Genomic DNA, 57,671 nt, shown 5'->3' with positions numbered 1-57,671 from the left:
TGCTGTAGTAGCATCCAAGCAATGCGAATCATGTACTGTGGCTCAGATGAGAAGCGCATTAAAACATGGTGCTACAAAAGAAGAAATTATGGAAACAATGGAAGTTATTTCCATCACTTCAGGAGCACCTGCTGTTGCAGCATGCCGTGATGCGCTGAAATTGTTAAAATAAATCAGAAACTCGCTTGTAAGTGGGTATGAAGGTATGGTTCAATTAAGGAATGCATTCTTATGTGCTTCCTTCTTTTCTTTAGGACCTTCCTTCCTTTTATTATAATTCCACTTATTATCAAATTATTATAATCAATAACGAATCTAGGAGGATTTAATATAAGGTCTGCTCATCTTTGTTCTGTCCTGTTACTGTTCATATCGTTCATCCTGTTGGTCGCAGGGTCTGCTGTTGCAGTAGAACCTACAGGGTTTGGTGAAGTTGATTCGGAAGACTTCGACGGTCATTCAAAGTGCGCTAACTGTCATGCCATAATACGCAGCCAGTGGGAGGGAAGCATGCATGCTTATGCTTATACTGATCCGCTCTATCAGGCTGAGTTGGTTATGGCCAGTGAAGACACCGGCGGACAGACCGATGAGTTCTGTGTGCGCTGCCATTCTCCAATAGGTGTTATGGGCGGCGAGATACCTCCTATCGATAATTCAATGGCGAGTGATGTGGCTCTTGAAGGTGTCCAGTGTGATTTCTGTCATACTGTTCCTGAAGGTGATGTTGGAAATGGTGCATTTGTTTCCACTCCCGGGGAGGTGAAGTGGGGACCACATGACGATGCGCCATCAGCTGCCCATGAATCCGAGTTCAATGAGTTTTATACTGAGGCTGAGTATTGTGGGATGTGTCATAATGTGAACAGCCCGTTCAATGGCTTGCCTCTTGATGATACATACACTTCCTGGTCTGAGAGCCAGTATGCTGAAGATGAGGTCACATGTCAGGACTGTCATATGACTCCGGGAATAACGCAATTCGAGGCAAACCCGGGCAGAGCCGCATCCGGTGCATCTAAGAGGGATCATATATCAATACATGAGATCGTCGGAGGAAATGTTTTCATGCTGGAAGAGCTCAGTGATGGTATGTACGGTGAAAAGGCCGTGGAGACGCTTCAGAAGGCTGCAACGCTCGATGTCTCCGTGCCAGAAGAAGCAGTCCCTGGTGACGAGGTTACTATTGACGTTTCGATTACTAATTCCGGTGCCGGTCATAAGCTTCCAACAGGAATTACCGAGGTAAGGCAGATGTGGCTTGAGGTGTCTGTTACCGATGCCGAAGGCAAGATGTTGTACAGTTCTGGCCAGTTTGACTCAGAAGGAACTATCGAAGATGCAGTCATCTATCATACAGTTCTTGCCGATGCTGACGGGGAAATAACTGACAAGCTCTGGGAGGCTGAATCCATTATTTCAGATAACAGGATCCTTCCTAAAGAAACAGAAGTTGAATCCCATTCCTTTGTAATGCCTGAGGATGCCGCAGACCCTATACTCGTTGAAGCAAAGTTATTATATCGTTCTGCATCTCAGGATATGGTAGATGAACTGTTTGGTGAAGGTACCTATGATGTTCCGGTGATCGATATGGCCAAAGACTATGGTTCCATCAATGGTGAAGCTGATGTCCCATCTAACGGAACACCAGGATTCACTGGTCTCCTGCTTGTAATATCCCTGGTCGCAGCAATTGGTATCTTAAGGGCCAAAGAATAACGTTGGAGGAATTAACATATCTGGTAATTCAATTAAACTTCTTGGAATATCCGGAAGTCCCCGAAAGAAGGGGACTGATCATATGGTCAGGGAAGCCCTGAAGTTCGCAGAGGAGAAATTTGATGTGGAAACTGATTATTTCTCTGCAAAAGGAAAGGACCTGAAGTTCTGTATCCATTGTGACCATTGCGTCCGGACCAAACAGGGCTGCATTCATAAGGACGATATGCTGGAACTCTATGAAAAGATGCAATGGGCAGATGCCTGGATCATCGGTACTCCTGTTTACCAGGGAACAATCAGTGGTCAGACAAAGGTCATGATGGACAGGTGCCGTGCTGTGGTTGCCCGTGATCCAAAGGTCTTCCTTAACAAGGTAGGTGCAGGAATGGCCGACGGTGGAGATCGCGTTGGCGGTCAGGAGCCTGCATTGCAGACGATCCACAACTTTTACATCATCAGTGAGATGCTTCCGGTCTCAGGCGGTTCCTTTGGTTCCAATCTTGGAGGCACTTTCTGGTCACAGGATAAGGGTGCTGAGGGCATAGAAGAGGACGAGGAAGGTCTGAGAAGCATGCGAAAGACCGTTCGTAAGCTGATCCGGACCGCTCAAATGGTGAAGAAAGCATCTGTGGAGGATGAATAAATGGAATTTGAAGCACCTATTACTGAAATTATACAGCAGACCTATGACGTTAAGAGCTTCAGGTTCGAAAGGCCTGAAGATTTTGAGTATAAGGCCGGACAGTATTTTTTTGTAAGCATTCCTGTGGATGGGGAAATTCAGCGTAAGCCTTTCACGATCTCAAGCAGTCCTACTGAAAAGGGATTTCTGGAATTTACCAAGAAGCTCACCGGACATGAGTTCTCTGATGCTCTTGATGCCATGGAAGTTGGTGATGTCCTGGCCGTAAATGGTCCGTATGGAAGGTTCACTTTCGAGGGTGAGTTCGATAAGATCGCCCTGATCAGTGGTGGTATAGGTATAACTCCTATGATCAGTATCTGCAGATATTGCAGTGACAAGAAGACCGGCACGGATCTCATTATCCTGAGCAGCAATAAGACTGCTGAAGACATTGCTTTCAGGGAAGAACTTGATGAAATGGATAATGAACATTCCAACCTTAAGGTCGTTCATACTCTTACCAGGGCGGAAGATGACTGGCCTGGCTGTAAAGGACGCATATGTGATACTATTATCATGGACTACATCCCTGATTTCATGGATCGTGTGATCTATGTATGTGGTCCTCCGGCAATGATGAAAGCAACAGAGGAATTGTTGCTTAACATGGGTGTACCTAAGGGCCAGATAAAGAAGGAAGCACTTGTTGGCTTCTAAGAAGTATTTATTAACAATGTTGTTCGAAATTATGATCAAATGAGGTGAATTATATGGATCTAAAAGGAAGTGAAACTGAAAAGAACCTGCTGAAGGCCTTTGCAGGTGAATCGCAGGCAAGGAACAGGTATACCTACTTTGCATCAGTCGCAAGGAAGGCAGGATACCATCAGATATCTGCTATCTTTGCTGAAACCGCTGACAATGAGAAGGAACATGCAAAAAGACTCTTCAAGTTCCTTGAAGGCGGCGAGGTGGAGATAACGGCTTCCTATCCTGCAGGCATCATCGCTGACACAAGGGCCAACCTCGAAGCTTCTGCTGATGGTGAGAACTACGAGCATACTACAATGTATCCTGAGTTTGCAGAAGTGGCTGAGAAGGAAGGTTTCCCTGAGATCGCAGATGTGTTCAGGCACATAGCTATAGCAGAGCAAGGCCATGAAGAGCGCTACCGCAAACTTGCTGACAACATGGATCATGAGATGGTCTTCAGGAAGGACGGTACTGTTGCATGGAGATGCCGCAACTGCGGATACATCCACGAAGGTCCTGAACCTCCTGAGGAATGTCCTGCATGTGCACATCCACAGGGATATTTTGAGCTAAAGGCTGAAAACTATTGATCACGAGGTTGTAACATGAAACGTATAGCATGGGGTATTACCGGCTCCGGGGATCAGATCAAAGAGACCTATGATGTAATGCATGATATCAAGGAACGGACTGACATTGAGTTCATGGTATTCCTTTCAAAGGAAGGGGAAACCGTGATGAAATGGTATCGTATGTGGGATGATATCCAGAGGGATTTCCCTAACTTCAAGACCGATGCAGGCCCGAACTCTCCCTTCATTGCCGGACCTCTTCAGGTCGGCCATTATGATGCCCTTATCATCGCACCGGCTACTGCCAACAGTGTTGCCAAGATGGTCTATGGTATTGCAGATACCCTGGTAACGAATGTGGTTGCACAGACTGCCAAGGGCGACACTCCAATTTATATTCTGGCAGTTGACCAGAAAAGAGGAACTGTGGATACGTTTGCACCAAATGGAAAGAAGATGACCCTTAAGATGCGTGAGGTTGATGTTTCCAATTCGGAAAAACTCGCACAGATGGAGAACATCACATTGCTTGAGAAGCCTGAAGACCTCTATGCTCTTGTAGGCCTGGAAAAGCCCGACTGAATCTGACTATTCGGATTGGGGGGATATCCCTCCTGATCATATATTTATTATCGATTTTGATCGGACCCGATCGTTCCTCATTTGAAATGCTACCGTTTTGATCTTTATCTTTGTCTTAGTTTTTGTTTGAATTGTTCCTCAATCGTAGATCATTCCTTCTGAGATGTACTCTTTTGCTAAGGATGCACGCTCATCCATTCTCTGTAGGGCACTATATGCTGCGTATGCTGCAAGTATGCTATCAAGGGCATCAGCCTCTGTGTCCTTAAGGGCCGCTTCAACGACATGATCTTCAAGTTCTATGTTCCATGTCTTCATGGCAGACAGTATCATGCGGCGGTTTTCCAGTTCCCTTTTGTTCTTTCCTTTGTAGGGTATGTAGATATCTTTCCTCTTTAGGGTGCAGGCAGGGCAGACCTCTGCCAGCAATGCCTTTTCAGGGTGTGGTTCCTGTATTGGAATTATGCGTGCAGATCCTTTCTTTAGTAGTGGTTCGATGATGTACCTGATCCCATAGTACGTTTGTTTGTAAAGCCTGAGATTATATGTGCAAAATGGGGCTTTTTTCTGAATTTCAGTCTTGCGCTTGACTTCTTTATTGCCCATACTATTGCGGCATTTGGTGCGAAAGTCTTCGGGAGACTTGTACGTTTTAGAAAAGTTGAGTATGGAGTTTTCCCAGTTATGGTCATTGTTAAGTGCTTCGGGTAGTCCCATTGAAAGGTCAAGGCCGAAGATAGCTTTCGCTTCGGTTGAAATGAGTTTGCGGAGAAAAGAAAGGCAGTTGTCCCTTTCTTTACCGATGTCTTCGGGCATCAGCTCAGAGATCGGGCAACAACTATCGATGTGAAGTGTTCTGTTGTGTATTGTGCCCCTGCTGACCCATATCTTCTTACATGCGGTCTTTGATCCGCTGAAGTCAACCCCGTAAACAAGGGGTCTCGGGCTGGCAGGGGGTGAGGACATTTGAGTATTAGTTCTCTCTCTTGCCTTCGATGAACTCGTTTGTCATGCGGAACGCATCATCATCAGGGAACTGCTTTGGAGGGTGCTTCATGAAGTATGATGCAGGGGAGTAAAGTATTCCGCCTGTTCCTCTTTCCAATGCGATCTTGCAGCAGCGGATAGCATCGATGACAACGCCTGCGGAGTTTGGTGAATCTTCCACTGAAAGGCGAAGTTCAAGGTTCATTGGCACATCTCCGAAGAGCTTACCTTCCATTCTCAGGAAGCATAGCTTGTTGTCCTGCTGCCATGGTACGTAATCGCTTGGTCCGACATGAATGTTATGATCTTCAAGTCTCTCTGCAAGAACGGACTGTACAGCTTCTGTCTTAGATGTCTTCTTGGAAGAAAGCCTGTTCCTGTTGAGCATGTTAAGGAAATCGGTGTTACCGCCAGTGTTAAGCTGGTATGTCCTTTCAACTTTGACACCCCTTTTCCTGAACAGGTCTGCAAGGGTCCTGTGGGTGATTGTCGCTCCAAGCTGTGCTTTTATGTCATCTCCTATGATAGGAATTCCCTTCTCTTCGAACTTCTTTGCCCATTCAGGGTCACTGGCAATGAAGATCGGCATGTTGTTGACAAGGGCAATGCCTGCATCCAGTGCACACTGTGCATAGAAGCGGGTTGCAATTTCAGAACCTACCGGGAGGAAGTTCAAAAGGATCTGTGCGCCGGAATCCTTCAACACGGACACGATCTTTTCATCTGAGGACTCTTCCTCATTTGAAGGTATGAACCTGTAATCGTCATCGTAGTTGACCATATGTTCGGAAACTCCGTCCTTGATGTTACCCATTGTGACCTTTACGCCGGTCTCTGGTATGTCGGAACAAAATACCGTTGTGCAGTTAGGGGGTGCAAAAATAGCTTCTGCAACATCCTTTCCGACCTTTCTCTCGTCGATGTCGAATGCCGCTACTACTTCAATATCAAAAGGCTTGTACCCGCCGATATCCCAATGCATCAGTCCTATCGCATCTTTTTCCGCTTTGTCTTTATAGTATTCAAGGCCCTGGATCAGTGAACTGGCGCAGTTACCGACTCCCACGATTGCGATCTTTATTTTGTCCATAACACTTCCTCTTAACTAAAGTGAACAATATTCATGATATAAAATATATAATCGTTATGCATTGTCCTAATGTTTACAGTCTCATAAAAAGCTTTCTAAAAAATAACTCTTTTATAAAACTATTCAAGTTTAATACAGTCTTCTGATGTCAGAAAAGTTTTTAAGTCGTGAAAACCGTTTCTTCTTTGGGAAATCTTATTTCTGTACCGATGGGGAAAACAAATACAGGTGTCTACATATGCCTGTTATTTCTTTGGCAATATACAATATAAGGAGATGGTATTATTCAGGATGTATCAGATGAATTCTCTAATGTGGGCGACATAGGTTCTGTTGAAGATGCAGTAAAGCTTGGAATATCTTTTGAGGATCAGGGGAGAGACTTTTACCTGGAATTTGCAGAAGCTGCTAAAGACCCTGCTGCCAAAGATATGTTCCTTTACCTTGCAGAAGAGGAGAAGAAGCATGCTCAGTATCTGCAGAGCTATCTGAAAGGTGAGGCACTATCCATCGAGGAAGAATCGAATGTACCTGATTTCAGGGAAGCATTCGCTTCAGAGTTCACCGAGGACAAGCTTGGTGAGGTTGGTGTGATGCTGGCTGCCATGAGGCTTGAAAGAAAGACTGAAGATCTTTATCTGATGTTTTCCAGCGTATCTTCTGACCCTGATCAGCGTGAGTTCTTCGAAAAGCTTGCAGCAGTTGAAAGAGGTCATTATGACCTGATCGATGGTTTGCTTGCAACAGTTACAGGCTTCAGGATGCAGACATGATCTGCTGAATAGTTTCAGAGGTTATTTGATGGACCAGAAAGATGAGAACCTTGAGATCGCAAAGGGCATCTACTGGGTTGGAGCGATTGACTGGAACCTGCGCGACTTCCATGGCTATGCGACTCCCAGGGGAGGCACCTATAATGCTTATCTTATAATTGACGAAAAGATAACCCTTATAGATACTGTAAAGGCTGAGTTTGCCTCTGAAATGATCGAAAGGATCCGCAGGATCGTAAACCCTTCCCGGATCGATTATGTGATCTCGAATCACGTGGAGATGGATCACTCCAGCGGCCTGCCTGCGCTCATGGAAATTGCAAAAGATGCAAAGGTCTTTTGCACAAAGCATGGAAAGGCCGGATTGAATGAATATTATGAGTCAGGCGGATGCAGTAACTGGGATTTTGAGGTAGTGGAAACCGGCGATGAGCTTAATCTCGGTTCCCGTACCCTGATGTTCATTGAGACGCCAATGCTGCACTGGCCGGACAGCATGCAGACATACCTGAAAGGGGATAAGATATTGTTCTCCAACGATGCTTTCGGACAGCATCTTGCTACATCCACAAGGTTCGAGGATGAAGTGGAGGGCGGGGCGATGGAAGATGCTGCCATCTATTATGCCAATATCCTGATGCCATTCGGGTCAAAGGTGATTAAGTATGCCGAGAAGGTCACGGAACTTGGTCTTGAGTTCGACATGATAGCTCCTTCACATGGGGTGATCTGGAGGGAGGATCCTTCCCGTATCATCGATGCCTACCTAAAATGGGCTCAGAAGGAGGTCGTTCCAAAAGTGCTGATTATTTATGATACTATGTGGAACAGTACTGAGATAATGGCAAAGGAGATCCTTGAGGGTGTTCGTGAAGGCGGTGTCGAGGCCAGACTTTTCCATCTGCGCAAGAACGACTGGAGCATGATGGTAAAGGAACTGATGTTCTCTCCGGTGATTGCTATTGGATCGCCTACGATGCATGGCACCATGTTCTATACCGTGTCGGGTTTCCTGACATACATGAGGGGCCTTCGTCCTAAGGATAAAAGTGCTGTTGTGTTCGGCTCATATGGCTGGGGTGGCGGTGCTGTAAAAGGTATTGAGGAGATCCTGGAGAAGGCCCGGTTCGATATAATTGAACCCGGTTTGCAGGCAAAGTACAGGCCTTATGAAGATGATCTCAGGGCTTGCAGAGAGCTTGGTATCAGGCTTGCCGAACTTGCACTGAAGAAAAGCAGTTGAGTCAGACCATTCAGGCAAAGATAATTGAGTATGACCAATTGAATAAATTATTGAATATATCTATTGACTAAAAGGAAGTGAGAATAAATGAAATTTGAGGGCGAACTCGAGGAAGAATTTTATCAGAGATCAAAGAAAAATGCAGAAGCTACCGGATATAAGCTGAACACTGATTATGATGTGATCGTTACTGCTGTGAAGGGTATCTGCAACAACAAGCGTGAATTTGGTGAATACTACTGCTTCTGCCAGAAGAGATCCGGTGATGTGGAAAAGGATAAAAAGATAATCTGTCCATGTGCTGCACGCAGTCGTGATGTTGAGACACGCGGTGCATGTCGCTGTGGGCTTTATATCAAATGAAAATGATCAACTGAAGGGCCGGATGGTCCTTTAATACTTTATTTATTTTCATTTATCTTATTGTTTTGAAATGGGTATCTTTTCTCCATAATCCTGCCTGTTACAGTGTTGTGCAGCATAGTTAGTTATATTTAGAAGGATGTGTTTTATGATAGTTGAAGGACACAGTTTATCATTATTGGACATACATAAACAGCAGTTAGTGTCCATATCTAGATCACAGATCATTGATCATATCCGGAGATACAAAAATGAAAGTATTGATAAGTGATTCATTATCAGAAGAAGGAGTTTCAAAACTTCAGGAGCATTTTAATGTCGATGTCTCAACAGGCCTCTCTGAGGACGAGCTTGTAGAGAAGATCGTAGATTTTGATGCTCTCGTGATCCGCAGCGGTACGCAGGTTACAAAAAAGGTCATTGAGGCTGCAGACAACCTTAAGATCGTTGGAAGGGCCGGTGTTGGTGTGGACAACATCGATATTGATGCTGCAACTGAAAAGGGTATTATTGTTGTGAACGCCCCTGAAGGTAACATGCTCTCAGCAGCAGAGCACACGATCGCAATGATGATGTCAATGGCAAGGAACATCCCTCAGGCAAATGCTTCCCTTAAGGCAAAGAAGTGGGAACGTAAGAACTTCATGGGTGTTGAGGTAAACGGCAAGACACTCGGTGTCATTGGTCTTGGTCGTATTGGTGCTGAAGTTGCTAAACGTGCACAGGGAATGGAAATGGATATTCTTGGCTATGATCCTTTTGTCACAGAGGAACGTGCAAAGTCTATGGGTGTGGAGCTTACTACTGTTGATGATATTGCAAAGAGGGCTGACTTCATTACTGTTCACACGCCACTTACAAAAGAGACCCGCAATATCCTTGACGCAGCGCAGTTCGATATGATGAAAGGCAATGCCAGGGTCATCAATTGTGCCCGTGGTGGTATCATTAATGAGGAGGCTCTTGCAGATGCACTTAAAGCAGGCAAGATCGCAGGCGCTGCTATCGATGTGTTCACAAGTGAACCACCATTTGACTGTCCTTTCATTGACCTTGACAATGTTATTGTGACACCTCACCTTGGTGCTTCTACCGAAGAGGCACAGGTAAATGTTGCAGTTTCCGTTGCTGAAGAGGTCATCTCTGTCCTCAATGGTGGCTCAGCCCGTAATACTATCAACATTCCTTCAGTCAAACCTGATGTAATGGCAGTACTGGCTCCGTACATAGGTCTGGCAGAGACCCTTGGAAGTGCAGTAGCACAGCTCCTTGATACAAATTATGATAAGATCGAGATCTCCTACAAGGGTGAGATCTCTGAGAAGGACACAAGAGCTGTGACAGTTGCTGCTCTCAAGGGTGTTCTAGAGGTCGCATTAGGCTCTGCTGTGAACTATGTGAATGCACCGGCTCTTGCAAAGTCAAGGGATGTCGAGGTTGTAGAAAGTAAGTCAGAGACCTCTGATGAGTATGCTTCTGCTATCAGTATCAAGTTGTATCAGGATTCCGTTTCAAGGTCTGTTACAGGTGCTGTAGTCGGAAATGAAGCAAAGATCATAACCATCGACAGTCAGCACGTGGATATCGTTCCAAAAGGTTTCATGATCGTTTCCAACCATATCAACCGTCCGAATGTGATCGGACCATGCTGCCTGGCACTTGGAGCTAACAATATCAATATCTCCGGTATGCAGGTAGGCCGTGCAGAAGTTGGCGGACAGACTATAATGGCATTGAATGTAGATGCTGAGGTTTCCGAGGATATCCTTGATGAGATCCGTGGAATTGATGGCATAATCGATGCAACACTTGTGACACTTTAATCCGATGTCACCAAAGCACGGGCTTGATGTCCCGTGCTGCATTTCAGGATCAAATGGGAGTATTGATCACATATGATGAGAAAGCGAGTATATCACCGATTTCCTCACAGAGAGGTTCAGTTCGAGCAAAAGCACCGTTACTATTCCGACCTCCCTTATTTTGTGAGGGTCATGGCTGGTATGGATGGCAAGTTCGGAATGTTCGTGACCGAATCCACGACCAAGAAAGGACATCGTATTCAGGCCAAAAGGGAGATTGGTGTTGAGATCGCTATGAACGGGCTGGATTTCGCTCCTCTTAATTATGAGACCGTGGACTCTATGATCGATACGATCGAACCTGAAGGGATAATTGATTTCAGGGTGACCCTTACGTATAGTTACCTCGACGGGAAGTATAATCGTGTACCTTTAAAAGGTGATGTTTATCTTGTGCGGGCGATCCTTGAGTCAGAGGTACTTACCCTGAGGATCAATCACATAGACGGTCAGGAACGTACCGAATGTGGAAGGGTGGCAGATACTATTATAGATGAACTTCGACGTGGTGCATGATGGACGAACTCAGTCTGGTGGTAGTATCACCTTTCAAAAAGAGTGCCACATCATCCCTTTCTATAAAGGATTTTGAGTTTTCCTTATCCTTCGATCTCAAGTGGATGTCTCCGGCACAGGCATCAAAGGTAAGGGATCAGGCGATCATGTCATCTCTCCTGAGGATAGATGGTGGGATGCTTGTCCTCAATATGGATGCTGATGCCATTGATGTTCCTGCAGGTTTCAAGCCATCTGCCGACCTCTTTCGGGAAAAAGGCAATATTGAGAAGATCATGGATATTCTGGTGACAAATGGTGGTATAAGTAAAAAAGAGGTCGTATCCCGTATAAATGTCAAACAGGATTCTCTGTCAGGTCTTGTTGATGCGGAAGTTGCTGCAGTGCTGGTTGCTCATGAAATGGGGTGTGATGCAGGTGATCTCTTTGATGAGATCTATCAAAGAGTTTCCGGGATCTCTGAATAATATTATATTCTGCCATATATAAAATCAAATTCGCATAATCTTTATGTACTATTAATATAATTATGTGCAACTCCAGTTAATTATTGACTGGCATGTCTTCAAAGATGTTCGAACGCAGAAATGCGTGAGTAAGAAAATCTTGCGGAGGGACATTATGGGAAAAAAAACACAAGTAAAAATCTCAAGGAAAACTAATCCAAGGATTCCATCGTTGATTGCAGTGCTGAAGGATTCAGCACGTGAGAACGAGGCACCTATCTGGAGAGATATCGCAAAGAGGCTCGAAACACCTGGCAGGAACTATGCTGAGGTAAATCTGAGCAAGCTCAACAGGTACACATCAGAGAACGAACTGGTAATGATTCCTGGAAAGGTATTGGGCGCCGGTGTACTGGGTCACGCTGTAACTGTTGCAGCACTTGGTTTCAGCGCAACTGCCATTGACAAGATCACAAATGCAGGTGGAAAGTGCATGACCATCGAACAGGCTCTGGAAGAAAACCCGGCAGGTTCTGGTATCAGGATCATGAAGTGAGGTGTTTCAAATGACAGTAATCGATGCAAATGGTTTAATTATGGGCAGGCTTGCAAGTAACGTTGCAAAGAGACTGCTTTCAGGCGAGGAGATCGCAATTGTAAATGCCGAGAATGCTGTGATCTCAGGTTCAAAGGTAACCACTTTTGAAGAGTATGATGAGATCAGGAACATGGGCACACGTGAATTCGGTCCATACTTCCCAAAAAGACCAGACAGGATCCTCAAGAGGACCGTCAGGGGAATGCTTCCATACAAGCGCCCAAGGGGAAGGGAAGCAATGGCTAACCTTAAGATCTACGTAGGAATTCCTGCTGAGTACAAGGACGCAGAACTTACAACTGTCGATGGAGCAAACATGACACGCTTAAGTTCTAACAAGTATGTGACCATCGGTGATGTAAGCCGCAAACTGGGCGGAAAGTTCTAAGGGAGATTTATTCATGTCTACTAAAGTTGTTAATTCATCAGGTAAGAACAAGACTGCAATTGCACGCGCAACAGTCTCTGCAGGTACAGGTAAGGCAAGGATCAACAAGAAACCTGTTGAGATCTATGAGCCTGAATTTGCAAAGCTCAAAATACTCGAACCTCTTATGCTGGCATCCGATTCTGTTTCCAGCCTTGACATCGACGTTAAGGTAAGCGGAGGCGGAATCATGGGCCAGGCAAATGCGATCAGGACAGCTATCGCAAGAGGCATTGTTGAGTGGACCAACGACACCGACCTGAGAGATGCTTTCATGGCATACGACAGGAACCTTCTGGTAAACGACTCCAGACAGAAGGAGACCAAGAAGTTCGGTGGACCTGGTGCTCGCGCTAAATATCAGAAATCTTACAGGTAAGGTAGGTACTAATGATTCCAGTTCGCTGTTTCACATGTGGAAAAGTAATTGCAGGAAGCTGGGAAGAGTACGACCGGCGTGTAAAGGAGGGCGAAGACCCTGCTACAGTCCTTGATGATCTTAATTTCACAAGGTATTGCTGCAGGCGTATGTTCCTCGCACACGTCAACCTTGTCGATATGATGGCTCCATATCAGTGAAGGGACCGTAGGGTAGCCTGGACCATCCTTCGGCGTTCGGGACACGGCTCTTCTTACAAGTCTGTGCGAACCACGCCGGTACCTGAGTTCAAATCTCAGCGGTCCCATGATACCCTTTTAAGGATCACTGATTGGGGCAGATATCGTGTATGACCATATTCGGAGGGATTCCGAATAACCACTTTCACATTTAACAAACCAAAATAACAGATCAACATAACTGCTTTTGCTTCGTGGTTATTTGTTAATATGATATTACTTGTCTATACATCCGATTTGTTCTTTTAATGACGGACTTTTTATAAGGTGATCAGTTGAGCAAAGAGAACTATACCAGATACGAGCGTGCAAGGATTATCGGTGCAAGATCACTTCAGATAGCAATGGAGGCTCCGATACTTATTGAAGATGAGAGCACTGATTCATTGCGCATCGCTACAATGGAATTTGAGAAAGGTGTTATACCAGTTACAGTAAAGAGAGATTTCGAATAATTGAGGTGAATATATGGAAGCTACAGAAAATATTGAAGTTAACGCGGAAGAGACCGCAGCAGCACAGGAGACAACCGAATCAACATCATTAGTACCAATCGATGAGTACCTTGCAGCAGGTGTTCACATCGGTACACAGCAGAAGACCCAGAACATGATGAAGTTCGTCTACCGTGTAAGGACAGACGGCCTTTACGTTCTTGACATCCAGTCAACTGACGAGAGGATCAGGTCAATTGCACACTTCCTTTCAAAATATGACCCTGCAAGGGTACTTGTTGTATCCGCACGTCAGTACGGTCAGTTCCCAGCTACAATGTTCTCCAAGGCTATCGGTGCAACTTCAAGAGTTGGAAGGTTCATTCCTGGAACTCTGACAAACCCTGCACAGGAAGGCTTCTATGAGCCGGATGTAGTTATCGTTACAGATCCTGCAGGAGACGCACAGGTAATCAAGGAAGCTGTGAACGTCGGTATCCCTGTTGTAGCACTCTGTGATACCAACAACATGACATCCAACGTTGACCTTGTCATCCCAACCAACAACAAGGGTAGGAAAGCACTGTCACTTGTTTACTGGTTACTTGCAAGGGAAGTCGCAAACGAAAGGGGAATTCCTTTCAACTACGAACTTACTGATTTCGAGACAGGTCTTTAAACGACCTGTTCTCATTTCTCCGTTGCACCATTACTCATACAGTAGATGTCCCATCGGGGGATTCAAGAGGTGACAATAGTATGAGACAACCGGCTGTTGCAGGACAGTTCTATCCGTTAAGCCCAAAGAACCTTAAAAAAGAAATCTCCAGATGTTTCCAGGGCATTGAGATCACTCCCCGTGATGTGATCGGAGCAGTAGTACCTCATGCGGGGTATGCCTATTCAGGACAGGTTGCAGCAAGCGTTTATGCGACCCTTCCAAAAGCTGAAACTTACATCTTTTTCGGACCAAACCATACAGGGTATGGTTCCCCTGTGGCAATGTCACAGGATACATGGAAGATGCCTTTTGGAGACATTGAAACAGACAGGGATATCGGCAAGCTTCTCAGAGGTACGATAATCGATATGGATGAGATCGCTCATAGGTTCGAGCATTCTATAGAAGTGCAGATACCTTTCCTCCAGCACATGTTCGGGAACGATTTCAAGATCCTTCCTATATGCATGGGTATGCAGGATGAAGAAACTGCTGTGGAAGTTGGTCAGGAAGTTGCACGTGCTGCCAAAGAGTCCGGAAAGAAAGTTGTCTTCATAGCATCAAGCGATATGTCTCATTATGTTTCAGCAGAGCATGCTGACCGGGTGGACCATTACCTGATCGATGCTATCCTTGATATGGATGTGCCGGAATTCTATCGCAGAAGGGCAGAGGAGAACATCTCCGCCTGTGGATACGGTCCAATCTCAGCGATGCTGAGCGCTGCAAAGGAATATGGTGCAAAGAGCACCGAACTGGTAAAATACGCTAACAGTGGTGATGTCTCAGGCGATCCTATGGTAGTAGGATATGCCGGTATCATTGTGGAATGATTTCTGTAAACGGGGCTTTTTAAGATGATAACCTGTTCAGCACCGGGGAAGGTCTACCTTTTCGGTGAACATGCCGTGGTTTACGGCGAACCTGCTGTATGTTGTGCAGTAGATATACGTACACGTGTAAGTGTTGCCCCTGCAGATTCAGTTACGATCAGTTCCTCTCTAGGTACCACAGGAATTGACTTTGAGACCCACCCTTATGTTTCAGCGGTCGTGGAACGTTTCCGGGAAATAATATCTCTTGAAGGTGTAAGCATCCGGATCGTTTCAGAGATCCCGGTAGGCTCCGGACTCGGTTCCTCCGCAGCTGTCACCATAGCTACCATAAAGGCACTTGATACCCTGCTTGGCACCGGCCTTGAACTTGATGATATTGCCCGTATGGGGCATGAGGTGGAGCAGAGGATACAGGGTGCTGCAAGCCAGACCGATACCTATGTATGTACCATGGGTGGTGTTGTTATGATACCCCAGCGTAAGGGACTTGACCTTATTGACTGCGGGATCGTTATAGGCAATACAAATATTTTCTCTTCCACAAAGGAGCTTGTGGCAAATGTTGCAGAGCTCAATGAGAGCTTTCCGGAAGTAATAGGTCCGGTCCTGTCATCCATTGGAATGATGTCAACTGTGGGAGAGGATCTGGTAAACTCAAAGGATTATGTTTCCGTAGGCAAGCTCATGAATATCAATCAGGGTCTTCTGGATGCGATTGGTGTGGGTTGTGCTGAATTAAGTTCATTTACGTATGCTGCCCGCAATAATGGTGCGTATGGTGCGAAGATAACCGGTGCCGGAGGCGGTGGTTGTATGGTTGCGATCGCTCCCCGTGAACATGTGGATGATGTTGCGGCTGCTATTGCTGCTGCAGGTGGGGAAGCTGTTGTTACGGAAGCAACGGATATTGGAGTAAGGGAGGAATCCCGTTGAACTCAACAGAAGATATTACAATATTAAAGATCGGTGGTAGCGTTATTACCGATAAGAATTCGGAAGACGGTCTTGCCTGGGAAGAAGAGATCATACGCATTGCGCGCGAGATCTCAGGATTTGAAGGAAAACTTATCATTGTGCATGGTGCCGGTTCATACGGACATCCTCAGGCTAAGAGGTATGCACTTACTGAAAGGTTCCATGCAGAAGGCGCAGTTGTCACCCACAAGGCAGTAAAATCCCTGAACAGGATCGTAGTGGACATCCTGAACGATGAGGGTGTCAATGCCATAGCTGTGCACCCAATGGGATGTACTGTTGCAAAGGGCGGCAGGATCTCGGAGATGTATCTTGGAAGTATTCATCTGATGCTTGAAAAAGGTCTTGTGCCTGTATTGCATGGCGATGTGGTCATGGATACTGAGAAAGGCGTATCCATTGTATCAGGTGACCAGGTGATCCCTTACCTTGCAACAACGCTGGGGGCTTCCCGTATTGGCGTTGGAAGTGCTGCAAATGGTGTCCTTGATGACAAGGGCAATACGATCCCTGTTATCACTTCGGACAATTTCGAGACAGTTAAAGGATATATCGGAGGCTCAGCAGGTACGGACGTGACCGGTGGTATGCTCGGGAAAGTGCTTGAGATGCTGGAGCTTGGCAAAGCATCAAGTATAACTTCGTATATATTCAATGCAACTATTGCAGGGAATGTTTCGAGTTTTCTGAATGGTGAAAATATCGGAACTGCAATAAAAGATTCTTAATTACATTTACAGGTTTGATAAATTTGAGTACGTCCAGAAGAAAGATAGAACATCTTGAGCATTGTGCGCAGCGTCCGGTAGAATCAAAGGATGTCACATCAGGCTTTGACGATGTGATGCTTGTACACAGGGCACTGCCTCAGATTAATATGGACGAGATCGACCTTTCCACAGAGATCCTTGGGAAGGAACTAAAAGCACCATTTTTGATCGCATCAATAACAGGTGGTCATCCGGATACCAAGCCGGTAAATGCAGCACTTGCAGAAGCCGCTGAAGAGATGGGTGTTGGTATCGGTGTAGGTAGCCAGAGAGCTGCCATAGAGGACCCGGAGCAGGAAGATTCATTCAGTGTTGTACGTGATGTTGCTCCGAATGCATTTGTCTACGGGAACATAGGCGCGGCCCAGCTCAGGGAATACGACATGGAAGCCATTGAAAGGCTTGTGGAAATGCTGGATGCGGACGCAATGGCAGTTCATCTTAATTTCCTTCAGGAGGCTATACAGCCGGAAGGCGACAGGGATGCTACAGGTGTGCTTGAAGCTATAGAAGAAGTTTGCTCACTGAAGGTACCTATCATTGCAAAGGAGACCGGCGCAGGTATCTCCAAAGAGGATGCACAGATGCTCAAAGAAGCAGGTGTCAGTGCAATAGATGTCGGCGGAGTTGGCGGAACAAGCTGGTCCGGGGTAGAGGTCTATCGTGCAAGGGAAAGCGGTGATAAGGTATTCGAGGACCTGGGCAACCTGTACTGGGATTTCGGTATTCCCACAGTTTCCAGTGTTCTTGAATGCAGAAACTACCTTCCTGTGATATCCACAGGCGGTGTCAGGACAGGTCTTGATATTGCAAAATCCCTTTCTCTGGGGGCATATGCTGCAAGTGCAGCGCTTCCTTTTGTTGCACCTGCACTGGTCGGGAAAGATGCAGTTGTGGAGAGTTTGTCAGCCATGCTCAATGAATTGAGGGTTGCGATGTTCCTCTGCGGATGCGGGAGTGTAAATGAGCTTCGCACCGAGTCAAAGGCAGTGGTCACAGGCTGGACAAAGGAATACATCACACAGCGTGGCTTTGACATAAATGAGATCTGAGTTTAAGGGTTGAGCTGGATCTCAAGTTTAGTAAAATGAGGCCGGACATGTAAATGGTCGGTCGTAATGATATCATAAATCACATTCATTTTTTGGTCAAAGGGCCAAAGGAATCATTTGTATAGAAAGTAACCAGAAATTATTGGAGGTAAATATGACAGATATTGGAATAATAGCAGTTGGCGGATATAATGAAATGGGCCGCAACATGACTGCTATAAGGGTTGACGAGGACATCATTATCGTAGATATGGGTCTGAGATTGGACAGGGTCCAGATCCATGAGGATGTGGAAATTGATAAGATGCATTCCCTCGAGCTGATCGAGATGGGTGCGATTCCTGATGATACGATCATGAAGCAGGTCAACGGTAATGTTGCTGCTATCGTTTGTACACACGGTCACCTTGACCACATCGGTGCGATCTCAAAGCTTGCACACAGGTACACCGCACCTATCATCGGAACACCATACACTGCTGCTCTTGTTAAACAGCAGATCGAATCCGAGCGTAAGTTCGGTGTAAAGAACAGGATTATCCCTGTTGAGGCAGGCGGAATCTACCAGGTCAACGATGAAGTGTCAATTGAACTTATTCGTGTCCAGCACAGTATCATTGATGCTGTTTTTGTAGCAGTCCACACACCTGCAGGTGCTATTCTCTATGCCTGCGATTTCAAGCTTGACCGTACACCTACACTGGGTGAGCAGCCGGACTTTGACAGGCTCAGGGAGCTTGGACAGGAAGGCGTCATCTGCATGATGGTGGAGAGTACCAATGCAAAACGTGCTGGAAAGACACCTTCTGAGAGGATCGCTCACGACATGCTTCGTGATGTACTTCTTGGCACGGAGGAATCTGACGTTGGTATGATCGTAACGACCTTCGCTTCCCACATAGCTCGTATTAACTCGATCATCCAGTTCGCTGAAGAGATGGGCCGTATTCCTGTATTGATGGGTCGTTCCATGGACAAGTATGTAGTAACTGCAAAGGAAATGGGATACATTGATTTCCCTGATAATGTAGAGATCTACGGTAAGAGGAAGGATATCGATAAGGCGTTCAAGAAGATCATGAAAGAAGGGAAGGAAAAATACCTGCCTATTGTAACAGGACATCAGGGTGAGCCCGGTGCTATTCTTTCACGAGTTGCAAAGGGTGATACTCCTTATGAGATTGAGTCCGGTGACCGCATTATCTTCTCTGCAAACGTGATCCCAAGTCCGATGACACAGGCAAACCGCTATTCTCTGGAGACCAAGATCCGAATGAGGGGTGGCCGTATCTATGACAACGTCCACGTTTCAGGACACGCATACCGTGAGGATCACTGGGAGCTTCTCAGGTTGATCAATCCGGAACATGTAATTCCTGCGCATGGTAACATCGAGATGCACAGTGCCTATATTGAGATGGCAGAAGATGCTGGCTACATACTGGGCGATACCGTACACCTGTTAAGGAACGGTGAAGAATTATATATTGAAGAATGATCATTTGAATTATAACATGGTCGTGGTTAGTATGGATCTTATGGATGAAATAAAAAAACGAAGTGTGCATGTCGATAAGGGTATAGGGGAAATGCTCCCGATCGAGCATCCTGAAGAGCTTTACAGAGCATCAAGATACTTGCCGGATGCAGGTGGGAAACGCCTCCGTCCTGCAGTCCTTATGCTTGCTACTGAGGCTGTGGGTGGCGATCCAATGTCAGTTGTTCCGGCAGCAGTAGCTCTGGAACTTGTCCACAATTTCACCCTTGTGCATGACGACATAATGGATAATGATGATGTAAGGCGCGGAATGCCTGCAGTCCATGTAAAATGGGGCAGTGCAGGTGCTATCCTTGCAGGAGATACTCTCTATTCCAGGGCTTTTGAGATCATCTCATCTATGGAGAAGGACCCTGAAAGCATACTGAAGTGTGTCGCTCTTCTTTCAAAGACATGCACGGAGATATGTGAAGGACAGTGGATGGATGTTGATTTCGAGACACAGGAGACTGTCACAGAAGAGGAATACCTTGAGATGGTCGAGAAGAAAACATCCGTACTCTATGGTGCAGCAGCAAAGGTCGGTGCCCTGCTCGGCGGAGCTTCCGATGAAGTTGCAGATGCGCTTTATGAGTTTGGTCGTCTTGTAGGTATCAGTTTCCAGATACAGGATGATGTTATCGATATGGTGACTCCTGAGGAGATCCTTGGCAAGGTCCGTGGAAGTGACCTGATAGAAGGCAAGAGAACACTGATAGCTATTCATGCTCTTAATCATGGTGTTGAGCTTGATATCTTCGGAAAAGGCGAGGCTGTCACACCGGAACAGATCGACGAGGCAGTTGCCATACTTGAGAAGTCCGGATCTATCGGCTATGCTCAGGAACTTTCTGCATCCTATCTTGAAGAAGGTAAGAAGATGCTTGATATTCTCGAAGACTCCGAAGCAAAGGATACCCTGCTCGCTGTAGCAGACTACATGGTAACAAGGAACTACTGATACTGTTCCTTTACCTTCTTTTCTTTTTGTTTTGTTTTTTATTTTCACCATCAGCAATTGAAGGTGATTATTTTTTTGATGATTTTTTTAGTTTTACTCCGAATTTGTTCTGCTACTGTTCTCTACGAATTCGTTTGTTTCTCTTTGTCTATTTCAAAGAAGGGTTTTTAAGCATACATGATAATGTTGTCTTGGGGAATGCTGATGCTTAAAGAAGCGATGTTCTATGAAAAGCTGGATGAGGGGAAGGTACAATGCAACCTATGCAACCACAGGTGCAAGATAGCTAAGGGCAAGACGGGTATCTGTGGGGTACGAGAGAACCGGGATGGTACACTTTATTCACTGATCTACAATACTGTTTCTAGTGAGGCTGTGGATCCTATCGAAAAAAAGCCCCTGTTCCATTTCAATCCGGGATCAAAGGCATATTCCCTGGGTACTATAGGATGCAATTTCAGGTGTAAGCACTGCCAGAACTGGACGATCTCGCAGGTAAAGCTGGATGAGGCCATGTCTGTGGAGATCACTCCCGAGGAGGCTGTTTCCAGAGCCCTTGCAACAGGTTGCAGGTCGATCGCATGGACCTACAATGAGCCCACTATCTGGTATGAGTACACCTATGATTCTGCAAAGCTTGCAAAAGAAGCAGGACTTGATACTGTATATGTCACCAACGGCTTCATAACTCCGGAAGCTTTGAAGCACATCTCACCATACCTTGATGCCTTCAGGGTGGATATCAAGGCTTTTACAGAGGACTTCTACAGGAAGGTTGCCAGTGCCAGGCTGGCACCTGTGCTGGAATCCGCGAAACTGGCAAAGGAGCTGGGGATGCATGTGGAGGTCATAAATCTCATAATTCCCACACTGAACGATTCCGAGGATGAGCTACGGCAGTTGTCCACCTGGGTATATGAGAATCTGGGGGCTGATACTCCTATACACTTTACCCGCTTCCAGCCTCATTACAAGATGAAACACCTGCCTCCTACACCAGTTGAAACAATTGAAATGGCTCACGACATTGCAAAGGATGTGGGTTTGAAATATGTTTATGTCGGAAATGTGTTCGGGCACAAGTATGAGAGCACATATTGTCCTTCATGCGGGGAGTTGTTGATAGGGCGTGGAATCTTTGATGTGAATGAGTACAATATAACTTCGGAGAACAAGTGCCGCAATTGCGGGGAGCCTATCAATATATATGGTGGATTTGGTGGCCTTTGATGGCTATTTTTTTGTCTTTTCAAGGCCAAAAATCACTACTTTTTCTTCAATTTCCCCTTTGTCGCAGACCTTTTTGGGATTTCGAACAAAAGGTTTAAAACCCATAAGTGCATTAGGAGGATTCGTGCGTCGAAGCACAATCAAGTGCCGCTATAACTCAGTTGGTAGAGTGTCTGGCTGTTAACCAGAATGTCACAGGTTCGAGCCCTGTTGGCGGCGTATTCTACTTACTTTTTTTGAGGGCCTATAGCTTAGTCAGGTTAGAGCGCCCGGCTCATAACCGGGCGATCACCGGTTCAAATCCGGTTAGGCCCATCTCAACTTATTCTTGTGATTACTATCTGAAAATACTATTTTATATTAGTGAGATCTGATATTAGTAACATTTTTACAGAATGCAAACCAATTTTACATTTATGGTAGCTGTAAGCGGATATCCACCTGCTGATCGCACCTCTTTTAAATGCGACCTGATGAGCTTTAAGGAATCATATAACCTTGCTAAGATCCTTGCCAGAAAAATAAAGGATTCCGGCAATTTGCCTGATATGATCATTGCTATCGGCAGGGGTGGATATGTACCTGCCCGGTTAATATGTGATTTTCTCCTTTTTGATAACCTGACAACAATAAAGATCGAGCACTACAAGGGGGCCGCAGATATTCAGGAGATGGCAACGCTCAGGTTCCCGCTTTCTGTTGATATAAGTAGCAAAAAGATCCTTGTTGTGGATGATGTTACAGACACGGGTAAAACACTAAGAGTTGCTGTGGAATACCTGGAATCTCTTAAACCGGCAGAGATCAAGACTGCAGTTCTCCAGCACAAGATCTGTTCCGATTTCGTGCCGGACTATTATGCAAAAAAGATTGTTAAATGGCGCTGGATAATTTACCCATGGGCCGCTTACGAAGATCTTGCAGGTTTTGCCGAAAACATAATTGGTGAGAGGACTTTGACAACCCGACAGATCTGCAACGAGTTTGATTCCCGTTACACTATCTCCTTAAAACAATCGAATCTGACAGAAATACTCGAAGACCTTAATGCAAGGGGAAGTATAGATCACATTTATGGTGATGAAGATGCATTGTGGAGAAAAGTGAACCTCGTGAAGTAAACTGCAGATATGTGTATTTTAGTTATATCTGATCTGTATTAGTAGATTATTAAGGATATTTGTCCGCAACCGTGCGGTTAGAATACATTTAATAAAAAAAGAAAAAAGCACTTCGACAACAGTGCCGAAGTGTCATATAACCTGCCTTATATTCTCTGTTTCCTGAAGCCAATCGTTATTACAGCAACTGCTAAAATAACCAACACGCTTCCTAAGATATCAGCACCTGAGAAGGATGTAGAGGATGCTTGCTCCTCATTATTGATGGATTCCTTCGTCATCTCATATCCTTCGACATAGTTATCTGGTGTATTTTGTGTTACTTCTGCTACCTGATCAGTTGTTGTACCGTAACCTGCATCACTTACAGAGGTTTGGTTGTTCGTGGATTCAACGATAGTAGGTGTTACAGTACCACTGCTACTATGGCTGCTGGATGTGGAAACAGCTGTCTCTCTATGTGTTGCTTCTTTCATCAATCGGTTGTACTCATCCATGGTATCCTTGTCTATGACTCCGGGTACAGACATGATTCCCTGAACATAGGAATCAAGTGTTGGGTTTCCACAGGTGTGATGGCAGCATGTAACACCATCCTGCACAACAGATTCAACGTATTCTTTCACAAGGTTCTGGACGACCTCATCTGAGGCATCCCAGTAGCCCTTGCGTACAGCTTCAAGCATTCTGGCATCCATGGACTGACTGGCCCATGGATTCTCCTCCTGGAACCATTCATCCAGGCCGAGGTCGTACTTGTCCATAACATAGACATCATAGAACTCTTTCCACATGTCGTCAGTGATCTCATCAGGCAGTGTAACTCCCAATCCGAAGAAGTCTTCCAGAACACTGTCCATCTCGCTTGCTCCGGTGTAACCATGTTCCATCATACCTTCGATCCATTTTGGATTGAAGTACTTGGAACGAAGGTCCCTTGCAAGGAATTCACCCATTGTCTCTACGAAGGCTTCGTCTGGATTCTTGAGATTTGCGATATACATCTCAGGAGTATCTCCTGATACGTTCCTCACAGCCATTCCAAATCCACCGAAGAACTCATATACATGGTCAAAGACCACACTACCACTTCCACGGTTGTCATTGCCACTGCGGCTGAACATCACAGCATCTGTTTCGGAAAGTGCCTGTCTAAAAACATCTCCGTCACAATTGCCCCATATGTCGTCACCATATGCATAGCTCATGGAGTCGATGTAGAGATTGGCAAGTTTACTCTCATCCTCCCAGGTACCACTGGCACTTACGGCCTCTCTGAATCCACCAGCTCCCCAGCTACCTTCGTCGGGACCGAATACTCTGCACATTGAAAGTTGCCTTGCCTCTTCTTCTGAATAGTTGCCTGTGGCCATCAATGCCTCATAGATCAGATCGGAATTATCGCTGACGTAGTTTGGATATGTGGAACTGTTTTCCATGGCTGCCAGACGTGCACCTCTGTCCATTAGCTCAACCTGCCATTTCCAGTTATCGCGGTAGATACCGGTCATTGTGATAACAGCATCTATCCTGGGTCTGCCAAGTTCGTCCTCAGGAATGATCTCCACATCGATAACATTGCCTGAAGAATCCCATACAGGTCGAACTCCCATCATGTAAAGGATCTCGGATTCCATGACACCCTTATGCCTCATTGACTCACCGGACCACAGTACAAAACCGACCTTTTTCGGATACGGTTCTTCGTGATTTGCAGCCCATTCCTCCAGGAATGCATCCACAAGGACCTGTCCGGCATCCCATGCTTCCTCTGTTGGAACCAGACTCGGATTGAATGCGAAGAAGTTCTTTCCGGTAGGTAGGACATCCGGACTTCTCACAGGGTCATCTCCAAGGGCAGGTGGGATGTATTTTCCATCAAGGGCATCAAGCATGCTCTGGATCTCCAGATCCTTGCATGCCTTTATGTTCTCAGCGTACAGGAGGGCAAGGTTCAGATCATCTACAACCTGCATCTGCTCATCAGAAAGACGCTGTATTAAGACAACATTACATTCTGGTTCTTCAACACTAGTCTCAATTGAATATGTTTTACCAGAAACCTGTCCAAGTAAAGACATTAGATCCTGTGCATCACCACTTACGTCCGTATTCATATTGATATCCTGGTTGAGATCGCCTCCTTCCTGTATTGTGACTTCCTCTGTTGCAATATACCAGTAATCTCCATATTTGCTTACACTATGGTATAATGCAGTTACATCATATGTTCCATCGGTTAGGTTTTGGAATGCGTACTTGTTTGTTGAACTATTGGTGTAAACTTCCAGAATATTATTGTTCTTCTGAAGCATCACTATAGCATCATTTGCTGCACGTGGCGATCCCATTGGGCTATATGTGATATTTCCTGATATTATACCTAATCCCGTTTCTTTGGAAACCGGGGGGTTGTTTTCTAACAGTTCAATAACATATTCAAGTTCTGCATTTGTTGTACCTGTCGCATTCTTTGTAAGGTTTAATCTTACATCGGAGAGCGCCTCGCCGTTTTCGATTGTAATGTATTCTTTTCCGCTCAGCCAGCCATCTCCAGTTTGTGTAAATGCGTAGAGCGTGTATTTTCCATCTTTTATTATAGAGAAATCATACTCTCCGGCTTCATCGGATGTTGTATTCGCTACGAATTTCCCTGACGAATAGGTGATATTGAACCGATCAGTTAAGAGACAAAGTGGATCAGTACCATTTACCAGAACATCGTTTAAGAGCTCATCAAGCCCGTCCGGGGAATGTGTTGGTTCCAGTTCATCCGGATCCTCGAAGAGATTTGAAGCCGCAACATGCTCCTTAAACTCCGGGCCAAGCATTGATTTTACCATGGCCATTTGCCCTTCCGAATCCATCTGCTCTCCAAGGACATGCATTCCATAGGGTATGTACTCACTTGCAAGTTCATGCAAATAGTCATGTACCGAACCGGTCAGCACGAAATTATCAAACTCTGTGTCATTCATATTCTTCAGGTCATCTGCAGATACATTGAATTCCTGTTCGAAATTCAACTCATCGTATATCTCTATAATCGAATTCCTGTATGCCTTTACCATGGCATCTTCTTCTTCTGTCTCGTAATAGTGCATCTTGTCATGCAGAAGTGTGAGATTGCCGTACAGACCTGCGCTGACAATAGCAGGTGTTGAGTGATCCACCATTACAGCATTACCTCTTCTCTTAGCCATAATTCCTTCCCCAATACCTCCTACGTCATAGAGATACACCACAGGCATATCCTGTATCAGGATTGCAGGCCAGCAGGTCTTAACAGAAAGGCTTGTACCCTTGCCCTGCAGCCATTCCTGAGTTCCATGGCGTCCGAAGTGGACAATGGAATCAGCATCGAAGTCATTATCCAGCCAGAGATAGAATGCAATATAGTGGTGGGAGGGAGGTATTGTCTGGTCATGGTAAAGGGTAGTATCGTTCTGTGAGAAACCTCTTGCAGGCTGAGGAAGAACAAGGACATTTCCGGCTTCGATCTTCGGGAAGACAAAGTATTTTCCACTCTCGTTCTCATAGACCATTGCATTTCCTGGAGCTTCACCCCATGTATCAAGTACACTTTGTCTTGCCTCAGGTTCAATCTCGTTGTTGAACCATTCCATGTAGGTTTCCACAGGCAATAGCTCGACATCATAGTTCTCGACCATGTATTCAAGTTCACCGGGAGCCCATACTCCAATGTTCCTTCCCTGCTGAAGTACAGTTTCCAGGAATTCGGAGTCGTTAAGCTGTGATCCGCCAAGGTCGTATCCGTATTCGTTCATGGCATTCAGGAAGTTCGGAATACTTGGGACCACATCAAGGTTGCTTGCTACAAGTGCCGACTGCTTTCCATGGGCATAGTAGATGACAGCAACTTTCTTGTCCTCATTGTCGGTATGCTGCAAGTCCATCCAGCTTACTGTTCTGTCGACCATCCACTCCACCTGATAGTCAATGGGTTTGAGTACCCTGGCACCCAGAGCTTCATCGTATTCCTGGCCTCCAACGACTATGGACTCGATCTCACCACCGATCTCCATGATCGGGATCTGGTACTGGAACCAGCAGTCCTGGCCTGTACTGGAGTTCTCCCACTCTTCAATAGTGCCTTGATAGATGATTCCGTTGATGACCGGAACATTTGCTTCCTCCAGATATTCTGTGTTCTTCACAGCAGAGGACATGATCCATACACCTTTTCCAAGGTCGATGAAAGCATCTGTCTTCCATTCGTCGTCAATAGTGAAGAAGCGGTAGGCTTTATCCGAATAAATGACATCTGGCCTGTAGGCCGGGATGGCGTTGATTCCCCTGGACTCAAGTTCAATTATAACGCTCTCTATAACCGCGTTACAGATACTTTCATCCCCAGCGGTGAAGAAAGTGATGCCCACTGTGTAATTATCCGGGTTATACACATGGTGGGTTCCAGTGTCTTCTCTATACCATTCTAAATAAGATTCCAGATCATCGAAGACCATTCTTGCATCAGGGTGATAGATCCCGACCTCCGGCATTATAGCTGGTTCTTCGATCTCTATTGTACCATCATATTCACTGAATGGTCTTGAAAGGTCAACTACTGAAAGATATGTGATCAGGCGAATGACATTTCCATCATATTCCTCATCCCAGTAATCAGCAATATATGGGTGTTCTGTATGATTTACTGTCCCTACTCCATAGTTCCAGTCAACGACCTGTGCTTCAGGTTTCTTGTTTTCCATCATTTCAACTATCTGTGGTTTCAGATTTGATCCAAGGAAAGTCATTCCACCTTTTCGTGATATGAATATGATGTCATACAGACCTGTATCAATACTATCATTGAATGGGCTGTAAAGGTTGTCAACCTCATTCATGCGGTAGCTACCATAGACATCGACATTGTGCATACCCATTTCTATAGCTGATTCTTTTACCCAGCATGTTTCTTCTGCACCAATGATCAGGAACAGAATCTTCTTGTCTTTATACATCTCCGGAAGTTTTGAGGTGATGTAATCCCTCTTTACCTCAGTACCTGTGCCATCAGGAGTTGTTATTGTAAGTGATACATCATAACTTCCCACACTACCATAAGTGTGGATAGGGTTCTGTACAGTTGAGTTAGTACCATCTCCAAAGTCCCAGAACCATGATGTAGCATCTACTGATTCATCTGTGAACTGAACTGTAAGGGGGGAATCACCGGAAGTTGTATTTGCAGAATAGTTAGTAATTGGATGTGATGTTGATGGGTCTGATATTTCAGATGAATGTTTCAAGAGAGTAACAGTTACATCAGAAATACTCTGTATAGGGCCTCCCATAGGTGTTGAAAGTGTCTTTCCTGATATGGAAGCTCTTTCCAATAATGAGAGTATTGGCTCCTGTGCTCCAGGTTCAGCAAATCCAAGGGTCAAATTAGCATTGACAATGTTCTGCCCATTCTCGATGATAACCTCTGATTCGTCCATAAACCATTGGCCCATTCCAGGAACATATGTCAAGGCAACAAGCTGGTAATTTCCATTTGGAACATCGCTAAATAAATAATCTCCATTGACGTCACTGGTTGTGTTTGCTACCAATTCAGATTCGGTTTTAAGCACAACAGTTACATCAGAAATACTCTGTATAGGGCCTCCCATAGGTGTTGAAAGTGTCTTTCCTGATATGGAAGCTCTTTCCAATAATGAAAGTATTGGTTCCTGTGCTCCAGGTTCAGCAAATCCAAGGGTCAAATTAGCATTGACAATGTTCTGCCCATTTTCGATGATAACATCTAATTCGTCCATAAACCATTGGCCCATTCCAGGAACATATGTCAAGGCAACAAGCTGGTAATTTCCATTTGGAACATCGCTAAATAAATAATCTCCATTGACGTCACTGGTTGTGTTTGCTACCAATTCAGATTCGGTTTTAAGCACAACAGTTACATCAGAAATACTCTGTATGGGGCCTCCCATAGGTGTTGAAAGTGTCTTTCCTGATATGGAAGCTCTTTCCAATAATGAGAGTATTGGCTCCTGTGCTCCAGGTTCAGCAAATCCAAGGGTCAAATTAGCATTGACAATGTTCTGCCCATTCTCGATGATAACCTCTGATTCGTCCATAAACCATTGGCCCATACCAGGAACATATGTCAAGGCAACAAGCTGGTAATTTCCATTTGGAACATCGCTAAATGAGTAATCTCCATTAACATCACTGGTTGTGTTTGCTACCAGTTCCATGTTAAATTCTTCTGCCGATACCACTGGTACGAGTACCAGCATAAGCAATACACTTAATATCAATAATCCATGTTTTACATTTCGCATGTTATCCACCCGATAATGTGCAAGGCATCCCGGAACATTGCTTGGAGGCTGGCTCCGGGATGTCTCAATCTTTCATTATCCACACATTTTAATTTAATTCAAAAATTCTATTTATTGTTACCACACACTCTTGAAAGGATCAGGTGCTCGTTTCGTTCCCTGAATCAGGAACGTAAACAACTCGACCATCAGCCAGCTGGTAGGCCGTACCCAGTGCTTCACCGGTACCACCACCGATCTGCTCGGTCATGTTCAGGACTTCAATGTCCTGCCCTTCCTTGACGATAATTTTCATGTTCTCCTGACCAGGATTCTTTACGATAGTTATGTCTTCAGTAGGACTGAGCAACTCAGGTAACTGGTAAGACATCACAAGAGCTATCAATAGAGCTACTGAGAACACCATGGCAACATCAAAGAGATTGGCCACTCCGGTCAGAGGGTTCTGGTCCTCTTCCTCGTAGAGAATTCCTGTTCGATGATACCGTTTCCGTCTCATTCTCCGATCTCCATGGAATCAACGAGATAGTCGATGTCAGCCATATCCTGCCAGTACCAGCGTTTTCTGATCAAAGTGAGTACGTACCCCACAATACCTGCAAAAAGACCAAGTACGGTTGTAGCAAAGGCAATCATCAGGTTGTTGGCAAGCTGGAGGATGTCACCCTGTGCAAGACCGATGAGTGCTGGACCCAGTGGAATTAAAGTACCCATTAGCCCAAGCATAGGGGCCACTGTGGACATTATCTTTGTTTGCTCCAGACGCTTTGTCATCCTGACCTCATATTCTTCTGAAAGCCAGTCGATGGAAGAGATCGCATTATTTTTCAGGTGCTCTGCAGCATCGTGTGCAAATGATGTGACAAGCTGGTTCTGGTCAATTTTCAGAAGATGTGATGCAGCATCGTCGTAGGAAGAATTCTTTACATTCTCCTGAACGCTTCTGCCTATATGTTCCAGCTCTTTGACGTTTCGGTGACGTTTTGCATATTCGGAGATGAACTCACCGATCAAACCAAGCGATAACGCAATTGTCAGGATCAAAAGTATTACCACAGGATACAGCATAGCAGACGCAGCGGTATACATGATCTGGAACAAAGAAGAATCAATACCCATATTTAGTTACTCCTTATTTTTTCAAGAACAAATCCACCTGCAATGAATAGTGCAAAGACCACGAATGGAAGGATCTCCACAGGCGGTGCATGATAAGCAGGGATGTTCATCTGTTTTGTTTTAATGTAAGCAGGCACCAGGATAGCACCCATGAGGTAGTAGATACCAAGGATCATCATGATGTTACCAAGGGTCTCCGGAGTCTTGTTCAGTTTCTTGCATAAAAATGAGGTTGCAACCACAGAAACAAAGAACACAACACCCACGAGGAATCCGATCCAGAGCCCACTCATCTCAAGGGATGTTGCCAGGAGCATGCAGGATATGAAAAGTGCTGTCAGACAGACCGGACACGGAAGGGAGATCACGAGGAATGTGCGATGTGAAACATCACAGCCACAGTTCCACTGCTTCTGTGTGTAGATACCTGCTCCGATGAGAAGCAAAGCAACCAGAACGTGCAGGGACATTCCCATGCTTGCGATAAGGTCAAGGTTTGACTGGTCCACATATCCTATGAGACTACCGATTATTATTGACAGGACGAAATAGCTTCCTGCAAGCGCAAGGATCTGTTTTGTGCTGCGATTGGAAAAACCACATCCAATTCCGGTCTTAACACCAAATAAAAGAATGGCTATCAGTATTCCCACCACAGTGAGAAGTACCATATTCATTCTCAAGCACCTCTTGCAGATCTTAAACTTTTGTTTAAAATGTATGTTATTAGCAACACTTCTACCACCCAAATTAATAGTTTTTTAAATTAAATCAAACATTTTTCCAATTTCGTAGATTTAGACAAGTTTACTTTAGAAAAGCAAATAAAATCGATATTATATATACATACCTATTCTCTTTGAATCATATACGTAATTATTTATAACTCATAAATATGTATTATAGCTAATTTATAAGCTCTTTATAGGTCATCTTTGAGTATTTGCCATCTACTTAATGAGTAATAAGAAGATAATCGATCTAGGAAGTGGATGGTGTATAGAATACGGTTAGAATGTTTACAGAAAAAATTATTGACTTAAAACTGATTGAACAGATTACATGAAATTATGTTCAACACAAAAGATATTTCACTTCTGATACCATAATGAAAACATCATTTACATAATACTACTTCCAGTTGGTGCATTATATGATAATTCCTGAACCTATCGAAAACGAAGTGAAGTTGCTTGGGGGAGCAGAAGGCATTGCACTGAGAATTGCAGATGATGAGAAGATTGGCAAACAGAGTAGCATACATCATGCATTATCTTCCTCTATCCGATTGAAGATACTCAACCTTTTATTGGTGCAGCCACTGTGCGTATGTCTGATAAAGGCGATAACAAAGATGCCTGATTCTAAGCTTTCCTACCATCTTTCGATTCTTGTGGAGAGCGGACTTATTCGTCGTGAGAAAAGTGGCAACTGGATAATCTATCATCCAACAGAAGAGGGGAATAAGTATAAAGTGGAGTAATGAATACCGCCACATCTTGTAAAGTTTTCTTGATTTAGATTAAAATATTATATAATGACCTTTCAGAAACCAACAATTTATAATTGTAACATCATTCTCGATAGAACTTAAGTCGATTGTTTTACCCCTTGATTGTCATTCTATTATTGTTACAATCAAATTATTAATCATATAATAACGTCCAAATAAATTGCTAATTTCACTCCTTATATTTTGATTCCAGCATCCCCGTGATGGCAGACGGTCCGCTAAGTTCGTTGGAGAGCTCTTGCAGTTCCCTGCTCTTCTCCACAAGCTTACCTTCATTTGTGATCTCATGGATGTGTTCAAGGAGCTTTTCAGGGGATATTGAATAGTCCATTCTCTTCCCGCATCCGTCCTCTTCCAGTGCAGTTGCATTGTTCTGTTGTTCGTTGTGATCGATGTCCGGGAATGAGAGCATAGGGATGCCAAAAGAGAGCGCTTCCATCATCGTACTATGGCCCCCGGGTGCGATGACAAGGTCGGAACTTTTGATGTATGGGAACTGGTCCTCAATGAATTTTAGTATTGTTACGTTTTCCGGGAGGTCGGTAAAGTCCTCGGGATCGACACTGGGGCCTGACAGGAGAGTGTAACTGATCGTTGTGTCCAGCTTTGCTGTTTCGATCACCTTCCTGAATATTGGTTCGCGATATCCGAAACCACCGACTGTGGATAGCACATGGGGTCTGTTAAGTTCTGCCCCGGTGACCTCTTCATACTTTTTCCCTACAAGAGGGCCACTGTAGAATATGGCATCTTCCAGGTCTTCCTCAAGTTCAAGGTTCATGCGGCAGATCGTATACGGCATTGGATAGTCCGGTATTATGATCCCATCTACTCTCCGGAATATTGCATTGTAGAATGATTTTGTAAATCTGCCAATGGCTTTCATGAAAGGTCCTTTGTTGTAGAAGAATTCCTCCATATTGGACTGGTTCATCATCAGGTGTACAGGCTTCTTCCTGAACATTGCAGCAATGGTGGCAGTGTAATGGCTGTCTGATACTACCACCTGAGGATCGAACTCTTTCAGTTGCCGGTTGATCTTCAGGATACCTAGCAGCTCTCCGCTTTTCATGGTGGCCAGAATAGATGCTTTAAGGTCAAGACTGCCTGCATTACCCACAAGCTGTATCTCGGGAGGTATCTCTATGGTTGTCAGCCCTTTTCTGTCGATAAGTTCCCTGGAATATCCATAGGCACCAATTAGCACATCATGGCCTGCTTCCTTCATCTGTTGGGCAAGCGGAATGCAGCGGCTGGTGTGACCCAGTCCTTCTCCGCATACGAAGAGCATTATTTTCATAGCAATTTCCTTTTCCTGAACTCATCTTTTATTTAGATAAATCTCTATTTTATTCAGTCTAATTAACTTTATTCTTTTTCATTTGAGGCTGTCATCTATCTAATCAAAACGAAGAATATGCGATCAGAATGAGATATCCGGCAAGACCTGAAAATAGAGGTATCATTAGGTTATCGTCCAGTTTGTATGTCAGGGTTTCAACTATTGTGGCTGCTAAAGCCATTGTTAAAGCTACTATCCAGTTTGAGAGGAACAGGTAGCCAATGCCCAGATTCACCAGGAACTCGGAAAGTACTCCTTCCCATGCCCTGTCAGGCAGGCCTTTTATCCAGTTTTTGCCATAGCTTATTCCTATAAGGGCAGCTGCACTATCTCCGAAAGTTGTCATTAATATTGCTGCAGATGCAACCTCCTTTGGAAACACGCTTATGACGATGATACTTCCGATCAGGAATTGTATATTTCCACTCAGTTTGTTCTTTTCCTTTGAACGGTAAAGTTTCCAGAAGATCGGAATTTTAATTTCTTTTTCCACCCGGAAATATTCTATTACAAGGAAACAGCAAAGCACCAGTGTCAAAAGATCAAGTGTGAGCTCTTTTCCAGAATAGTAGTATATTATGACAATAAGCAAAGATACAAAATGTATGCTTTTTCTGAAAAATTCTTTAAAGAAGACAGATCTTTGTATATTCGATAGCATTCTGTTGTTCCTTTAGTTCAGGTTTTATCCAATACGGTTTTGTTTCTCATCACGAGCAAATATTATTGATCAAGCTCACACCAAATATTTATCGTAAGTATATGTTCTTTGTCTATATATTTGTTCAATCCTGTCTAACCAAAACAAATCAATTATATGTGACTACGAATATATCATGTAGCATTATTTCGACTCAAATGTCGTGCTATTATAGGAATGATATATGTGAACAATTTAAGAAAATGGCTCTCAATTTCACTTCTCATAAGTGCTATTTCCATTGTTCTTGTCATGCTCTATACGATAGATCCCCAGACACTGGACCTTATCCATAATATCAGGCCGGAGTTCCTGCTGGCTGCAGTTTTCCTGCACCTGAGCTCCTTCATATTCTGGGGCCTGCGCACAAGGTCTATGTGTGGTTCACTTGGTTTTAAGGTAGGTATCTTAAGGTCGATCGAGATAGTAACATCAAGTACTTTCCTTGCATCCGTTACTCCTTCATCAATAGGGGGGGAACCACTGAGGATACATCTTCTCAACCAGGACGATGTCCCTGTTGGGAACGCTACAGCTGTCGTACTTGGGGAAAGGTTGCTTGACGGTATCCTGATAATGATAGCAGCTCCCATAGCATTGCACCTGTTCCGAAGGGCGATATCGATTTCCGGTCTGGACATAGTGATAATGGCCGGTGAACTGGGCCTGGTATTTGTGTTTATGATGGTCCTATATGCGGTATGGCATCCCCATCAGACCAGGAAAACGCTTAAGTCCCTGCTTCATCGGATCGCAGGCCTCCTGGGTAAAGGGGAGGATCCCCGTCTGGACAGGGTCATGGGGAAACTGGATATGATCATCGAGGACTTCCACTATAGCATGGCATTCTTTGTAACCAAAGGGCATAAAGGACTGCTATTTGGAAGTATCTACACCATCCTCTTCTGGCTTGTCGAGTTTGCCATGGTTCCTGTGATCCTCATGGGGTTGAATCAGCCGCCATCGATCCTGATCTCCTTTGCTGCCCAGGTGCTGCTCATGATCCTTCTGGTAATTCCGTTAACTCCGGGTTCAAGCGGTGTTGCAGAGCTTGGTGCAACTTCCCTGTTCTCGGTATTCGTTCCGGCTTATATGGTTGGGATCGTTGTCGTGGCATGGCGTGTCTTCACGCTTTACATGAACCTTATTGTAGGCGGATTTGTGAGCTTTAAAATACTAAAGGACACAGATTATATCCGAAACATGATGAAATGAGCCTACCGGTTACTGATAATAACGGGAAGCGATATTTGAATTAACGATAATACTTATGCGAGTAATAGAATGTTTCCAATAATAGCCGTTGATATCTCAGGTCGTCACAGGATAGGACAGGGTTACTACATGGTCTGTGCTGCTGTTGCGGTCGATGTGTCTGCAAGTCATATCGAATCAGTATCCCAGATCGCCATCAAACCGTTCCTGACCGCTTCACCACCCGGTGTTGCTGATGTTGTCAGTATCATCGAAACAACTGTCGCTGAGATCAAGTATCCAGGCACCATCATAGTGGAGCACGGAGATCTTTACAACCAGCCGGAGTGGCTTTCACAGAAAATGTTCTCTCGTGAGTTCAAGTATCAGGAATCCCTGAGTGAAAGGCTGGCTATAGAATTTGCCCACCATGTATCCCTGAGTTCGAGAAATCTTCTTATGAAGGAATTGGGTATTGATTGATTGATTGATTGTCCAATTGTTCGTTCGGCTCCTTTATTGAATGGATGCCGGATCACCTGTCTTTATTGTCCGTTACAAGGTTGTAATATGAGAAAAGCCATTGTTGTCCAGCGTAATGACCCGAATGCCGATGAGGCTGAGAATGAGCGAAAGCTGGCAGAACTTAAAGAGCTGGCACATGCTTCCGATTATACTGTAGTTGGATCAATGATACAATCACGTTATCCTGACAGGAAGTACCAGATAGGCCGTGGAAAGGTGGACGAGCTTGCAGAGCTTGTGGAAGCCCTGGAGGCTGAGAAGGTTATCTTTAACAACCAGCTTTCAACTACCCAGATCTATAATATTTCCGAAACCTGCAAGTGTGAAGTGATGGACAGGTTCCAGCTCATCCTTGAGATATTTGCTGCACGGGCTACCACCAGACGTGCAAAACTGCAGGTGGAGCTTGCAAAATTACAATATGAGCTTCCTAAGGCGAAATCCATTGTTTCCCTGCTCAAGAAGGAAGAGCGACCGGGGTTTATGGGTCTTGGGGGTTATGAGGATTCCTATGAGCAGGACATAAAGAAAAGGATAGTCAGGATCAGGACCGAGCTCATGCACTCCTGCAAGGGAAGCGAATCCCTTCGGACCTTCAGGCATGAGAGGGGTTTTTCTCTTGTGGCACTGGCAGGATATACGAATGCAGGTAAAAGTACCCTTTTCCAGTTGCTTGTGAAAGAGGGGACAATAGTGGAGGACATGCTCTTTACCACACTGTCCCCTACAACACGTTCTCTTACGATCAACCAGCGCAAGGTCCTCCTGACAGACACTGTTGGGTTTATTGAGGATCTCCCGCACTGGATGGTGGACGCTTTCAGGTCAACCCTTGATGAGATCTTCCTGGCCGATGTTATCCTTCTTGTGGTTGACATGAGCGATCCTGTTGATGTCATCAGACAAAAGCTGGCGGTAAGTCATGATATATTCTGGAAGAGGACCGGAGGTGCTGCGATAGTCACAGCTCTCAATAAGACCGATCTGCTACCAGATGAGGAACTGCAGGAGAAACTGGATGCTATTAGTTACCTTGCTCCGAATCCGGTGATGATCTCCGCAGTGTCGGGTCAGGGCATTGATGAACTTAAGCAGCTTCTGTACAAAAAATTGCCTAAATGGGGACATTCGCATATTTCCATTCCCATGTCCGAAGAAGGCATGTCTGTGGTCTCATGGCTTTATGATGAAGGAATAGTTCATTCTATCGAATACGGTGACTCTATCATTATGGAAATAGAGGCACGAAATGAGATCATTCAAAAAGTAAAACAATTCGAAATCTCCTGAATAATATTAAATAAAATCTTATATTCGTTCGTAATAATGCGAAATGTTTATAAACGTTGTAACCGTTTGTATATTTGCGAACGGGTTTTCTTAATAAATCCTCTTAAGCACTACACCATAAATCCCCAATGTATTCGACTTGATTCACCCCGTTCGCATTTTTGCTATTTATCCTTTATTTTTTTGTTCATTATGGAAAACTATGCAAAACATTCGTCATGTCTTTTGAATAATATTTACGAACGTTTAATATTCGTTCGTATTTATGCGAAAAGTTTATATGTGTTCGAAACGTTTGTATAATTGCGAACGGGTTTCTTCATACATCCCCTAAGTACTACACCACAAATCCCCTATGTAATCGACTTGATTCATCCCGTTCGCTTTTTTACATTTATCCTCCTATTTTTTCTTTTTTGATTAATTATGCAAAGCATTCCTCAAAAACTTTATAACAGGAGAGCACTGCATTCTCTATATGCGTATTGATCTTCACGTTCATTCCTGCTTTTCAAAAGATAGCAATGCCAGCTTAGACTCCATTCTTGAACATGCAAAGAAGAATGGTCTGGATGGGATTGCTATATGTGATCACGATACACGTGAGGGGGGCCTTGCATGTGTTAAAAGGGCAAAGGAACTGGGTTCTGATATTATTGTGATCCCGGGTATAGAAGTTACTTCTTCTAAAGGTCATATCCTTGTACTTGATCCCGATGGGGACATTGAATCGGGTATGACTCCTGAGAAGACCATAGAGCGTGCAAGGGAACTTGGTGCAGTTGTGATAATTCCCCATCCTTTCAAGATCACCTCGCATGGTATTGGCTATGTTGAAGGGCTCGATGCTGATGCTGTGGAGGTGCTTAACTCCAGGTGTGTTACAGGAGGTGCCAACAACAAGGCAAAAAGAGTAACCGGGGAACTTGGTATGCCACAGGTGGGTGGCAGTGATGCACACGAAGTGAAGATGGTAGGCTGCTCCTATACTGAGGTTGATGCTTCAGAAAGGACCCCTGAAGCCGTGCTTCAGGCCATACGTGATGGGAAGGTAACTTTCGGAGGCCACAGAACTCCTGTTTCCTATGTTTTAAAACAGGTGATAGTTGGTAGGATCAAAAAGGCTAAGCTTGCTTTAGGGATCCGGACCGGATAATTTCAGATCTAAATACTTTAACATCATGGCTTTTACTGATCCCTGATCTCAAAATAAGTTCATATCTGGGCAGGTCATTCCTGAAGATATTCCTCATTGAACATTTTCAATATCAGAAGGAATGTTGATATCAGGAGTGGCCCAACAATAATACCGATGATGCCGAAAAGGTAGATTCCTGTAAATATTCCAAGAAGGGACACGAATGGGTGCATGGCCCCTACTTTTTTCTGGATGAAAGGTCTGAGGAGATTATCGATGTTGCTGATGATAAGTCCCATTATGAAGATCGCAACGGCTGCAACGTAATTCTTCAATGCTATCTGTATAATGGTGGCAGGTATCCATATGATGGGTGAGCCTATCAACGGGACAAATGACAGTACTGCAGTGGCAACTCCCCAGAGTGTTGCACCTTCTATGCCTACTGCATAGAACGTCAGGCCTAATAGTGATCCCTGAAGGACTGCTATAAGCAATGTGGCAATAAGGGTGGATTGTATTACGTTCTTGAGCTCGCTCAGAATCTTGTCTGTGTTCCTGTTGTTAAATGGGACGTATTCCTTAATCTTTGTATCAAAACCAGTGTTCGTGGATGTGAATAGGTAGTATAGCAAAAAGAACATTATGATGAGGGATATGACGTATCCACCGATGTTCTGTAGTGCTGATAGGAGATATCCGCTCAGATATGAACCTGCAGTTGAAACCACGTTGATGAGTTTATCCTGAATTTCCAGGTCTGGCAGAACTTCATCCAGATATTCTATGTTCTCTATGATCTCAACATAGCTGATATTGGCTATTATGCTGTTTATCACACCTCCAAGTTCTCCGACAATGGATACGAACAGGAAGTAAAGTGGTATAAATACAACTATCAATGAAAGCAGCATCACAGTAATTGCAGATACATCCTTTCGAAGTTTAAATCGTTCTGTAAGCAGGCAATAAACCGGTTTGAAGATCACGTAAAGAATGAATGCCCCAAGAAAAGCATTGATGTAGGGTATCAGTGCGTAGCTTAACACAACTGCAAGTATGATTATGGCCAGGAGTGCTAAGATCATCTTTACAGATCGCTCTTTTCTCATCACAAGTCATCCTGTCTTATTATATTTATAGTGTTCGAAGCGAATGCATAAGAAGGCATGGGTTCAAAAGTTGTAATGATAGTATGGAAATGGTTAAAGCAATAGTATGACATGAAAATGTGGTCTGAAAATGTGCTGTAGCATGTTTATGGGGGTAAAAACGAGTATCATACAGGAAGCAGGACGGTAAACGTAGTGCCTGTTCCTTCTTCACTCTCGACAAAGATCTCTCCCATATGTGCTTCAATGATCTTTTTACAGATATGAAGTCCAACACCTGTGCCTCCATACTTTCTTCTGGTAGACCCGTCGGCCTGATAGAAGTTGCTGAATATGTTAGGCAGGATATCCTCCGGGATTCCTATCCCTGTATCCGTTATTTTGATTTCGACGGTGTCGTCATAGTGGGATGCTGAAACTGTGATCTTTCCTCCGGTTTGTGTGAACTTTATTGCGTTGTCGAGAAGGTGTGTGAACATCCTTTCCAGATGTTCCATATCTCCCAATATTGCAGGAAGGTTCTTTGGCACATTATTTTCGATCGTAAGTTCCTTCTTTTGCATATAAAGGGCACGATCTTCAATGATATCCTCGATGAGCCTTGCGGGGTAGAGTGGAATGATGTTATATTTTATCTCCTGGGAGCGCTCCCCGCTCACGTAGAGGAGTGAATCTATAAGGTGTCTTAGTCTCTCTGTATTCCTCAGGACTGTATCAAGAGCATTTTTCTGAGAATCGTTTATTGTTCCAAGTTGCTCTTCCATCAATAGTTCGCAGAAGCCTTTTATGGAGATCAGTGGCGTCCTTAGCTCATAATTAAGGTTTGTCAGGAACTGGTCCTTTATGTTGTCGAGCAATTTGAGTTCAGTGTTTGCCTCTTCCATTGCATTCTCTGCAAGCTTCCTTTCTGTGATATCATCACCGGAACTAATAGTTCCTACGATGTTCATATCATCATCACGGAGGATGACGTCATGCCAGAGTACCCATCTTTCTCCTCTGTTTCTGGTAACGATAGGTTTCTCTGAGAACTCCGGAGGTTCAATGACACCATTAATGACTCCTCTGTAGCCTTTTTTAATATCTTCCCTTATGTATTCAGGTACGAATATATCGAACCAGTTCTGTCCCATGACCTCTTCTTTTGAATAACCGAGGACATCACAGGCCTTCTGGTTTACGAGGGTTACCTTGAAGTTCCTGTCAACGACTCCTATGATCGAACCCGCGACATCAATATAGGTTTGAACCTCGTCTCTCTCTTTGACAAGTTCATCATGCAGATGGCGCATGCGTAGTAGTGAACGTACGCGTGTTGTAAGTTCAAGCTCATCAACAGGCTTTATGAGTATCTCATCTGCATTTTCCTTAATGGCCTTTGTCTTTTCTTCATTTTCAAAAAGGGATGTGACAACTATAACAGGGATCAGCTCATTGCTGAGCTTTCCTTTTATCGCTTTAAAGATTTTATCCCCTTCCATGTCGGGAAGGTCATTTCCAAGAAGGACAAGTTCAGGATCTTCGTTTTCCACTATGCTAAGGGCTTCATGACCTCTGGTGGCCCTGATAACATCGTAGTCCTCTGAAAGAACAAGACTCAGGCTTTCAACATCCTGGTCACTTGCTTCTACAACAAGGACCTTTGGTTTTGATCTTCCATTGTTTTCCTGAGCTTTTGATTTCATTAATACACCTGTATCCTTCCATCGGTGGGGTAGTATTACAGCAAATAAAAGTGTATAATATGATTGTTTTTGTTCCTGTGTATTGACGGAACCATGTTTTAAAAATGTTATTATACACTTATCATACGCTATCTGTTATTTGAGAAGACCGATGTTCTCTTTCTTGATCACGTGGTCATAGTTCTTATATCCAAGTATCTCAGCTATCATATCCGTGTGTTTTCCTTTGATAGACTTGAGTTCTTCAGATGTGTAATCTGTAATGCCTTTTCCAAACACTTCTCCGTTACACTCCAGCTTAACGATATCGCCTCTGTCAAAGGCTCCTTCTACTTCAAGAACTCCTGATGGGAGAAGGCTCATACTATTGGATATGGCCTTTTTAGCTCCGGAATCGACTTTAATGATGCCGGAGGCTTTCCCGAGTATGATCCAGCGTATACGGTTCTTGTGAACGAACTGGTTTGCGAGAAAGAGTGTTCCGATGTTCTCTCCGGAGAGCACCCTGCTGATCACATTGTCAACATTGCTGTTCGCAATGACCATGTAGCAGCCTGCCATATTGCAGATCTTTGCAGCTGCTATCTTTGTGCGCATGCCTCCAACCCCTTTCATGCTGGTGGGGCTTCCGCCATAGCTTTCAATGGTAGGTGTGATCTCTTCAACGGTGTTTAACAGTACTGCGTCATCATGACGTTTTGGGTTCTTATTGTAGAGCCCGTTTATGTCGGTTAGTAACATCAGTACGTCTGCTTCTGTTTTACTTGCGACCATTGCGGAGAGCTTGTCATTGTCACCAAGGGTAGCCTCGATCTCATGAACACATATCGGGTCGTTTTCGTTGATGATCGGAATAACTCCGTAGCTCAATAGTGTGGAGATACTGTTCCTCAGGTTGAGGTATGTTAATCTGTTAGTGAATGAGTCGTATGTCAGAAGTATCTGCGCTACGTTGAGGTCATATTTGCGGAAAGCTTCCATCCAGTGCTGCATCAGGAAACCCTGCCCCACAGCAGCAGCTGCCTGCCGTACAGGAATCTCCTTTGGACGGCAGTTGAGGTTCAGTATCTCGATCCCGATCCCGATAGAACCGGAACTTACCAGTATTACCTTCTTTCCGGCATTGTGCAGCTCTGCGACCTGTGCTGCGACCTTTTCCATAAATTCCGTATTAAGGCTTCCATCTTCCCTGCTGATCGAGGTCGTACCTAGCTTGATTACTATTTTCTCAGCATCACCAAGTATCTCTTTTCTGTTGATCAAAGTGGGCACCTTTTAATTGTTATCAGTTGTCCAGAACGTCAGATAGTTCTTTGTCAAGCAACCTGTGGGTAAATGGCTTTGGTTCATCTCCGGCATAATCTGCTACCTTGTCCCCGTTACCTAACAGGACGTACTTGTAAATGACCAGTCCTTCCATTCCAACCGGGCCGCGTGCATGTATCTTGTTAGTGCTGATTCCTACCTCTGCACCTTTTCCGTAGCGGAACCCGTCTGCAAATCTTGTGGATGCATTGACCATTACACTTGAAGAGTCCACAAGGTCGATGAACTGCTTTCTTTTTGCTTCATCTTCTGTGATTATCGCATCTGTGTGGTGGGATCCATAGCTGTTAATGTGGTTGATCGCTTCTTCAATGGAATCGACCAGCTTTACTGAAAGTATAAGTTCATTATATTCGGTCTTCCAGTCTTCCTCGGTTGCTTTTTTGAGGTTCTTAAAGCCAAGATTTTCTGCAAGTGTATATGAGCCCTCGTCAAAACGGAGTTCAACTCCTGCATCCTCGTACCTTTTGATCATTTCAGGCATGAAATCCCCTGCTATCTCCCTGTTTATCAGCAATGTTTCCATGGCATTGCACACTGCAGGGTACTGCACCTTTGAGTCGAAGCACACATCGTATGCTTTGTGCAGGTTCGCTTTATTGTCCACATAGGCATGGCATATGCCATCTGCATGTCCGAGGACCGAGATCCTGGTATTGTTCTGTATGAACTTCACGAAATCATTGGAGCCACGTGGGATCAGGAGATCGATGTATTCATCCTGTGCAAGGAGGTCCATTACCTCTTCCCTTGTTTCCATGAGCTGGAATGCTCCGCCTGGTATTCCTTCTGTGTTTTCCATGGCTGTGACAAGTATGTCAAATATTGTACGGTTGGAGTTGAGTGCTTCACTGCCGCCTTTGAATATGGTAGCGTTCCCGCTCTTTAAGCAAAGTGACATGATCTGCGGGACAACGTCAGGACGGGATTCGAAGATCACTCCTATAAGGCCGATGGGGCAGCTTACCTGATAGAGGTCCAGACCGGTGTCAAGTTCGAGTGTCCGGAGTGTTTTTCCGGAAGGGTCTTCCAGTTTAATAACATCGCGAATACCGCTGATCATTCCGTCGATCTTTGAATTGCTGACCTTAAGGCGGTCTACGAGCGCCTGTGAGAGCTTGCCTTCAGCCATCATCTTTTCGGCTTCTTCGAGGTCAGCCTTGTTTGCTTCTAATATCCTGTCGCGGTTTTCGTCAAGTGCGTTGGCCATGGCTTCAAGAGCCCTGTCCTTTGTCCGAGTGTCCACACTTGCAAGTGTAATGGAGGCTATCTTTGCTTCCATTACTTTCTTTTCTATCTCTGTAGCCATGAAGTGATCACCTTGTGAAAAGATAATATGGTAATATCCGGGGTTTTATTGTCCCTGTGTGATTTTAATGCTTTGGATGATGATTACTTTACTCATATAACTATCGATTTATTGGCTTTTATTTTTGTGAAACAGCTTCTCAAATAATAAAATAGCTTTCACCAAACAAAGCTCACGCTGATCATCAAAGGTTAGTGAATATGATAAAATGCGGACCTGTTGTCCAAATCAAAAAAAGATAGAAAAAAGCAGGCAAAGCCTGCCTTTTTAAATTTGTGTTTATTTTGCTGGGATGATGAGTGATCTCTCACCAGCTGGCTCGAACTCTCTGATTGCGCCTCTTCCAAACTCTTTCCTTGGTGCGGTAAAGTCGAATGGGAGAAGGTCATCTGCGAAGCAGACCTTGATCAGTGGGTTGACTGCCCATGCATCTCCACGTCCAGCGTGTGCTGCTGAAGCGATTGCGGTGTAACCACCCTGGTGACCTACGTTCATTGCGTAGTTAGGGTAGTTTGGACCACGGAGCTCAACAGGCAGACCTTCGTCGGACTGGAAGGAGAATACGTTTGTAGCACCACACTGGTCCTGCAGGTCGTATCCGAAGAAACCAAGACGTCCGTGTGCTTCCTTGTGCAGGTACATTGAAAGGTACCATGCGGAAAGACCAGCGTTTCCGTTTCCGGTTGCGAGTGCTGTTGCACTACCTGCTGCTGCGGAGAGCATTGTTGCTCTCTGGGATCCACCGAAGTGGTCTTCGAGTGCTGTTGGGTACTTCTCGTAGTTCTCGAGACCATAGATTGTGGACTCTGTTGCGATGTCCTTGACAACATCCATTGTTGCCTTGACCTTGTTGTCGGTACCCTTGTTTGCTGCACCGTCGTACTTGTCGTTGATGTAGTCAACGTTGTAGTACAGGTTGTCGTCAAGGATGTTGTTGGTGTATGCAGCGGTTGCATACTGTGTGAATCCGACACCACCAGACATGTAGGAACCGAGCCAGATCTGATCGTAGAGCATACATCCTCCACCGACTACCTCGAGAGCTACGTGTGCTGGGTCTTCTGCGTCAACACGGCTTGTCTGGATGATATCTGCCATGTGACCGAAGGAAATTCCACCAGGCTCGTTTGGACCACGTGCACGTCTTGCTGGAAGCATGTCACCCATTGAGATAACACCAGCGTGCTTTGCTGCGTATGAAAGGTCCGCTACTGCTGCTTCACCAGCACACATGTTGTATGCTGCGATGAAGGACATACCGACCTGCATTGCCATCCACCTTGAGGTCTGTGCACCATCTGTTGTTCTGCTTACAACGGTTGGGATGTGTGCTGCCTGCCAGGTTGTCTTTCCGATAGCTGCTTTGAGTGCTTCTGCCTGGTCCTCTGGGAACTGCTTGTTGATGTCGATGAGGAACTGACTGTCGATCTCATCTGCAAGTTCGTCGTCACCAGTGAAGATCTTCACGTAACAGTCATCTACAAGAGCTGGGTGTGTTTCGACCATGTGCTCCTGAACAACTGCTCCACCAGGGAGTGCGTGGTTGAGCACTTCAAGGTAGTGGTTGATTGTTTCTGGTGTGACTTCGATACCGAGACGCTTCTCGAGTGTCTCGTGAGCCATGTCCATACCGACAATTGTGGTTCTTCTGATGTCATCCCACATCTGCTGCATTGCAGCGTTGTTGACGTAGTGGAGGTCATCGGTCTCGACCATAATGTCAGTACCGGAAACGAAGGATGGTGTGATTGCTCTCTGACCGAGTGGGATACCACCACAGTGCATCATTGGGTTGTAACCAACGAGTCCTCTAGCTTTAGCCATTTCCTGGCCAGCTTTCTTCATCTCGACTTTTCTTGGGTTCTGGTCAACACCAAGACGGTAGTATGTCACTTTCTTGTCAGTGATCTCTCCGCCTTCCATCTTGTTGTCGCCGTGTTCTTTTGTGAATTTAACTTCTAATTCTTTCTGGAACAGTCTCTTTCTATCATCTGCCATTTTTCTCACCTCGCTTACTCTGGCTTGAATCCATATGCGGTTCTCTTCTCAAACACTGTGTGGACCCATTCGATGACCTCTGCGTCATCTCTGAATGCAACATTGTCTACACGGTAGATTGTGGTTCTCTTGGCAGCCTCTTCCTCGGACATTGGCTTTCCGAAGTCGACCTTCTTGTCGATTGCTCTTCCTACCTGGTCCTTGTGCATGATTACTACGCCATTCTCAAGGCGGCATCTGTCAAGCATGTCGAACATAATTCCATCTTCTGGGAGACGGAGTGAGTGACCGTGAACAGTTGCGCCACGAAGGCTTGCAAGTGCTGGGCAGGTCATTTCTGTCTCGAGCTGGAACTTTGCGATCTCTTCCATGTCTCTCTCACGAGCCTCAACGACCTGACGACCGGAAAGTGTACCTGGGTCGACACCTCTGTAGTTGATTGCTGCTGCGTAGGACCTGAAGTATGGTGTTGATGGTGCGTTGTACATTGAGTCTACGAACTGAACGTACCTTACCCTGTCACCAGCTTTTGCGCCTGGTGTTGGTTCGACCATTTCTCTGATTGAGCATTCTGGTTCACCCATCTCAGCGAGTGGTGGGTGTGTGCTTGGGTAGTCACTACCTGGTGCACGGTGTCCGAGTACTAATGTAAGATCGTCGTCAGAGACTTCCCTGAGCTTTTCGACGTCTCCGGACATGTGCTTTCTTCTGTTTTCTGCAACGGATGTTGCACCTGGATAATATTGTGCTTCGTATGCCATATTATACACTCCTTAGTTATCAATAGATCTCATTGTGTTCTTCACGGATTTCACGAGTTCGTTCAACTTGTCCCTTGAACATGATTCTCCTCTTGTGACTCCTGACACAATATCCATAACTTTTCCTTTTGTTAGGGTCTCGTTATTTTTAGGCTTCACAATTTTGGTCTTAATTCCTCCCTTGGCAAAATCTTCAAAGTCAATTTTAGTCTGACAGACGATTATTGCCGGGACCTCTGCATCCTTTAGAATTTCCCTTACTTTTTTGACCACATGGTCTCGTATGTTCCCTGTATGGATAACTGCCAGTTTGTGCCTTGATATCTGCGCAATTTCTTCAGGTGTTATCCCGAATGCGCCGGACCTCATTGGTGTATCAGGTATTCCTGATCCTGAGTTCAATACCAAAACACTGACCTGTATATCCTCCCTGCGCATGCCGTATGTGAGTTCACATATCGGTTTTGTGATGTGACGTCTGCCGGGACTCATTGCGACTGTTATGACATCAGGGCGTCCGGTCTCTGAAAGAGTTCCGCGTTGTGCAAGCCCTCCGCCGCGGCCGAGGCCCATTCCATGTCTGCAGTCTACAACTTGTGTTTCCCGGTCAAACATTTAACATCATTCCGCTGGATTTAAGGTACAAATACGATTACCCACTTTGCCTTTCGGATCTGTCAGTCCGAGGACTGTAGGATCTGCTCCAGGACCACGTTTTGCATAGTCGGAGACGGTCTGCCTGGTTGGTAAGAATAGTCCTTCTCTGAACTCGAGTCCCATCGGAAGTAGTCGCTCACAAACTTCCCTGATGTTGTCTCTTATCTCTGAGTTAAGGACTTCCAGCCTTATGCGGCCAACAATTACAGCCAGGCTAATGTCCGTTTCACCGATACGGATCGTGTCACTGAACTTATGGTTGACAACCTGTCCTGTCGCAGGACCGTACGGTACGGTCACTGGAAGTCTTGGGCCCTGTACGAATGCCCTTGTGATGCCTTCTATTTTGCTCAGTTCGACGAGTAGTTCCTGTGCGGTTTCCGGGCTGAGTAACCTTCGTGGAAATATCTCGATCTGTATGAGGTTTTCTGTGTTTGATGCAGAATCGACCATTATTGATTACCTTCAAGATCTGTTAGAGCTCTTGGTTTAGAGTGCCCCTGCAACTGCTTTGATTGGCTCTCTGAATTCTTCGATTGAACCGAACACATTTCCAACAAGTCCTGATGTCTTCTCGATGGTGATCATCTGAGTACCTGCATCAAGTGAACATGCAGCGGATACACAAGGAATTGCGAATCCTCTGGAGTGTCTTGTTACAACGTGGTTACCATTGAAGATACCTGGTCCACCGCCACCATAGATTGAGTGACTGAAGAAGGAGAATCCTACACCAGTACCCTGTGCTCTACCCATGTCACAGCCTGGAAGACCTGTTTCTTTCTCAAGCATATCGTTGAAGTACAGGATGGTTGATGATACATTCTGAGCTGCTCTGCCTGCTGCACAGTTTACGAGTGTAGCTGCGAGCTGACCAGCTGCTGCGCATGCGTTCCACATGGAAACGTCATTTGCCTTGTAGAAGTTGTATCCGGATGGTGCCTTGTGGTCGACCTCGATGATACCTGCTTCGAGTGCTTTCTCGACAACGGTCTCGATGACTGATCCGACTGTGCCGGTCTTGCCGTTTTCTTTGACCATTTCGTAGACGATGTTGTTAGCGTTAAGACCCTGATATGCGAATCCGAGTAACTGGTGTCTTGCGAATGAACCGACTGCGTTACCCATCTCGAACATACCTGCCTGCTCATAGATTGAGGAGAGTGCAGCAGCGTTCATTGCCTTTCTGCCTGTGATAGCAGCGACGTGGTTGGTCATGATGTTCCTAAGGGAGAATCCAAGACCTTCATTCTGCTGTGGTATGCTAAGAATTGATGCAACGTTTCCGCCGCTCATGTCCATGGTCTGTGGGTAGCTACCCCAGACAGCGCCCTTTACGAGTGGTGCATCGAACATGTCGGTGTTGTATGTGTCAATGATGGTCTGTACAACAGCTGCTGCACTTACTGTACTTCCTGAAACGAAGTCAGCACCAGCGTCTGTCCTTGCGCTTGGAACCTGCACAAGAAGCTGTTTTCCGCCACCGATCACTTTTACGTTTGTGTCATCATCGTCGCTTGTCTTTACAAGATTTGCAACAGATTCTGCGATTGCGTCTGCGTTCCCTACGATATCATACTCAAGACCACGGCCAAGGATCTGACGTCCTTTGCCACCATACTTGCCGGTTGCGAGACCTTTCTCGATACCTGCAAGGTTGACAGCTACAGTCCTCTTTGTGTCTTTGATGATCTTTCCGATTGCTGCATTTGTTGTTGGTGCGAGTGCCATTATGTCAACGTCACTTTCCAACAGTGTACCTCTGTCGTCATATATGTCTACTTTGTCAGACACGATATTTCCTCCTAATTTTATTCCAGAAATCCCTATGGGAACCACAAATTTGAGCGATGGCACAGGAGTTTCCTACTGTTGCCGGGTTGTGTTTAATAATATCCCCAATGGTCATTCTTCTAATTGATTCAAATTTGGAACGTCGTTTTTAGGTTTAAAGCTTTTGCATTTCATGCAAGCTCAACAATTTCCATCATCATTATTCATTACATTAATGTGCTCTTATTGCTTTTATTCTGAAATACGGGTGCAAATAATCATACTATCTGCATACGCATATACAAATTAGTATGAATCATTTTGTCAATTATATCTTTATTAATTAATTTTGGAAAGAATAATACTCAATGTTTGCCTCCCCCGTTCTTTACACCACAAAGGTTTAGTAGTACGTACATAGTCGTAACCACGATCTATATGGAAATAGTCGCTGATGTCGGAGGTAACCCTGGTGTGGATTGCCGTGGGTTCTGCAAGTATTGCTATTTTAAGAAAGTAAAGGATGTACCCGCTTTTGGTTGCAAGCATTGTTTCCCTTTTTCAAAGGGATGTGACTATTGTACCAGAGGCGTCAAAGAGCTATACTCCGGCTTCAAACCTGCCCAGTATGTAATGGGTGAAGTATCACAGTCCCTCCATTTTGGTTCAGGGGATGTTGACAAGTTCACCATAAGTGGCGGCGGCGACATAAGTTGCTATCCTGAACTTAAGGAGCTGGTCTCTTTCCTGTCCCAGTTCGGAAAACCAATACATCTTGGATATACCAGTGGGAAAGGTTTTACTTCCGAAGATGATGCTCTCTTCTTCATCGAGAACGGTGTTACTGAAGTTTCATTCACAGTATTTGCAACAGATCCGCAGGTCCGTGGGGAATATATGAACGATCCGGAACCGGAAGCATCTCTTGCTGTTCTCCGGGATTTCTGTGCTCATTGTGAGGTCTACGGTGCGATCGTTGTGATCCCGGGTGTCAATGACGGTGATGTTCTTGAGAAGACCCTTTCAGACCTTGAGGATATGGGAGCTGCAGGTGCGATACTGATGCGCTTTGCAAATTCAAGGGAAGAAGGCCTTATCCTCGAGAATGCTCCGATCATGGAAGGCATCAAGTCCCAAACTGTCGAAGAGTTTACCCGGATAGTACGCGATGCAGCTGCAGCTCACAGTTTCAGGATCACGGGCACTCCTCTGGAAGATCCTCTTATCGGATCACCCTTCGCTATAAGATTACATGATGACCTGCTCACAAAGTTACCCGAGGTGACAAAGGAAGCTACTGTTATCACAAGCAGGGTTGCAGAATCCCGGCTCTCCGAGATATTTGACAAGCTTGGGGGCAGTGTCAACGTCATCGGACTGGACAAGGACATCGGATGCCTTATCACCATAGAGGATTTCCGTGACCTGGACCTGTCCAATGTGAAAGAGACAGTCCTTATTCCAGGTCGTGCCTTTGTCCACGATCCCGAAGTAAAAGGAGTGCTTTCCAGCGATGGTGTGGAACGTCTTGTAAGACGTGGTCCGGATACACTTACAGTTGATGGTGAGATGTCAATAGGTATGAGTGAAGAAGCTGTTCTTGAACTTGAAATGGAGAATTTCACAGAGCTGATTCAGCATATCAATGCCATAGGTATGCCTCTTAAGAAGTGATGTTTGAAAAGAGGAATCTGCAATTTTGCGGTAATGTCTCTGCACTAATATATAGTGTCAATGGATCAATAATATAATAAAGCAATAATGCATCGATAATGCATCCATTGCTTCTCTTTTTCACATAAAGTCCGAAAGTCCCATTTGTTTAGACCTGTCATTCTCAAAAAGTGACTTCATGTCGTAACCTATCAACTCAATGCGTTGTTTTGTATAACTGGAAACGTTGTATTCTTCCGCCACTTTCATTGAGACTTCAAGATACTTTTTGACGGCTCCTTCATGGACCGTAAGTATTACCCTGCCGCCGCATTTCGGGCAACTGCCTGTGAGCGGTGGCCTGCGATATTTAGCACCGCACTTGACACATCTTGTTCCCTGTCTTGAGAATGCCCTCAGGTTTCCGAACATGTCCGGCAGGAAGTGTGATATCAGTACCCTCTCTGCAACATCTGATGCATCGACTGCACGTATCTTCTTGCCCAGCTCAAGCTGTGCGTCCATCTTCTCGACCATACTCCCAAGGGTCTTGTAAGCACTTTTTAATGGGCCGGCAGCAATGTCGGAAGTGTCATGGGTGAACATGAACTTCTCGTACTGCAATGGGGTACCAAGCCTGCTACTGATAAGATCAAAGGTATCTTCGAATTCCTTTGGGTTAGTTATCTCTAGAGTAGCTTCGTAGAATTCAAGAGGATACGACTCGCATACGTCTATATTATGTGCTTCCTTGTCTACCTCGCTGGGATCGAGCCTTGTGGTAAGCACAAGTGGTGCGTCCATCTTTCCTCCTCTCTTGTCCGGAAGATATTCATGTGAGAAGTTGAGCAGCCCGTCCATAAGCAGCATGACACAGTCCTCATCCCCGTCACAATTACGTCTTTTTGCGGCATGGAAGAACGGATGGGCATATCCTACGGCAGCCGTTGTGAATCCTATGAGCCTTCCAAGAACTCCTGCTGATGTGTGCGGTGCCAGTCCCATCAGGAGGATGCCTACTATATCATCTCTGGTCTTTGCATTATAATATGGATCGACCTTGTAGTACTTGACCAGAAGGTCATCGATGTACTGTGTTGTCCTAAGGAGATAATCAGCACAATCGTATGACACCACAAGATCCTGTACCTTCAGGCAGAGTACCTGGTCAGGGTCTTTAAGTGTTTTTCCGTAAATGTCTTCTTCATAGCCCAGTTCCCTGAACTTCTCACAGGTTACGCCTAGCTCCGAAGGTCTGATGTGGGTAAGTGGTATATCGGACATGTCATAACGGACTGTCCCGTCCTTGAACGTGAACAGGTCGTGTTTGGCTCGGAGAATGCCTTTTTCTAGTGGCTCGGGTGTCATGTCCTTTGACATCATCTTCTTTACACCCTTGAAGGAGTCGAGGTTATCCCTTTCACCTATCTTCTCGAACGCTTTCTGGTATATTTTTTTGAAATCTATCTTTCTCATGCTGGTACAGGTCGTCTTTGTACCGCACTTTGGGCACTCCTCTTTGTTCACGGAGATGCCGCATCTCGGGCAGAATAGCTTGGGCAGTGTATATTCGCCACAGTCACATCTGTATTCGAAAGTTTCCACTCCACATGCAGGGCATATCCTGTTCCCGATCTCTACAGGTATCTCGCCGACCTTTGCATTGGCAGATATCTTGAAACCTGCCGCGTTGTCGAGCTTTCGTGTATTGCCTCCCGCCTCTGCGATCGGGAACAGCACATGGGGCGCCGGTGACATCTTCCGTTTATCGGATTTTTCCGGTCTTCCCATCCTTGCACCGATACGCGTTGGTGCCCTTGGACGGACTTCAAATTCCGTGATCTGGTTGATATTGTCAAGTACCTCTTCGTTTTCAAGAGTATCCCATTTTTTCCTGAGTTCGTCATCAAGTCCAAGAGTGTATATTAGTGGCAGTGGTTCCTCGATCACTATCATCCCGTCAATGATCCTATGGAGGACAAGGAGCAGTTCAAGTATTCTTTTCACTCCGCTTGATAGTGCATTCTCGTAAGGTAACTTCAGGATCGTTCTGTCATTCTCCAGTCTTCCCTGTTCTGACACGAAGTCAGCAAGTTTCTCGAACTGTTCGTTTTCGATGTCATGCCAGAGGTATGTGAACTTCGGATGGAGTGGTACGCCGTACTTTTTGCTGATCTCCAGTGCGGTGTCCTGGTCAGGCACCTTAAGTACACCTTCAGCAATCGATGTATCTCCTCCGGCTTTCCTGTACTCCTGTATCCACCACTCGAAACAGTAAGGTGATGGGGCAAGGGGATGGTTGTTCTCAAGGAAATCCCCGTAATTGATCAGTATCTCTCCGATATCAATGATCTCTTCTATTTCCGGCCTGAATTTGTATGCGTCCTCTATAAGGTCGACCCTGACAACATCTCCCGATCTCAACTTTATAGTAGGACCTTCAATTGAATCCACTGGTGCCATTCCTGCAGCTTTTCCGGGTCTTTCAACTTTAAGCTGTGTTCCTGGTGCGATGAAATCGTCCATTACGATCATTCCGGCCGGACTTATCCCTGCGGCTGCAAATGATGTGTTGCGTGATCTGCCGTAGCGTAAACGGAAACCTCCGGGTCGGGATGGGTGGGAGAACACAGGCCTTCCGGCGATCAGGTCGCGCATGTATTTGTCTTTCGGCTTGATCTTCGGTTTTTCTTCCTTCTTATCTTCCCCGCTACTGTCGTCTGGTCCCTTTGCACCTGATATCAGCTGGTCGAGCCATTCCCACCCATCGATCTTGAGCTTTCTTACATGCTTCTGTATCTTCGGGGCCTTCAATGCAAGACCTTCGGCAAGTACAAGCGCCATTCCACCACGTACTCTGTTAGTTTCAATTCTCTCAAGGTTGCGGTGTCCTTCAACCTCTTCTGCTTCGGTTGGCTCTCCATCGATGCAGATCGGGCAATTCTCAACGATCAGCCGGATCTCTTCTTCGGAAGGGGTGTATTGGAGACTTGCAACCCTCTTGTATAGCATGATCTCTTCGATGTAGCGTTCAACCTCTTCTTTTCGAGGCTTATACCTGTCAATGCCTACGCCTCTTCGCACATAATCGCCAACAAGGACAGATAATGCCTGTGCAGTACCTCCTGCACTGCGTATAGGGCCTGCATAGAAAATGCTGACATATTCTGAACCGTCATCGTTCTTTCCGACACCTGCACGGTCGATTCCCTCGATCGGGGCAGCGACCACGCCTTCTGTCAGCATGGCAACAGACACCCGGATGGCAGCTTCAATAGCTTCTGATTTTGAATCGAACTCTCCGACTTTTCCCTGGGCAACCTCTCTTCCAAGTGCCAGCGCAGCTTCTTCCCTGGATCTCGTTTCTTCCAGTTTGCGGATGAGCTCTGCTACACCTTTGACACCAATCAGGTTCTCTACCCTGTCCGCAAGGTCCTTTGCAAGTGGGATCTCAACATGTGGTTTTGGGTCCTTTCCATTCGAACGTGCAGTGTTGACTATCTCTATCTCCCTTTTCAACGTTCCTTCAAGTGTGTTGAAGTACTCCTGCATCTCCTCGCTTGCTACAATTTCTGCCATGTTGGGTTGATCTCCCTGATTGATTGGATATGGCTTTTGGAATTAAATAAGTGTTGATGTTCTTTGGAAAATGTTCCCGCTGGTTTTTATAATTTGAATATTATATGAGTTGTGTTATTTGAAGGAGGATCTATATTGAACAGGATAATTCTTACGTTATTAGTTATAGCGACTTTATTCTCTGTACCTGCATCTGCTGATCTTTTCAGTGAACTTGATCTTGTAGTTGACGAATACAATATGAATGCGGACAGTGCACCGGCTCAACTTAATACTCTTCTTGGAAATGAGAACATTCTTGCGGTAATTGATATGGAGGATGGAAGCACACTTGCTTTGAAGATAGTTACCGAGGATATGTTCGTGACCGAATTCAGTGTTACGGATCAGGATGGGTCGGATTTCACTCCTTCTCTTATGATATATACTGATGAGGGTACCATAGGTCAACTTCTTGATTCAGAGGATCCGTTAAGCGTCTTCCTCGATGCTTATGATACTGGTGCCATTGATATTGAAGCAGTGGGATTTGTCGACAAGTTGACTCTTTCTGTTGGCAATATTATGATAAAATTATCTCAGCTATTGGGTTTTATCTGATATTTTCTTTTCTTTTTTATTTTGTTCATCTTCATTTCTTCGACTTCTGATTTACCGGGCAGTATAACCTCTGCCATTCTATTTTTTTAAATTTATTCTCAAATTGATTTATTGCTATTTTCTTTTTAGTTTATACGTGCTGGCTAATAATGACCTTATTCCCTGCTACTTATATTTTATTTAAAGAAAGAAATACCTATTTTCCCCTGTCCTTTATAAACGCTTACCAGAAAGTACATAAAAGGAGATGTTTAATTATGTACAATTTAGGCTTATTGTGAATACAAACCCCGGATCGGGTCTAAATAGATCTAATTATGAGGTAAAACTATGTCAGTAAAAATCACGGAAACAATCCTTCGAGACGCACACCAGTCTCTTCTTGCGACACGTATGCGAACCCGTAACATGTTACCGATCATTGAAGAACTGGATGAGGTCGGTTATTACTCCCTTGAAATGTGGGGAGGTGCTACATTTGATACATGTATCAGGTACTTGAACGAGGATCCGTGGGAACGCCTGAGGGAGCTTAAAAAACATATGAAAAATACTCCCGCTCAGATGTTACTTCGTGGTCAGAACCTTGTGGGATACCGTCACTATTCAGATGATGTTGTGGAAAAGTTCGTAACCAAGGCCCACGAGAACGGTATTGATATCTTCAGGATATTCGATGCTGTCAATGACATCAGGAACATGGAGAAGGCAATAACCACTGCAAAGAACGTCGGAGCCCATGTACAGGGTACGATCAGCTACACCATCAGCCCGGTGCACACCGTGGAGAAGTATGTTGATTTTGCAAAAGAACTTGCAGATCTTGATTGTGATTCCATCTGTATCAAGGACATGGCAGGTCTGCTTGCCCCTCACGAGGCATACGAACTTATCAGCTCACTCAAGAAAGAAGTGGGTCTTCCTGTTGCACTTCACTGCCACTGCACATCAGGCATGGCTTCAATGAGCTACATGGCAGCCTGTGATGCAGGTGTAGATATTCTTGACACTGCTTTATCCCCACTTGCAGGCGGTACTTCCCAGCCACCAACAGAATCAGTTGTTGCAGCACTTGCAAGAACCAAATATGATACTGGTCTGGACCTGGAACTTTTTACCAAACCCTCCAGGTACTTCAAGGATCTCAAGGAAGAATATAGGGGCATACTTGATCCTATATCCGAACAGATCGATACTAATGTCCTGCTTTATCAGATTCCTGGTGGTATGCTCTCCAACCTTGTCTCACAGCTCAAGGAGCAGAATGCTCTTGACAAGTATGATGCTGTACTTGAAGAGATGCCAAGGGTACGTGAGGAGCTTGGATATCCTCCTCTTGTCACTCCTACCAGCCAGATCGTAGGAACCCAGGCAGTGCTGAACGTTCTTATGGGTGAGCGTTACAAGGTCATTCCTAAAGAGGTGAAGGATTATGCACGTGGTCTTTATGGTAGGTCACCTGCACCTATCAGTCAGGAGATGATCGCAAAGATCATAGGTGACGAAGAGCCTATTACCTGCCGCCCGGCAGACCTTCTTGAACCTGAGTATGAGACTCTTAAGAAGGAAGCAGAGGAGCAGGGTCTTGTAAAGAAAGAAGAAGATGTCCTGACCTATATACTGTATCCTGCCATTGCACCAAAGTTCCTGCTCGGTGAGGCAGAGGAAGAGGACCTTCTACCTGTGACCGTTGCCCAGGCTGCTCTGCAGGCCCATGTGGAAATTCCAACAGATTACCGTGTTGAGATCGATGGTGAGGTATTTGATGTCAAGGTAGAACCTACCGGAGGCTCAGTGCAGGTGGTCGAGAGCTCAAAGCCTGAGATCGAGTGTGAAGGTGCAGTCACAAGCCACATGCAGGGTATGATGCTTTCCATCAATGTCAATGTTGGTGATACTGTTGAGGAAGGGGACAAGATCTGTGTGATCGAAGCCATGAAAATGGAGAATGCTATCCATGCTCCGTTCAGTGGTGTAGTAAAAGAGATCTATGTTTCTGAAGGTGATGCTGTCACTACAGATGAAGTTCTCATGGCTATCAACTGATGCCGGGGTATAATTATGTTCAAAAAAGTACTCATAGCTAACAGAGGTGAGATCGCCATACGCATCATGCGTGCCTGCAGGGAGCTTGGCGTCTCTACCGTGGCTGTTTATTCAGAAGCTGATAAAAATGCCCTTTTCGCAAAGTATGCTGATGAGGCATATCTGATCGGCCCCGCTCCTTCAAGCCAGAGCTATCTGAATATTGATAAGATCCTGGAAGTTGCTAAGGAGTCAGGCACAGAAGCTATTCATCCGGGGTATGGTTTTCTTTCTGAGAACGCCACGTTTGCAAAGAAATGTGAGGAGAATGGCATAACCTTTATCGGTCCTTCAAGTGATTCTATCGAAAAGATGGGTAGTAAGATCGCTGCCAGGGCACTCATGATAGAGGCTGGAGTTCCTGTAGTTCCCGGTTATGATAAAGCGATCGAGGATGCTGATGAGGGCATTGAGATCGCAGATTCCATCGGGTATCCTGTAATGATCAAGGCATCTGCAGGTGGTGGTGGTATTGGTATGAAGATCGTCCACTCGAGAGATGATTTTGCTTCATCACTGGAATCCATCCAGTCAGTTGCAAAGTCTGCTTTTGGTGATTCTACTGTATTCGTTGAGAAATACGCTGAAGAACCACGTCATATCGAGTTCCAGATACTTGCTGATAATTACGGTAATACGGTTTATGTATCGGATAGGGAATGTTCCATACAGCGCAGACACCAGAAGCTCATGGAAGAGGCGCCTTCTCCTATCATGACACCTGAACTTCGCAAGGAAATGGGTGAAGCTGCAGTAAAAGCAGCGAAATCAATAGGTTACAAGAATGCAGGTACAGTGGAGTTCCTGTATTCAAAAGGTGATTACTACTTCCTTGAGGTCAACACACGACTTCAGGTGGAGCATGGTATCACTGAACTGGTAACCGGTATTGATCTCGCGAAACACCAGATCCTAATTGCAGACGGCGAAAAACTGCCTTTCAAGCAGGAAGATATCAAGATCCAGGGGCATGCTATCGAATGTCGTATCAATGCGGAAGATCCTTTGAACGACTTTGCACCATCTCCTGGTAAGATCAGAGGCTATCGTTCTCCGGGGGGGCCAGGTGTGCGTATGGACAGTGGTGTCTATATGGGCTACACTATCCCGCCTTTCTATGATTCCATGATCGCAAAATTAAGCACATGGGGAAGTGATCGTGATGAGGCCATCAATAGGAT

At 45.1% G+C, this 57,671-nt stretch carries 52 protein-coding genes, 3 tRNA genes and 1 pseudogene (2 of these 56 running past the window's edge); 38 read left to right on the top strand and 18 right to left on the bottom strand.

Annotated elements, in window-relative coordinates; translation table 11 throughout:
- The 6 genes from WOA13_RS05065 to afpA form a co-directional block, all read left to right on the top strand.
- Nucleotides 1–172 carry the final stretch of a carboxymuconolactone decarboxylase family protein gene (locus WOA13_RS05065; protein ID WP_342126853.1) on the top strand. 176 nt of this gene lie to the left of the window's left edge, so only the last 172 of its 348 coding nucleotides appear in the window; its start codon lies beyond the left edge, outside the window; its stop codon occupies nt 170–172.
- 212 nt (nt 173–384) lie between these two features.
- On the top strand, nt 385–1,722 hold the full coding sequence (locus tag WOA13_RS05060; RefSeq protein WP_342126852.1) for a multiheme c-type cytochrome: 1,338 nt from the start codon (nt 385–387) through the stop codon (nt 1,720–1,722).
- A 16-nt stretch (nt 1,723–1,738) separates the two neighbouring features.
- On the top strand, nt 1,739–2,368 hold the full coding sequence (locus WOA13_RS05055; protein WP_342126900.1) for a flavodoxin family protein: 630 nt from the start codon (nt 1,739–1,741) through the stop codon (nt 2,366–2,368).
- Nucleotides 2,369–3,067 (top strand): ferredoxin--NADP reductase, encoded by a 699-nt coding sequence (locus tag WOA13_RS05050; RefSeq protein WP_342126851.1) that lies wholly within the window; start codon nt 2,369–2,371, stop codon nt 3,065–3,067. It abuts the gene before it with no gap.
- Nucleotides 3,068–3,120: 53 nt separating this feature from the next.
- Nucleotides 3,121–3,693 (top strand): rubrerythrin, encoded by a 573-nt coding sequence (gene rbr / locus WOA13_RS05045; RefSeq protein ID WP_342126850.1) that lies wholly within the window; start codon nt 3,121–3,123, stop codon nt 3,691–3,693.
- A 15-nt stretch (nt 3,694–3,708) separates the two neighbouring features.
- Entirely contained in the window at nt 3,709–4,257 is a 549-nt protein-coding gene (gene afpA, locus WOA13_RS05040) for an archaeoflavoprotein AfpA (protein WP_342126849.1), read from the top strand.
- A 138-nt stretch (nt 4,258–4,395) separates the two neighbouring features.
- Here afpA and WOA13_RS05035 read toward each other — a convergent pair whose 3' ends face one another.
- Both WOA13_RS05035 and WOA13_RS05030 read right to left on the bottom strand, forming a co-directional pair.
- On the bottom strand, nt 4,396–5,223 hold the full coding sequence (locus tag WOA13_RS05035) for a DUF429 domain-containing protein (RefSeq protein ID WP_342126848.1): 828 nt from the start codon (nt 5,221–5,223) through the stop codon (nt 4,396–4,398).
- 7 nt (nt 5,224–5,230) lie between these two features.
- Complete coding sequence (locus WOA13_RS05030) at nt 5,231–6,334, bottom strand: inositol-3-phosphate synthase (RefSeq protein WP_342126847.1); 1,104 nt, start codon at nt 6,332–6,334, stop codon at nt 5,231–5,233.
- Between the two features lie 314 nt (nt 6,335–6,648).
- On the opposite strand from WOA13_RS05030, the gene WOA13_RS05025 reads away from it, so the two are divergent.
- The 23 genes from WOA13_RS05025 to WOA13_RS04915 all read left to right on the top strand — a co-directional run bounded on the left by WOA13_RS05025 (nt 6,649) and on the right by WOA13_RS04915 (nt 22,817).
- The gene (locus WOA13_RS05025) at nt 6,649–7,107 is read left to right on the top strand and encodes a ferritin family protein (RefSeq protein ID WP_342126846.1); all 459 of its coding nucleotides are present in this window, start codon (nt 6,649–6,651) and stop codon (nt 7,105–7,107) included.
- A 28-nt stretch (nt 7,108–7,135) separates the two neighbouring features.
- On the top strand, nt 7,136–8,350 hold the full coding sequence (locus WOA13_RS05020) for an FprA family A-type flavoprotein (RefSeq protein WP_342126845.1): 1,215 nt from the start codon (nt 7,136–7,138) through the stop codon (nt 8,348–8,350).
- An 87-nt stretch (nt 8,351–8,437) separates the two neighbouring features.
- A complete protein-coding gene (locus WOA13_RS05015; RefSeq protein WP_342126844.1) occupies nt 8,438–8,713 on the top strand; it encodes a ferredoxin-thioredoxin reductase catalytic domain-containing protein in 276 nt (91 codons plus the stop codon).
- Between the two features lie 251 nt (nt 8,714–8,964).
- Nucleotides 8,965–10,536, top strand: coding sequence for a phosphoglycerate dehydrogenase (gene serA / locus WOA13_RS05010; RefSeq protein WP_342126843.1), 1,572 nt, complete (start codon nt 8,965–8,967; stop codon nt 10,534–10,536).
- 72 nt (nt 10,537–10,608) lie between these two features.
- Nucleotides 10,609–11,091 (top strand): hypothetical protein, encoded by a 483-nt coding sequence (locus WOA13_RS05005; RefSeq protein WP_048204782.1) that lies wholly within the window; start codon nt 10,609–10,611, stop codon nt 11,089–11,091.
- Nucleotides 11,088–11,558: a DUF2240 family protein gene (locus WOA13_RS05000; RefSeq protein WP_342126842.1), complete on the top strand. Its 471-nt coding sequence runs from the start codon at nt 11,088–11,090 to the stop codon at nt 11,556–11,558. Before WOA13_RS05005 ends, WOA13_RS05000 begins: the two co-directional genes overlap by 4 nt.
- A gap of 154 nt (nt 11,559–11,712) precedes the next feature.
- Nucleotides 11,713–12,093, top strand: coding sequence for a 50S ribosomal protein L18e (locus tag WOA13_RS04995; RefSeq protein ID WP_048204784.1), 381 nt, complete (start codon nt 11,713–11,715; stop codon nt 12,091–12,093).
- Between the two features lie 10 nt (nt 12,094–12,103).
- On the top strand, nt 12,104–12,523 hold the full coding sequence (locus WOA13_RS04990; RefSeq protein ID WP_048204785.1) for a 50S ribosomal protein L13: 420 nt from the start codon (nt 12,104–12,106) through the stop codon (nt 12,521–12,523).
- Nucleotides 12,524–12,536: 13 nt separating this feature from the next.
- Nucleotides 12,537–12,941 (top strand): 30S ribosomal protein S9, encoded by a 405-nt coding sequence (locus tag WOA13_RS04985; protein WP_342126841.1) that lies wholly within the window; start codon nt 12,537–12,539, stop codon nt 12,939–12,941.
- Between the two features lie 11 nt (nt 12,942–12,952).
- Nucleotides 12,953–13,141: a DNA-directed RNA polymerase subunit N gene (locus WOA13_RS04980; RefSeq protein ID WP_342126840.1), complete on the top strand. Its 189-nt coding sequence runs from the start codon at nt 12,953–12,955 to the stop codon at nt 13,139–13,141.
- A 1-nt stretch (nt 13,142) separates the two neighbouring features.
- Nucleotides 13,143–13,248 (top strand) — tRNA-Pro (locus WOA13_RS04975).
- A gap of 207 nt (nt 13,249–13,455) precedes the next feature.
- A complete protein-coding gene (locus WOA13_RS04970) occupies nt 13,456–13,635 on the top strand; it encodes a DNA-directed RNA polymerase subunit K (protein ID WP_048204788.1) in 180 nt (59 codons plus the stop codon).
- A 13-nt stretch (nt 13,636–13,648) separates the two neighbouring features.
- Nucleotides 13,649–14,293, top strand: a complete 645-nt coding sequence (gene rpsB / locus WOA13_RS04965) for a 30S ribosomal protein S2 (RefSeq protein ID WP_082087244.1) — start codon at nt 13,649–13,651, stop codon at nt 14,291–14,293.
- 80 nt (nt 14,294–14,373) lie between these two features.
- Nucleotides 14,374–15,168, top strand: coding sequence for an MEMO1 family protein (locus tag WOA13_RS04960; RefSeq protein WP_342126839.1), 795 nt, complete (start codon nt 14,374–14,376; stop codon nt 15,166–15,168).
- 24 nt (nt 15,169–15,192) lie between these two features.
- On the top strand, nt 15,193–16,104 hold the full coding sequence (locus WOA13_RS04955; RefSeq protein WP_342126838.1) for a mevalonate kinase: 912 nt from the start codon (nt 15,193–15,195) through the stop codon (nt 16,102–16,104).
- Nucleotides 16,101–16,874, top strand: a complete 774-nt coding sequence (locus tag WOA13_RS04950) for an isopentenyl phosphate kinase (protein WP_342126837.1) — start codon at nt 16,101–16,103, stop codon at nt 16,872–16,874. The genes WOA13_RS04955 and WOA13_RS04950 overlap by 4 nt, the downstream gene beginning before the upstream one ends.
- Before the next feature lie 14 nt (nt 16,875–16,888).
- Nucleotides 16,889–17,968: a type 2 isopentenyl-diphosphate Delta-isomerase gene (fni, locus tag WOA13_RS04945; RefSeq protein ID WP_342126836.1), complete on the top strand. Its 1,080-nt coding sequence runs from the start codon at nt 16,889–16,891 to the stop codon at nt 17,966–17,968.
- A gap of 154 nt (nt 17,969–18,122) precedes the next feature.
- Nucleotides 18,123–19,466: an RNase J family beta-CASP ribonuclease gene (locus WOA13_RS04940; RefSeq protein ID WP_342126835.1), complete on the top strand. Its 1,344-nt coding sequence runs from the start codon at nt 18,123–18,125 to the stop codon at nt 19,464–19,466.
- A gap of 31 nt (nt 19,467–19,497) precedes the next feature.
- Complete coding sequence (locus WOA13_RS04935) at nt 19,498–20,466, top strand: polyprenyl synthetase family protein (RefSeq protein WP_048204794.1); 969 nt, start codon at nt 19,498–19,500, stop codon at nt 20,464–20,466.
- A 204-nt stretch (nt 20,467–20,670) separates the two neighbouring features.
- Entirely contained in the window at nt 20,671–21,696 is a 1,026-nt protein-coding gene (gene amrS / locus WOA13_RS04930) for an AmmeMemoRadiSam system radical SAM enzyme (RefSeq protein WP_342126834.1), read from the top strand.
- A 146-nt stretch (nt 21,697–21,842) separates the two neighbouring features.
- Nucleotides 21,843–21,915 (top strand) — tRNA-Asn (locus tag WOA13_RS04925).
- Nucleotides 21,916–21,936: 21 nt separating this feature from the next.
- Nucleotides 21,937–22,011, top strand: a tRNA-Ile gene (locus WOA13_RS04920).
- Nucleotides 22,012–22,112: 101 nt separating this feature from the next.
- Nucleotides 22,113–22,817, top strand: a complete 705-nt coding sequence (locus tag WOA13_RS04915) for a phosphoribosyltransferase (protein WP_342126833.1) — start codon at nt 22,113–22,115, stop codon at nt 22,815–22,817.
- A 146-nt stretch (nt 22,818–22,963) separates the two neighbouring features.
- On the opposite strand, the gene WOA13_RS04910 is transcribed toward WOA13_RS04915, so the two are convergent.
- The 4 genes from WOA13_RS04910 to WOA13_RS04895 all read right to left on the bottom strand — a co-directional run bounded on the left by WOA13_RS04910 (nt 22,964) and on the right by WOA13_RS04895 (nt 30,927).
- Nucleotides 22,964–29,131, bottom strand: coding sequence for a cobaltochelatase subunit CobN (locus WOA13_RS04910; protein ID WP_342126832.1), 6,168 nt, complete (start codon nt 29,129–29,131; stop codon nt 22,964–22,966).
- A gap of 139 nt (nt 29,132–29,270) precedes the next feature.
- Nucleotides 29,271–29,630, bottom strand: coding sequence for a DUF2149 domain-containing protein (locus tag WOA13_RS04905; RefSeq protein WP_048204663.1), 360 nt, complete (start codon nt 29,628–29,630; stop codon nt 29,271–29,273).
- A complete protein-coding gene (locus tag WOA13_RS04900; RefSeq protein ID WP_342126831.1) occupies nt 29,627–30,250 on the bottom strand; it encodes a MotA/TolQ/ExbB proton channel family protein in 624 nt (207 codons plus the stop codon). The genes WOA13_RS04905 and WOA13_RS04900 overlap by 4 nt, the downstream gene beginning before the upstream one ends.
- Before the next feature lie 2 nt (nt 30,251–30,252).
- Nucleotides 30,253–30,927 carry a DUF2162 domain-containing protein gene (locus WOA13_RS04895; RefSeq protein WP_342126830.1) on the bottom strand — a complete coding sequence of 225 codons (675 nt, stop codon included), beginning with the start codon at nt 30,925–30,927 and terminating at the stop codon, nt 30,253–30,255.
- A gap of 476 nt (nt 30,928–31,403) precedes the next feature.
- On the opposite strand from WOA13_RS04895, the gene WOA13_RS04890 reads away from it, so the two are divergent.
- A complete protein-coding gene (locus tag WOA13_RS04890; protein WP_342126829.1) occupies nt 31,404–31,733 on the top strand; it encodes an ArsR/SmtB family transcription factor in 330 nt (109 codons plus the stop codon).
- Nucleotides 31,734–31,932: 199 nt separating this feature from the next.
- On the opposite strand, the gene WOA13_RS04885 is transcribed toward WOA13_RS04890, so the two are convergent.
- The gene (locus WOA13_RS04885) at nt 31,933–33,063 is read right to left on the bottom strand and encodes a UDP-N-acetylglucosamine--N-acetylmuramyl-(pentapeptide) pyrophosphoryl-undecaprenol N-acetylglucosamine transferase (protein ID WP_342126828.1); all 1,131 of its coding nucleotides are present in this window, start codon (nt 33,061–33,063) and stop codon (nt 31,933–31,935) included.
- Nucleotides 33,064–33,166: 103 nt separating this feature from the next.
- On the bottom strand, nt 33,167–33,697 hold the full coding sequence (locus WOA13_RS04880; RefSeq protein ID WP_342126827.1) for a diacylglycerol/polyprenol kinase family protein: 531 nt from the start codon (nt 33,695–33,697) through the stop codon (nt 33,167–33,169).
- 285 nt (nt 33,698–33,982) lie between these two features.
- Here WOA13_RS04880 and WOA13_RS04875 point away from each other — a divergent pair, with 285 nt between their 5' ends.
- The 4 genes from WOA13_RS04875 (at nt 33,983) to WOA13_RS04860 (ending at nt 37,970) form a co-directional block, all read left to right on the top strand.
- Complete coding sequence (locus WOA13_RS04875) at nt 33,983–35,020, top strand: lysylphosphatidylglycerol synthase transmembrane domain-containing protein (protein WP_342126826.1); 1,038 nt, start codon at nt 33,983–33,985, stop codon at nt 35,018–35,020.
- A gap of 69 nt (nt 35,021–35,089) precedes the next feature.
- Complete coding sequence (locus WOA13_RS04870) at nt 35,090–35,482, top strand: DUF2209 domain-containing protein (protein WP_342126825.1); 393 nt, start codon at nt 35,090–35,092, stop codon at nt 35,480–35,482.
- Nucleotides 35,483–35,569: 87 nt separating this feature from the next.
- Entirely contained in the window at nt 35,570–36,814 is a 1,245-nt protein-coding gene (hflX, locus tag WOA13_RS04865) for a GTPase HflX (protein ID WP_342126824.1), read from the top strand.
- Between the two features lie 478 nt (nt 36,815–37,292).
- A complete protein-coding gene (locus tag WOA13_RS04860; RefSeq protein ID WP_342126823.1) occupies nt 37,293–37,970 on the top strand; it encodes a PHP domain-containing protein in 678 nt (225 codons plus the stop codon).
- 74 nt (nt 37,971–38,044) lie between these two features.
- Here the strand turns inward: WOA13_RS04860 and WOA13_RS04855 are convergent, their stop codons facing one another.
- The 9 genes from WOA13_RS04855 to mcrB all read right to left on the bottom strand — a co-directional run bounded on the left by WOA13_RS04855 (nt 38,045) and on the right by mcrB (nt 48,594).
- On the bottom strand, nt 38,045–39,064 hold the full coding sequence (locus WOA13_RS04855; protein WP_342126822.1) for an AI-2E family transporter: 1,020 nt from the start codon (nt 39,062–39,064) through the stop codon (nt 38,045–38,047).
- Between the two features lie 167 nt (nt 39,065–39,231).
- A complete protein-coding gene (locus WOA13_RS04850) occupies nt 39,232–40,749 on the bottom strand; it encodes a sensor histidine kinase (RefSeq protein ID WP_342126821.1) in 1,518 nt (505 codons plus the stop codon).
- 135 nt (nt 40,750–40,884) lie between these two features.
- Nucleotides 40,885–42,012 carry a glutamate 5-kinase gene (gene proB / locus WOA13_RS04845; RefSeq protein WP_342126820.1) on the bottom strand — a complete coding sequence of 376 codons (1,128 nt, stop codon included), beginning with the start codon at nt 42,010–42,012 and terminating at the stop codon, nt 40,885–40,887.
- Between the two features lie 22 nt (nt 42,013–42,034).
- Nucleotides 42,035–43,384, bottom strand: coding sequence for a glutamate-5-semialdehyde dehydrogenase (locus tag WOA13_RS04840; RefSeq protein ID WP_342126819.1), 1,350 nt, complete (start codon nt 43,382–43,384; stop codon nt 42,035–42,037).
- Between the two features lie 279 nt (nt 43,385–43,663).
- Nucleotides 43,664–45,382: a coenzyme-B sulfoethylthiotransferase subunit alpha gene (mcrA, locus tag WOA13_RS04835; protein WP_342126818.1), complete on the bottom strand. Its 1,719-nt coding sequence runs from the start codon at nt 45,380–45,382 to the stop codon at nt 43,664–43,666.
- A gap of 14 nt (nt 45,383–45,396) precedes the next feature.
- Nucleotides 45,397–46,143: a coenzyme-B sulfoethylthiotransferase subunit gamma gene (mcrG, locus tag WOA13_RS04830; RefSeq protein WP_342126817.1), complete on the bottom strand. Its 747-nt coding sequence runs from the start codon at nt 46,141–46,143 to the stop codon at nt 45,397–45,399.
- Nucleotides 46,144–46,155: 12 nt separating this feature from the next.
- Nucleotides 46,156–46,758: a methyl-coenzyme M reductase I operon protein C gene (gene mcrC / locus WOA13_RS04825; RefSeq protein ID WP_342126816.1), complete on the bottom strand. Its 603-nt coding sequence runs from the start codon at nt 46,756–46,758 to the stop codon at nt 46,156–46,158.
- Between the two features lie 6 nt (nt 46,759–46,764).
- Complete coding sequence (gene mcrD, locus WOA13_RS04820; protein WP_342126815.1) at nt 46,765–47,253, bottom strand: methyl-coenzyme M reductase operon protein D; 489 nt, start codon at nt 47,251–47,253, stop codon at nt 46,765–46,767.
- A gap of 36 nt (nt 47,254–47,289) precedes the next feature.
- Nucleotides 47,290–48,594, bottom strand: coding sequence for a coenzyme-B sulfoethylthiotransferase subunit beta (gene mcrB, locus WOA13_RS04815; protein ID WP_342126814.1), 1,305 nt, complete (start codon nt 48,592–48,594; stop codon nt 47,290–47,292).
- 417 nt (nt 48,595–49,011) lie between these two features.
- Between mcrB and mmp10 the strand changes: the two genes are divergently transcribed.
- On the top strand, nt 49,012–50,247 hold the full coding sequence (gene mmp10 / locus WOA13_RS04810) for a methyl coenzyme M reductase-arginine methyltransferase Mmp10 (protein ID WP_342126813.1): 1,236 nt from the start codon (nt 49,012–49,014) through the stop codon (nt 50,245–50,247).
- A 120-nt stretch (nt 50,248–50,367) separates the two neighbouring features.
- Here mmp10 and WOA13_RS04805 read toward each other — a convergent pair whose 3' ends face one another.
- Nucleotides 50,368–53,805: a DNA polymerase II large subunit gene (locus WOA13_RS04805; RefSeq protein WP_342126812.1), complete on the bottom strand. Its 3,438-nt coding sequence runs from the start codon at nt 53,803–53,805 to the stop codon at nt 50,368–50,370.
- Between the two features lie 135 nt (nt 53,806–53,940).
- Between WOA13_RS04805 and WOA13_RS04800 the strand changes: the two genes are divergently transcribed.
- The 3 genes and pseudogenes from WOA13_RS04800 to WOA13_RS04790 form a co-directional block, all read left to right on the top strand.
- On the top strand, nt 53,941–54,405 hold the full coding sequence (locus tag WOA13_RS04800; RefSeq protein WP_342126811.1) for a hypothetical protein: 465 nt from the start codon (nt 53,941–53,943) through the stop codon (nt 54,403–54,405).
- 330 nt (nt 54,406–54,735) lie between these two features.
- The gene (oadA, locus tag WOA13_RS04795) at nt 54,736–56,451 is read left to right on the top strand and encodes a sodium-extruding oxaloacetate decarboxylase subunit alpha (protein ID WP_342126810.1); all 1,716 of its coding nucleotides are present in this window, start codon (nt 54,736–54,738) and stop codon (nt 56,449–56,451) included.
- Between the two features lie 15 nt (nt 56,452–56,466).
- Nucleotides 56,467–57,671, top strand: a pseudogene (locus WOA13_RS04790) (acetyl-CoA carboxylase biotin carboxylase subunit); it runs 289 nt beyond the window's last position.

It is taken from the genome of Methanococcoides sp. LMO-2, from assembly GCF_038432375.1.
GTDB lineage: Archaea > Halobacteriota > Methanosarcinia > Methanosarcinales > Methanosarcinaceae > Methanococcoides > Methanococcoides cohabitans.
The sequence above is the reverse complement of the archived record's forward strand: the minus strand, read 5'-3'. Positions and strand labels throughout refer to the sequence as shown.

What these genes read in the sequence shown, in the direction of transcription:
- WOA13_RS04905 (WP_048204663.1), bottom strand. Translation starts at nt 29,630, where the DNA reads ATGAGACGGAAACGGTATCATCGAACAGGAATTCTCTACGAGGAAGAG.
- WOA13_RS05020 (WP_342126845.1), top strand. Translation starts at nt 7,136, where the DNA reads ATGGACCAGAAAGATGAGAACCTTGAGATCGCAAAGGGCATCTACTGG.
- WOA13_RS04840 (WP_342126819.1), bottom strand. Translation starts at nt 43,384, where the DNA reads ATGGCTACAGAGATAGAAAAGAAAGTAATGGAAGCAAAGATAGCCTCC.
- mcrA (WP_342126818.1), bottom strand. Translation starts at nt 45,382, where the DNA reads ATGGCAGATGATAGAAAGAGACTGTTCCAGAAAGAATTAGAAGTTAAA.
- WOA13_RS04980 (WP_342126840.1), top strand. Translation starts at nt 12,953, where the DNA reads ATGATTCCAGTTCGCTGTTTCACATGTGGAAAAGTAATTGCAGGAAGC.
- WOA13_RS04985 (WP_342126841.1), top strand. Translation starts at nt 12,537, where the DNA reads ATGTCTACTAAAGTTGTTAATTCATCAGGTAAGAACAAGACTGCAATT.
- amrS (WP_342126834.1), top strand. Translation starts at nt 20,671, where the DNA reads ATGCTTAAAGAAGCGATGTTCTATGAAAAGCTGGATGAGGGGAAGGTA.
- WOA13_RS05005 (WP_048204782.1), top strand. Translation starts at nt 10,609, where the DNA reads ATGATGAGAAAGCGAGTATATCACCGATTTCCTCACAGAGAGGTTCAG.
- WOA13_RS04900 (WP_342126831.1), bottom strand. Translation starts at nt 30,250, where the DNA reads ATGGGTATTGATTCTTCTTTGTTCCAGATCATGTATACCGCTGCGTCT.
- WOA13_RS04890 (WP_342126829.1), top strand. Translation starts at nt 31,404, where the DNA reads ATGATAATTCCTGAACCTATCGAAAACGAAGTGAAGTTGCTTGGGGGA.
- WOA13_RS05035 (WP_342126848.1), bottom strand. Translation starts at nt 5,223, where the DNA reads ATGTCCTCACCCCCTGCCAGCCCGAGACCCCTTGTTTACGGGGTTGAC.
- WOA13_RS05000 (WP_342126842.1), top strand. Translation starts at nt 11,088, where the DNA reads ATGATGGACGAACTCAGTCTGGTGGTAGTATCACCTTTCAAAAAGAGT.
- WOA13_RS04870 (WP_342126825.1), top strand. Translation starts at nt 35,090, where the DNA reads ATGTTTCCAATAATAGCCGTTGATATCTCAGGTCGTCACAGGATAGGA.
- WOA13_RS04910 (WP_342126832.1), bottom strand. Translation starts at nt 29,131, where the DNA reads ATGCGAAATGTAAAACATGGATTATTGATATTAAGTGTATTGCTTATG.
- WOA13_RS04915 (WP_342126833.1), top strand. Translation starts at nt 22,113, where the DNA reads ATGGTAGCTGTAAGCGGATATCCACCTGCTGATCGCACCTCTTTTAAA.
- WOA13_RS04995 (WP_048204784.1), top strand. Translation starts at nt 11,713, where the DNA reads ATGGGAAAAAAAACACAAGTAAAAATCTCAAGGAAAACTAATCCAAGG.
- mcrG (WP_342126817.1), bottom strand. Translation starts at nt 46,143, where the DNA reads ATGGCATACGAAGCACAATATTATCCAGGTGCAACATCCGTTGCAGAA.
- mcrD (WP_342126815.1), bottom strand. Translation starts at nt 47,253, where the DNA reads ATGGTCGATTCTGCATCAAACACAGAAAACCTCATACAGATCGAGATA.
- hflX (WP_342126824.1), top strand. Translation starts at nt 35,570, where the DNA reads ATGAGAAAAGCCATTGTTGTCCAGCGTAATGACCCGAATGCCGATGAG.
- WOA13_RS04955 (WP_342126838.1), top strand. Translation starts at nt 15,193, where the DNA reads ATGATAACCTGTTCAGCACCGGGGAAGGTCTACCTTTTCGGTGAACAT.
- rpsB (WP_082087244.1), top strand. Translation starts at nt 13,649, where the DNA reads ATGGAAGCTACAGAAAATATTGAAGTTAACGCGGAAGAGACCGCAGCA.
- WOA13_RS04850 (WP_342126821.1), bottom strand. Translation starts at nt 40,749, where the DNA reads ATGAAATCAAAAGCTCAGGAAAACAATGGAAGATCAAAACCAAAGGTC.
- WOA13_RS04960 (WP_342126839.1), top strand. Translation starts at nt 14,374, where the DNA reads ATGAGACAACCGGCTGTTGCAGGACAGTTCTATCCGTTAAGCCCAAAG.
- WOA13_RS04990 (WP_048204785.1), top strand. Translation starts at nt 12,104, where the DNA reads ATGACAGTAATCGATGCAAATGGTTTAATTATGGGCAGGCTTGCAAGT.
- WOA13_RS04885 (WP_342126828.1), bottom strand. Translation starts at nt 33,063, where the DNA reads ATGAAAATAATGCTCTTCGTATGCGGAGAAGGACTGGGTCACACCAGC.
- WOA13_RS04875 (WP_342126826.1), top strand. Translation starts at nt 33,983, where the DNA reads ATGATATATGTGAACAATTTAAGAAAATGGCTCTCAATTTCACTTCTC.
- WOA13_RS04935 (WP_048204794.1), top strand. Translation starts at nt 19,498, where the DNA reads ATGGATCTTATGGATGAAATAAAAAAACGAAGTGTGCATGTCGATAAG.
- rbr (WP_342126850.1), top strand. Translation starts at nt 3,121, where the DNA reads ATGGATCTAAAAGGAAGTGAAACTGAAAAGAACCTGCTGAAGGCCTTT.
- mmp10 (WP_342126813.1), top strand. Translation starts at nt 49,012, where the DNA reads ATGGAAATAGTCGCTGATGTCGGAGGTAACCCTGGTGTGGATTGCCGT.
- WOA13_RS05050 (WP_342126851.1), top strand. Translation starts at nt 2,369, where the DNA reads ATGGAATTTGAAGCACCTATTACTGAAATTATACAGCAGACCTATGAC.
- WOA13_RS04940 (WP_342126835.1), top strand. Translation starts at nt 18,123, where the DNA reads ATGACAGATATTGGAATAATAGCAGTTGGCGGATATAATGAAATGGGC.
- oadA (WP_342126810.1), top strand. Translation starts at nt 54,736, where the DNA reads ATGTCAGTAAAAATCACGGAAACAATCCTTCGAGACGCACACCAGTCT.
- serA (WP_342126843.1), top strand. Translation starts at nt 8,965, where the DNA reads ATGAAAGTATTGATAAGTGATTCATTATCAGAAGAAGGAGTTTCAAAA.
- afpA (WP_342126849.1), top strand. Translation starts at nt 3,709, where the DNA reads ATGAAACGTATAGCATGGGGTATTACCGGCTCCGGGGATCAGATCAAA.
- WOA13_RS04805 (WP_342126812.1), bottom strand. Translation starts at nt 53,805, where the DNA reads ATGGCAGAAATTGTAGCAAGCGAGGAGATGCAGGAGTACTTCAACACA.
- WOA13_RS05015 (WP_342126844.1), top strand. Translation starts at nt 8,438, where the DNA reads ATGAAATTTGAGGGCGAACTCGAGGAAGAATTTTATCAGAGATCAAAG.
- mcrC (WP_342126816.1), bottom strand. Translation starts at nt 46,758, where the DNA reads ATGTTTGACCGGGAAACACAAGTTGTAGACTGCAGACATGGAATGGGC.
- WOA13_RS04860 (WP_342126823.1), top strand. Translation starts at nt 37,293, where the DNA reads ATGCGTATTGATCTTCACGTTCATTCCTGCTTTTCAAAAGATAGCAAT.
- WOA13_RS04855 (WP_342126822.1), bottom strand. Translation starts at nt 39,064, where the DNA reads ATGAGAAAAGAGCGATCTGTAAAGATGATCTTAGCACTCCTGGCCATA.
- WOA13_RS04895 (WP_342126830.1), bottom strand. Translation starts at nt 30,927, where the DNA reads ATGAATATGGTACTTCTCACTGTGGTGGGAATACTGATAGCCATTCTT.
- WOA13_RS05030 (WP_342126847.1), bottom strand. Translation starts at nt 6,334, where the DNA reads ATGGACAAAATAAAGATCGCAATCGTGGGAGTCGGTAACTGCGCCAGT.